At 65.4% G+C, this 56,195-nt stretch carries 55 protein-coding genes and 1 pseudogene (2 of these 56 cut by a window edge); 24 read left to right on the top strand and 32 right to left on the bottom strand.

All coding sequences use genetic code 11. The features are described 5' to 3' along the window. From ACOQPH_RS00540 to ACOQPH_RS00530, 3 genes are all read left to right on the top strand, one after another. A protein-coding gene (locus tag ACOQPH_RS00540) for a dodecin family protein (protein WP_420622819.1) crosses the window boundary here: on the top strand, positions 1-501 show its 3' portion. The gene continues 264 nt to the left of window position 1, outside the view; 501 of the gene's 765 nt are visible here — the last part of the coding sequence; the start codon falls outside the window, past its left edge; its stop codon occupies positions 499-501. Between the two features lie 125 nt (positions 502-626). Then, on the top strand, positions 627-1,457 hold the full coding sequence (locus ACOQPH_RS00535) for a carboxymuconolactone decarboxylase family protein (RefSeq protein WP_420622818.1): 831 nt from the start codon (positions 627-629) through the stop codon (positions 1,455-1,457). Between the two features lie 176 nt (positions 1,458-1,633). Beyond that, positions 1,634-2,680: an LLM class flavin-dependent oxidoreductase gene (locus tag ACOQPH_RS00530; protein WP_420624388.1), complete on the top strand. Its 1,047-nt coding sequence runs from the start codon at positions 1,634-1,636 to the stop codon at positions 2,678-2,680. Positions 2,681-2,741: 61 nt separating this feature from the next. On the opposite strand, the gene ACOQPH_RS00525 is transcribed toward ACOQPH_RS00530, so the two are convergent. Both ACOQPH_RS00525 and ACOQPH_RS00520 read right to left on the bottom strand, forming a co-directional pair. Beyond that, the gene (locus ACOQPH_RS00525) at positions 2,742-3,524 is read right to left on the bottom strand and encodes an enoyl-CoA hydratase/isomerase family protein (protein WP_420622817.1); all 783 of its coding nucleotides are present in this window, start codon (positions 3,522-3,524) and stop codon (positions 2,742-2,744) included. A gap of 80 nt (positions 3,525-3,604) precedes the next feature. After that, positions 3,605-4,006, bottom strand: coding sequence for a hypothetical protein (locus ACOQPH_RS00520; RefSeq protein ID WP_420622816.1), 402 nt, complete (start codon positions 4,004-4,006; stop codon positions 3,605-3,607). Between the two features lie 131 nt (positions 4,007-4,137). On the opposite strand from ACOQPH_RS00520, the gene ACOQPH_RS00515 reads away from it, so the two are divergent. Further along, positions 4,138-4,572 carry a DUF6941 family protein gene (locus tag ACOQPH_RS00515; RefSeq protein WP_420622815.1) on the top strand — a complete coding sequence of 145 codons (435 nt, stop codon included), beginning with the start codon at positions 4,138-4,140 and terminating at the stop codon, positions 4,570-4,572. 292 nt (positions 4,573-4,864) lie between these two features. On the opposite strand, the gene ACOQPH_RS00510 is transcribed toward ACOQPH_RS00515, so the two are convergent. From ACOQPH_RS00510 to ACOQPH_RS00495, 4 genes are all read right to left on the bottom strand, one after another. After that, positions 4,865-5,986: a hypothetical protein gene (locus tag ACOQPH_RS00510; protein ID WP_420622814.1), complete on the bottom strand. Its 1,122-nt coding sequence runs from the start codon at positions 5,984-5,986 to the stop codon at positions 4,865-4,867. 14 nt (positions 5,987-6,000) lie between these two features. Then, positions 6,001-6,384: a hypothetical protein gene (locus tag ACOQPH_RS00505; protein ID WP_420622813.1), complete on the bottom strand. Its 384-nt coding sequence runs from the start codon at positions 6,382-6,384 to the stop codon at positions 6,001-6,003. A gap of 74 nt (positions 6,385-6,458) precedes the next feature. After that, positions 6,459-6,722: a type II toxin-antitoxin system RelE family toxin gene (locus tag ACOQPH_RS00500; RefSeq protein ID WP_420622812.1), complete on the bottom strand. Its 264-nt coding sequence runs from the start codon at positions 6,720-6,722 to the stop codon at positions 6,459-6,461. A 19-nt stretch (positions 6,723-6,741) separates the two neighbouring features. Beyond that, entirely contained in the window at positions 6,742-6,996 is a 255-nt protein-coding gene (locus ACOQPH_RS00495; protein WP_419551943.1) for a type II toxin-antitoxin system Phd/YefM family antitoxin, read from the bottom strand. A 153-nt stretch (positions 6,997-7,149) separates the two neighbouring features. On the opposite strand from ACOQPH_RS00495, the gene ACOQPH_RS00490 reads away from it, so the two are divergent. After that, positions 7,150-8,178 carry an alpha/beta fold hydrolase gene (locus ACOQPH_RS00490; protein ID WP_420624387.1) on the top strand — a complete coding sequence of 343 codons (1,029 nt, stop codon included), beginning with the start codon at positions 7,150-7,152 and terminating at the stop codon, positions 8,176-8,178. 28 nt (positions 8,179-8,206) lie between these two features. Here the strand turns inward: ACOQPH_RS00490 and ACOQPH_RS00485 are convergent, their stop codons facing one another. From ACOQPH_RS00485 to ACOQPH_RS00470, 4 genes are all read right to left on the bottom strand, one after another. Beyond that, positions 8,207-9,757 carry an MFS transporter gene (locus tag ACOQPH_RS00485; protein ID WP_420622811.1) on the bottom strand — a complete coding sequence of 517 codons (1,551 nt, stop codon included), beginning with the start codon at positions 9,755-9,757 and terminating at the stop codon, positions 8,207-8,209. 46 nt (positions 9,758-9,803) lie between these two features. After that, positions 9,804-10,628 carry an SDR family NAD(P)-dependent oxidoreductase gene (locus tag ACOQPH_RS00480; protein ID WP_420622810.1) on the bottom strand — a complete coding sequence of 275 codons (825 nt, stop codon included), beginning with the start codon at positions 10,626-10,628 and terminating at the stop codon, positions 9,804-9,806. 62 nt (positions 10,629-10,690) lie between these two features. Beyond that, positions 10,691-11,782, bottom strand: coding sequence for a Zn-dependent alcohol dehydrogenase (locus ACOQPH_RS00475; protein WP_419551939.1), 1,092 nt, complete (start codon positions 11,780-11,782; stop codon positions 10,691-10,693). Between the two features lie 123 nt (positions 11,783-11,905). Beyond that, entirely contained in the window at positions 11,906-13,252 is a 1,347-nt protein-coding gene (locus ACOQPH_RS00470) for an MFS transporter (protein WP_420622809.1), read from the bottom strand. 298 nt (positions 13,253-13,550) lie between these two features. On the opposite strand from ACOQPH_RS00470, the pseudogene ACOQPH_RS00465 reads away from it, so the two are divergent. The 13 genes and pseudogenes from ACOQPH_RS00465 to ACOQPH_RS00405 form a co-directional block, all read left to right on the top strand. Continuing rightward, a pseudogene (locus tag ACOQPH_RS00465) lies at positions 13,551-13,616 on the top strand (TA system antitoxin ParD family protein); the annotation flags it as partial. 30 nt (positions 13,617-13,646) lie between these two features. After that, complete coding sequence (locus ACOQPH_RS00460; RefSeq protein ID WP_420624395.1) at positions 13,647-13,844, top strand: hypothetical protein; 198 nt, start codon at positions 13,647-13,649, stop codon at positions 13,842-13,844. After that, the gene (locus tag ACOQPH_RS00455; RefSeq protein WP_420622808.1) at positions 13,825-14,316 is read left to right on the top strand and encodes a zeta toxin family protein; all 492 of its coding nucleotides are present in this window, start codon (positions 13,825-13,827) and stop codon (positions 14,314-14,316) included. Before ACOQPH_RS00460 ends, ACOQPH_RS00455 begins: the two co-directional genes overlap by 20 nt. Positions 14,317-14,461: 145 nt before the next feature. Beyond that, positions 14,462-15,292 carry a DUF429 domain-containing protein gene (locus ACOQPH_RS00450; protein WP_420622807.1) on the top strand — a complete coding sequence of 277 codons (831 nt, stop codon included), beginning with the start codon at positions 14,462-14,464 and terminating at the stop codon, positions 15,290-15,292. 100 nt (positions 15,293-15,392) lie between these two features. Next, on the top strand, positions 15,393-16,301 hold the full coding sequence (locus ACOQPH_RS00445) for an IS982 family transposase (protein WP_420622806.1): 909 nt from the start codon (positions 15,393-15,395) through the stop codon (positions 16,299-16,301). A gap of 511 nt (positions 16,302-16,812) precedes the next feature. Further along, a complete protein-coding gene (locus ACOQPH_RS00440) occupies positions 16,813-21,468 on the top strand; it encodes a choice-of-anchor R domain-containing protein (protein WP_420622805.1) in 4,656 nt (1,551 codons plus the stop codon). Positions 21,469-21,485: 17 nt separating this feature from the next. After that, the gene (locus ACOQPH_RS00435) at positions 21,486-23,105 is read left to right on the top strand and encodes a choice-of-anchor R domain-containing protein (protein WP_420622804.1); all 1,620 of its coding nucleotides are present in this window, start codon (positions 21,486-21,488) and stop codon (positions 23,103-23,105) included. Positions 23,106-23,370: 265 nt separating this feature from the next. Further along, positions 23,371-24,243, top strand: a complete 873-nt coding sequence (locus ACOQPH_RS00430; RefSeq protein WP_420622803.1) for an XdhC family protein — start codon at positions 23,371-23,373, stop codon at positions 24,241-24,243. 146 nt (positions 24,244-24,389) lie between these two features. Beyond that, the gene (locus tag ACOQPH_RS00425; protein ID WP_420622802.1) at positions 24,390-24,671 is read left to right on the top strand and encodes a hypothetical protein; all 282 of its coding nucleotides are present in this window, start codon (positions 24,390-24,392) and stop codon (positions 24,669-24,671) included. A 26-nt stretch (positions 24,672-24,697) separates the two neighbouring features. Next, positions 24,698-25,591: an AAA family ATPase gene (locus ACOQPH_RS00420; protein ID WP_420622801.1), complete on the top strand. Its 894-nt coding sequence runs from the start codon at positions 24,698-24,700 to the stop codon at positions 25,589-25,591. Positions 25,592-25,633: 42 nt separating this feature from the next. Continuing rightward, entirely contained in the window at positions 25,634-26,800 is a 1,167-nt protein-coding gene (locus tag ACOQPH_RS00415; RefSeq protein WP_420622800.1) for a vWA domain-containing protein, read from the top strand. Positions 26,801-26,805: 5 nt separating this feature from the next. Further along, entirely contained in the window at positions 26,806-27,105 is a 300-nt protein-coding gene (locus ACOQPH_RS00410) for a hypothetical protein (RefSeq protein ID WP_420622799.1), read from the top strand. 37 nt (positions 27,106-27,142) lie between these two features. Beyond that, positions 27,143-27,610 carry a hypothetical protein gene (locus ACOQPH_RS00405; protein WP_420622798.1) on the top strand — a complete coding sequence of 156 codons (468 nt, stop codon included), beginning with the start codon at positions 27,143-27,145 and terminating at the stop codon, positions 27,608-27,610. 114 nt (positions 27,611-27,724) lie between these two features. On the opposite strand, the gene ACOQPH_RS00400 is transcribed toward ACOQPH_RS00405, so the two are convergent. Genes ACOQPH_RS00400 through ACOQPH_RS00350 form a run of 11 tightly spaced genes read right to left on the bottom strand, consistent with a single transcriptional unit; the run spans position 27,725 to position 34,802 of the window. Continuing rightward, on the bottom strand, positions 27,725-28,087 hold the full coding sequence (locus ACOQPH_RS00400; RefSeq protein WP_420622797.1) for a hypothetical protein: 363 nt from the start codon (positions 28,085-28,087) through the stop codon (positions 27,725-27,727). Further along, the gene (locus ACOQPH_RS00395; protein ID WP_420446348.1) at positions 28,084-28,374 is read right to left on the bottom strand and encodes a hypothetical protein; all 291 of its coding nucleotides are present in this window, start codon (positions 28,372-28,374) and stop codon (positions 28,084-28,086) included. Before ACOQPH_RS00395 ends, ACOQPH_RS00400 begins: the two co-directional genes overlap by 4 nt. A gap of 1 nt (position 28,375) precedes the next feature. Continuing rightward, entirely contained in the window at positions 28,376-28,642 is a 267-nt protein-coding gene (locus ACOQPH_RS00390) for a hypothetical protein (RefSeq protein WP_420622796.1), read from the bottom strand. A gap of 13 nt (positions 28,643-28,655) precedes the next feature. After that, complete coding sequence (locus ACOQPH_RS00385; protein WP_420622795.1) at positions 28,656-28,883, bottom strand: hypothetical protein; 228 nt, start codon at positions 28,881-28,883, stop codon at positions 28,656-28,658. A gap of 11 nt (positions 28,884-28,894) precedes the next feature. Next, positions 28,895-29,146 carry a hypothetical protein gene (locus tag ACOQPH_RS00380; protein WP_420446347.1) on the bottom strand — a complete coding sequence of 84 codons (252 nt, stop codon included), beginning with the start codon at positions 29,144-29,146 and terminating at the stop codon, positions 28,895-28,897. 10 nt (positions 29,147-29,156) lie between these two features. Continuing rightward, a complete protein-coding gene (locus ACOQPH_RS00375; RefSeq protein ID WP_420622794.1) occupies positions 29,157-29,741 on the bottom strand; it encodes an SRPBCC family protein in 585 nt (194 codons plus the stop codon). Continuing rightward, positions 29,741-30,700: an XdhC family protein gene (locus ACOQPH_RS00370; RefSeq protein ID WP_420622793.1), complete on the bottom strand. Its 960-nt coding sequence runs from the start codon at positions 30,698-30,700 to the stop codon at positions 29,741-29,743. The genes ACOQPH_RS00375 and ACOQPH_RS00370 overlap by 1 nt, the downstream gene beginning before the upstream one ends. Further along, on the bottom strand, positions 30,697-33,078 hold the full coding sequence (locus tag ACOQPH_RS00365) for an aerobic carbon-monoxide dehydrogenase large subunit (protein ID WP_420622792.1): 2,382 nt from the start codon (positions 33,076-33,078) through the stop codon (positions 30,697-30,699). Before ACOQPH_RS00365 ends, ACOQPH_RS00370 begins: the two co-directional genes overlap by 4 nt. 1 nt (position 33,079) lies before the next feature. Further along, the gene (locus ACOQPH_RS00360) at positions 33,080-33,667 is read right to left on the bottom strand and encodes a (2Fe-2S)-binding protein (RefSeq protein WP_420622791.1); all 588 of its coding nucleotides are present in this window, start codon (positions 33,665-33,667) and stop codon (positions 33,080-33,082) included. Between the two features lies 1 nt (position 33,668). Beyond that, entirely contained in the window at positions 33,669-34,544 is an 876-nt protein-coding gene (locus ACOQPH_RS00355; protein WP_420622790.1) for an FAD binding domain-containing protein, read from the bottom strand. 3 nt (positions 34,545-34,547) lie between these two features. After that, complete coding sequence (locus ACOQPH_RS00350; protein ID WP_420622789.1) at positions 34,548-34,802, bottom strand: hypothetical protein; 255 nt, start codon at positions 34,800-34,802, stop codon at positions 34,548-34,550. Between the two features lie 157 nt (positions 34,803-34,959). Here ACOQPH_RS00350 and ACOQPH_RS00345 point away from each other — a divergent pair, with 157 nt between their 5' ends. Next, positions 34,960-35,502, top strand: a complete 543-nt coding sequence (locus tag ACOQPH_RS00345) for a DUF2269 family protein (protein ID WP_420622788.1) — start codon at positions 34,960-34,962, stop codon at positions 35,500-35,502. Between the two features lie 84 nt (positions 35,503-35,586). Continuing rightward, entirely contained in the window at positions 35,587-36,642 is a 1,056-nt protein-coding gene (locus ACOQPH_RS00340) for an isocitrate/isopropylmalate dehydrogenase family protein (RefSeq protein ID WP_420622787.1), read from the top strand. Positions 36,643-36,993: 351 nt separating this feature from the next. Here the strand turns inward: ACOQPH_RS00340 and ACOQPH_RS00335 are convergent, their stop codons facing one another. Together ACOQPH_RS00335 and ACOQPH_RS00330 are read right to left on the bottom strand one after the other, a co-directional pair. After that, the gene (locus ACOQPH_RS00335) at positions 36,994-38,571 is read right to left on the bottom strand and encodes an HNH endonuclease (RefSeq protein ID WP_420622786.1); all 1,578 of its coding nucleotides are present in this window, start codon (positions 38,569-38,571) and stop codon (positions 36,994-36,996) included. Between the two features lie 360 nt (positions 38,572-38,931). Continuing rightward, positions 38,932-40,299, bottom strand: a complete 1,368-nt coding sequence (locus ACOQPH_RS00330) for an ATP-binding protein (RefSeq protein WP_420622785.1) — start codon at positions 40,297-40,299, stop codon at positions 38,932-38,934. A 744-nt stretch (positions 40,300-41,043) separates the two neighbouring features. Between ACOQPH_RS00330 and ACOQPH_RS00325 the strand changes: the two genes are divergently transcribed. Both ACOQPH_RS00325 and ACOQPH_RS00320 read left to right on the top strand, forming a co-directional pair. Continuing rightward, on the top strand, positions 41,044-42,165 hold the full coding sequence (locus tag ACOQPH_RS00325; protein ID WP_420622784.1) for an Ldh family oxidoreductase: 1,122 nt from the start codon (positions 41,044-41,046) through the stop codon (positions 42,163-42,165). Positions 42,166-42,243: 78 nt separating this feature from the next. Beyond that, positions 42,244-43,437 (top strand): acyl-CoA dehydrogenase family protein, encoded by a 1,194-nt coding sequence (locus ACOQPH_RS00320; protein ID WP_420622783.1) that lies wholly within the window; start codon positions 42,244-42,246, stop codon positions 43,435-43,437. 21 nt (positions 43,438-43,458) lie between these two features. Here the strand turns inward: ACOQPH_RS00320 and ACOQPH_RS00315 are convergent, their stop codons facing one another. The 4 genes from ACOQPH_RS00315 to ACOQPH_RS00300 form a co-directional block, all read right to left on the bottom strand. Next, positions 43,459-45,132, bottom strand: coding sequence for a thiamine pyrophosphate-binding protein (locus ACOQPH_RS00315; protein ID WP_420622782.1), 1,674 nt, complete (start codon positions 45,130-45,132; stop codon positions 43,459-43,461). A gap of 94 nt (positions 45,133-45,226) precedes the next feature. Then, positions 45,227-45,811, bottom strand: a complete 585-nt coding sequence (locus ACOQPH_RS00310) for a DUF4389 domain-containing protein (protein ID WP_420622781.1) — start codon at positions 45,809-45,811, stop codon at positions 45,227-45,229. Positions 45,812-45,851: 40 nt separating this feature from the next. Next, on the bottom strand, positions 45,852-46,688 hold the full coding sequence (locus ACOQPH_RS00305) for a phytanoyl-CoA dioxygenase family protein (protein WP_420622780.1): 837 nt from the start codon (positions 46,686-46,688) through the stop codon (positions 45,852-45,854). 98 nt (positions 46,689-46,786) lie between these two features. After that, positions 46,787-48,322: an FMN-binding glutamate synthase family protein gene (locus tag ACOQPH_RS00300; protein WP_420622779.1), complete on the bottom strand. Its 1,536-nt coding sequence runs from the start codon at positions 48,320-48,322 to the stop codon at positions 46,787-46,789. A gap of 135 nt (positions 48,323-48,457) precedes the next feature. On the opposite strand from ACOQPH_RS00300, the gene ACOQPH_RS00295 reads away from it, so the two are divergent. Together ACOQPH_RS00295 and ACOQPH_RS00290 are read left to right on the top strand one after the other, a co-directional pair. Then, positions 48,458-49,540 (top strand): sucrase ferredoxin, encoded by a 1,083-nt coding sequence (locus ACOQPH_RS00295; protein WP_420622777.1) that lies wholly within the window; start codon positions 48,458-48,460, stop codon positions 49,538-49,540. Positions 49,541-49,654: 114 nt separating this feature from the next. Next, positions 49,655-50,878, top strand: coding sequence for a CaiB/BaiF CoA transferase family protein (locus ACOQPH_RS00290; RefSeq protein ID WP_420622776.1), 1,224 nt, complete (start codon positions 49,655-49,657; stop codon positions 50,876-50,878). A gap of 7 nt (positions 50,879-50,885) precedes the next feature. Here ACOQPH_RS00290 and ACOQPH_RS00285 read toward each other — a convergent pair whose 3' ends face one another. The 5 genes from ACOQPH_RS00285 to ACOQPH_RS00265 all read right to left on the bottom strand — a co-directional run. Continuing rightward, positions 50,886-51,428, bottom strand: a complete 543-nt coding sequence (locus ACOQPH_RS00285; RefSeq protein WP_420622775.1) for a shikimate kinase — start codon at positions 51,426-51,428, stop codon at positions 50,886-50,888. 45 nt (positions 51,429-51,473) lie between these two features. Continuing rightward, positions 51,474-52,586, bottom strand: a complete 1,113-nt coding sequence (locus tag ACOQPH_RS00280; protein WP_420622774.1) for a hypothetical protein — start codon at positions 52,584-52,586, stop codon at positions 51,474-51,476. Between the two features lie 2 nt (positions 52,587-52,588). Continuing rightward, on the bottom strand, positions 52,589-53,518 hold the full coding sequence (locus ACOQPH_RS00275) for a DNA-methyltransferase (protein WP_420622773.1): 930 nt from the start codon (positions 53,516-53,518) through the stop codon (positions 52,589-52,591). A gap of 65 nt (positions 53,519-53,583) precedes the next feature. Continuing rightward, positions 53,584-55,179, bottom strand: coding sequence for a trimethylamine methyltransferase family protein (locus ACOQPH_RS00270; protein WP_420622772.1), 1,596 nt, complete (start codon positions 55,177-55,179; stop codon positions 53,584-53,586). Between the two features lie 100 nt (positions 55,180-55,279). Then, positions 55,280-56,195, bottom strand: partial view of an FAD-dependent oxidoreductase gene (locus ACOQPH_RS00265; RefSeq protein ID WP_420622771.1) — the 3' portion only. It continues 1,583 nt past the right edge of the window; the window shows 916 of its 2,499 coding nt (coding positions 1,584-2,499); its start codon lies beyond the right edge, outside the window; its stop codon occupies positions 55,280-55,282.

The following is a 56,195-nucleotide window of genomic DNA, read 5'->3' as shown; positions in this document are numbered from 1 at the left end:
GAAGTGACGCGGTGGCTCATCGTGGCCAACCAAACGTTGGGCACCGGCGAGGTCGTGGCTGAGATCGACCGGCTGAACTCGCACGGTACCTGCGAGTTCCATCTGCTCGTGCCGATGACGCATTCGAAGAGCTACGCCCGGGCACGACGGCTGTCGATGCTCGCGGCCGATCCGGTCACCGGCATCCCCTCCGAGCATGTGCCGGCAGCCGATTTCCTGGGACCGGACACGCTCGGCATGGAGCAGGCACAGAAGCGGCTCGACGCGCAGCTGGCGAAGATCGCGGCAGCGTCGTACGCAGCATCCGGCGAGCTCGGCGACCCTGACCCGCTGCGGGCGATCCAAGCAGTGCTGTCGCGCTCCAGCTTCGACGGCATCATCTTGTCGACGCTGCCCGCAGGGGCCTCGCGCTTGGTGGGAGCCGACCTGCCGTCGCGTGTGCGCCGCATCACGAACCTGCCGGTGACCTACCTGCCCGGCAAGGAGCCCAGCGAGCTGTAGCCCGTCCAGTCGATGCAGCGCCAAGTTCTTGATGGGACGTGTCGCCGCAGCGTGGCACGACCCAGCCGATCGCGGCGATGATGGCAGGCGCCGAAACGCGGACGAACTGGCACAGGGAGATCAGGATGTCGACAACAGGGTCACGCACGCACGCTGAGAGACGAGCTGCTGCACTCGAGGTATTCGAGCGCTTCACCAAGGGTGAGGTAGATGCTGAACGCGCACAACGTTCGATGACTCGGCGTCTGGGAGCGCTGGGCACCTTCGCGTTTGACGTGGTGATGGGCGACGTGTGGTCGCGGCCGCAGCTCTCGCGCCGCGATCGCAGCCTCATCGTCATCACCGTGCTCGCCACCATCGGCTCCAGCGAAGAGTTGTCGCTGCATGCCGAAGTCGGGCTGAACCACGGCCTGCAGCGCACCGAGATCGAGGAGATCTTGATCCAGGTGGCCGCCTATGCCGGTTTCCCGATGGCCATGGCGGCATCGCGGGTCGTAGACGACCGGTTCCGGACGCTCGACGGCGTCGAGCGGTTGCCCGAGCGTTCGGGTGGCGCCGAACTTGACGACGACGAGCGGGAGCGACGTGCGGTCGAGGTGCGCCAGACACTCACGGCGGGCCGTGCTTCGAGCGACCCAACGCAGGACATGGCGCGTCTCGTCGAACACCTCGGCGAAGTCGGGCGCATCGCCTATCACTGGGCGTTCGGGGATCTCTGGTCACGACAAGAGCTGTCGCGGCGCGATCGCAGCGTCGTCGTCATCTCGATTCTGACAGTGCTGAGCCGCACCGATGAGCTGGCATTCCACGTTCCAGCCGGCCTCAACCACGGCCTGTCGCGCACCGAGATCGAGGAGATCATGGTGCAGATGACGATCTACGGCGGCATCCCGCGTGCGGTCGAGGGCTACCAGGCCATGAAGAAGGCGTTCGCGAAGATCGATGCTCGCAGCTGACGCTGCGACGAGATCGACGCCCGCAGCTGACGCTGCGACGAGATCGACGCCCGCCGCCTGCACAGCGCCCTCGACAGCATCAGCCCGACCGACTACGAATTAGCCAACACCAACTGGCCAGCCCTCCACGTTTTGGGGGGAAGCCGATACCGGTGCATCTGAGCTAAGGAGCAATGATGAAGTTCAGTTTCGTAACACTGCCCGACTACCCGCTACAGGAGTCTCTCGAACACATCAAGTTGGCTGACGAACTCGGCTTCTACGGGTGCTACGCAGCAGACGAGACCTGGCACAAGGACCTCTATGTGCTGTTCGCAGCCGCGGCGTCTTCGACCGAGCAAATCCGTATGGGTCCGAGCTTGGCCCCGATCGCCTTGCGCGAGCCGACCCAAGTTGCCCAGGCGGTCGCGACGCTCGACGAGTTGACCGGTGGTCGTGCCGAATGCGTCATCTCCATTGGGAACTTCAGCCTGCTCGCCCAGTACGGGTTGGACTGGACTGGCATCAAGACGCTGTCTCGGGTCAAGGAGGCGCACGAAGTAATGCGCACCTTCCTCGACACCGGAGCGCTGACCTTCGAGGGTGAGTTCTACAACTACGACGGGCTGTTCACATTCGCCCGTCCGGTGCAGGAGAAGCTTCCGCTGCTGATCGGTGCCTTGCGCGGTCCAAGGTCCTTCGAGGCGGCGGGTGAGCTCTCCGACGGCACCCACGCTTTCGCCCAATACTCCAAAGAGGCGTGCGACTACATGGTGGAGCACCTGAGAATTGGCGCGGAGCGGGCTGGGCGCAACTGGCGGAACCTGGACATTGCGGTCTGGAACGTGTTCGCCATCGGGCCTGACTCGGAGAAGGCCAAGGCCGCCGCCCAAACCATCGGAGCGTTCTACATCCCGGCCATGGCGGTCGAACAGATGGAGCGGCACGGCGTCTCGCAGGCCGACGTTCAGCCCATTCTCGACGCCTTCGGAGACGGAGACGTCCAGGGAGCGATCGACGCCATGACGCCCGACATCGCCGAGAAGCTCTCGGTGGCGGGCACCCCCGAGGAGGTGGTCGACAAGATCAAGTCGGAGATCGAGCCGAGTGGGGTCAACCACTTCGTCGCCTGTATCACGGACTCGTTCCTGCTGAACGCCTTCACCGAACGAGACATCGAGGTCCCCGATGTCACGGGCCAACTGCAGCTCATCCACGACCAGGTGATGCCAGCCTTCGACTGAGTGAGATCGAATCTCTTGGTCGATTGCGTCGGAGCGGCTGTCCCGACCGGCAAAGTCACGCTTAGAACGTGCCAAAGCGGGCTTGAGCGTCCTCGCTGGTGATCGACCTGGCCGATGCGTCGCCGTCGAACTCGGACAAGTCGCCGAGCCGGGTGACCTGGGCGTAGCCACGCATCTGGTGCTTGGCCATCTGCACTGACAGCGACGGGAGGTCCAGCAGTCGCGCCACCCAGCGCTCAACGGCCCCGTTCAGTGCGTCCTCGTCGTCGCATACCTCGTGCGCCAGACCCCACTCGGCGGCCTTGTGCCCGTCGACGCGCTCGCTGGTCATGACGAATTGTCGAGCCCGCGACATCCCGAGTTCGCCGATCAGCCGAGGCGTCGCACCCCACGGCAGGGGCACGCCCAGCTCGACCTCGGGCACGTACCAAAGTGTGTCAGCAGCAGTGACTCGAAAGTCGCAGCTGGCAGCGAAGCAGCACCCGCCCCCGATGGCGTGCCCGTGCACCCGAGCGATCGTGACGGCTTCGCAATCCTCGATGGCCCGCGCCGCTCGCCTGCCCAGTTGGTTGATGTATCGCGCCTCGCGGTCGTTCGCAGCGGCCGGCGGCTGCTCCTTGCGGTCGGCGCCGGCACAGAACGACTTCCCCCGACCGCCGAGCACCACCACCCGGTACTGCGTCTGCCCGTTCAGCGCCAAGAACAGGTCCCCGACCTCGCGGATCATCAACTGGTTGTGCGCATTGCGAAACTCCGGCCGATTGAGCCAAACCCGCAGCGTCTCCCCGTCAGGCTCCAGCTCAATGGTCTCCAACGACGGCAGCTCAAACGACAACAAGCTCATGCCGCCCATCCTTGCCGAAGTGCCCGCCTGTCAACAGCGCTCGCTACGAAACACAACTTCGACGTAAAGCCATTGCTGCGTCAGCCAGCAGCGACAACACCCTCACAGCTTGTGACCGAGTGGCGATCCGCACCAGTCTCGCTACGAAGGACGAACACGCTGACGGCCCCCGGGTGCGCGTAGACACCGGGCGCATGAGGACTGGCACTCACATGACGTGCGAGCGGCCCACTCGTGACCGTCCGTGCAAGCGCTCGCATCGGCGGCTTGAGTCGGGCACTCAATGCACCCCGTACGAACTGTGACAGGCTCTCGCCCGCCACTCGGGCTGCCTCGGTGACGCTGTCAAGTTCCTCTGTGGGAATCCGGAATGACACCACTTCGCTGCCCCCTGGCCGCACATCGATCTCGACGGGCTGGTCATCCCATTCGCCGGGGTCGTCGCGGTGCTTGTAGAGCTCGGCGGCACCCTCTTCAGTCATCGGTCCTCCCGTTCTCATGCCTTGTTGTACCAGTCGATCTCGTGCGATTCTGACGGCCAGCCGGTGATGGCATAGGCCAATGAGTTTACAGCCGTATACTGCTGTCGTACATCTTGGAGAGGATCGTCGCCGTGCCACGCATCGAGATGCTCACACTCGCGAACCACGCTGAGGTTCAGAATGGATTGATGTATCTCAGCGGCGCCGAGTGGGACACCTTGACACGCGACATTCCGAACGGCACCCCGCCGCCCCCACAACATCTGGGCATCGGCGTATCCGTAGTCGTGGGATGGACCGAGGCCAACGAGCGCCACATGCTGCACCTCTGGATCGAAGACGAAGACGGGCAGCCCGGACTGCTCGATGTCAACGCCGAACTCGAAGTCGGACGCCCCGTCGGAAAGGTGCATGGAACCGATAGCCGGGCTCCGTTCGCGATCAACGGCATCATCACGTTCCCCAAGGCTGGCCACTACGCGATCTGCGCACAGGTCGGCAACGAAGCCCCGCTGAAGTATCCGTTCCGAGTCGTCGATCGGTCGAGTCCGAGCCGACCCGGGTGAGACTCGCGCGCAGCGACGATCTCCGACGTTGGGATCGACGTGCCGCGGCCTCCTCGCGATGTCGAATCTCCTCGACCAGCGAGGCCACCGACGGCGTCGCGGCCATGCGCTCCAGTTCCTGCCGCAGGTATTCCTCTAAGGACTGGGAACGGCTCGCAGCGTGTTCGACCAGTCGATCTCGGACACTCTCCGGAACGTCGTAGACGGTGATCTCCACGTCCATCGCGACACCACCATGCCAAGAACTACGGGCGACCGTTGCCATTCGACACCTGCTCGGCGCTCGGGTTCCCTAGGCCGGTATCTCATCGGCTGGCTGAGCATCACCAGCAGCAAGCTCGGTTAAGTCGGTCGCCGCGAGAGCCGGAAGGACGACATCGCGAACACGCTCAACCTGCTCGACGACGTCTTCGAGGACATCGGCGTACTCGACGCCGGTCTGCAAGCGCAGCGGTATCCACAGGTGGTTGCCAGGACTCCAGAGGTGTTCGATGTCGTCGTGCCTTCTGACGGCATCGATGTCCCGCTGCCGGTCGTGCCAGAAGCGCAGCCACAGCGGCGTGATTCGCGACTTCGCCCACTGTTCGCAGCTGACGCACAGTGCATGATCGCCCGTCATCCGGTCGCCGTCTTTCGAGCGGAATCTGAAGTACCGCAAGAAACCGTCGGGTTGTGGCGCAGCCTTAAGCCCCTCCGTCTCCATCCAATCCTGCCCCCAGACCACGTCATTGACGATCCGGTTGAAGTCCAGAATCCGTCGGGGAATTGCTGCGCTGAAGTCTTCGCCATGCAAAGGCGCAAAAGCGACATCGTCTTGTGCGCGTGCCAAGACCTTCAGTTGCCGAATGTTGTGGACCATCGACGTGTCAGCGGGCTCCAGACGGTCAAGCAGGGTGCCCCAACTCATCAACGCGACGCGCTTCTCGGTGCTGCCCAGCTTGGTGCTGCTCACATTGGCGACCTTCATCGAGCCGACGTTGCGGGCCTGCTCAAGCTGCAGATCCTTCGCTTCGTCAAACTGTCGTTCAATCTTGGCCCAGAGCGTTTCGCTGCGGACCTCAGGGGCTACGAAGAGCAGCATCGCTGGCCCGTCGCAGACCAAGTGCCTGACGTAGCCGCTCGCCTGGCCGCTCAGGAGCGCCGCCCAGAACTTCGATTCGATGATGAGCCGCATCGAGCCGCTGCTGTCGTACGCGACGAGATCCAGCCGTTCCTCGTTGGAGGCGTGCACTTGGGTCTTGACGTTCTCTAACGGCTTCAGTTTGCTGTCGCCGTCACTCACGAGACCAGCCAGCGCCTTGCGACACTGCTCCGACATGTTCAGGATGTAGGCGAGCGCGTCGGTGGCGGCGTCCTCAACCTGGGGCGTCAGTTTCGGTACCAGATAGGCCAGCAGGGAGTGGTCGTCGGGCATCAGGGGGTCTCCGTTCAGTTGGTCCAGTCGCGCGCGGGTGATGTCGGGTAGTCGTCGTGGCGGCCGGTGTCTCCGGGCTGGATCACGAAGTCTCGCCTGTCGCGGTACAGCAGTGCCCGGTTGATGACGTAGTTGTCCTCGCCGGCGAGCGGGTTGATCCTGCGGTAGTCGGTCATCAGCCAGTACTTGTAATCGCCGACGAACAGGTACGTGTTCGACATCCGGAAGAAACGGCCTGCCACGCCCTCGCCGGCGTGGAACCGGGCGCAGATCGCCGCGAGCAGCTCCCGCTGATCGTCCTTCTCGCTCAGCACGTACTCGTGCGGCCACGTGTCCCGGTAGGTCACGGCCTCGCGCCACGGCGCATTCTCGATGAGTTCAGTCAATTGTGTGTTCACAGCCGCCAGCATCGCGGAGGGGTGCGACAAGTTCGCCAGCCGGCTCTGTGCCTACCGGTTCCGTGGGATGCGATCTAGGCGAGTCGGTAGACGTCGCGGCGGTGTTGGACCCGGTGGATGACGACGATCTCGGCATCTTCATCCACTTCGTAGACGATGCGGTAGTCCCCACGACGAGCGGATCGGTAACCGCTCAGAATCCCGCCAAGAGGCTTTCCAGCCCGGAACGGATTCTCGCTGATGGGTCCGCTCATGGTTGCCAATGCGGCAGCGCGCACACCTTCGGGCAGGCGGTCGATGTGCCGTCTGCTGGCAGCGGTGAGCGTAACGGCATACACCGATTCGAATCGGGTCGACCTAGATGATTTCTTGCAGCGGGATCAGCTTGCCCTCGGCAGCTTCTTGCTGAGACAACCGCAATGACGCCATGAGTTCCTCGTCCCCGAGTATGTCCAGCGTCTCTTCGAGCGATTCCAGTTCGTCGGGGCTCATGAGCACGAACGACGGCCGACCATGTCGGGTCACCACAATGCGTTCGTGCTGATTTTCGATGCGGTCTGCCAACTCCGACAACCGGGCCTTTGCCTCGGAGAACGGCAGAACTTCAGTCATGGTCGACGATTTTAGACCAGAATTCTGACCAATAGTGTCGTATCCGTTCATGAGCCGCCCAACATCTATAACAACATATTATAGTAATTTTCAATTAGTTTTGATCAACAGCTTTTTTGGAGGACGAAGCGGAATCGCGGCGTGCGGGCCAGAATGTCGGCCATGAGCGAATCGAACGCCAACACCACCCTCGACCTGTCCGGTGTGAGGCACCACGACGTGGATGCGCTGGGCACCCGGATCCATGTGGCCGAGATGGGTGAGGGGCCGATGGTGCTGTTCGTCCACGGATTCCCCGAGTCGTGGTACTCGTGGCGTCACCAGCTCCCCGCGGTGGCAGTGGCTGGGTACCGGGCTGTCGCGATCGACGTCCGGGGCTACGGCCGCTCCTCCGCGCCTAGGGCCGTCGAGGACTACCGCATGGTGCGCCATGTCGCCGACAACGTGGGCGTCGTGCGGGCGCTCGGCGAAGACTCGGCGGTCATCGTGGGCCATGACTGGGGCTCGCCAATCGCTTGGAGCTCGGCGCTGCTGCGGCCCGACATCTTCACTGCGCTCGGGCTGGTGAGCGTGCCCTACAATGCCCGCAGCGACTTCAAGCCGAGTGCAGCGTTCCGGATGATGGGCGGCGACGAGGAGTTCTACATCGAGTACTTCCAGAAACCCGGCCGGGCTGAGGCCGAGATGGAAGTCGATCTGCCGCACTGGTTGCTGGGCATGTACTACGCCGCCTCGGGCGACGGTGTCCGGGCACGCGTGGCGTCAGCGGACTCGTCGGGCGGACGTTTCACGGTGGCGCCCGGCGGCAAGCTGTCGGACCGCTTCATCTGGCCCGAACCCGGCACTTGGCCGCATTGGATGACGGAGGCCGACTTCGACTACTACGCCTCTGAGTTCACGCGCACCGGCATGTCCGGCGGGCTGAACCGCTACCGCAACGTTGACCGCGACTGGGAGGACATGGCTGCATTCGATGACGCACCCATCACCCAGCCGAGCCTGTTCGTCGGGGGCGAGGTTGACGGACCGACCGTGTGGGGCGCCGGCTCCATCGCCAAGTTCCCGCAGACCATGCCCAACCTGCACAAGTCAGTGATCCTCGACGGCATCGGACACTGGGTGCAGCAGGAAGCCGCCGACGAGCTCAACGCCGAGCTGCTCGACTTCCTCGCCGCGCTGTAGCGCCTTTTCGCGCCCTGCCAGGCTGGAATCAGCCGCGGGAGGAAAGAGCCCGGCGCGAGGCGAACAGCGGCGTTATGAAACCGAACGCCGCTACGACGGCGCCGAACATGAAGGTGGCTTGGGTGCGTCCCAACGACGGGTCTGCGCCCGCGAACGCAAGCATCGACTGGATGCCGAAGATGATGCCGATCCACATGACGGTCTGGTTCATGCCGTTGGCGATGCCGAGATCCTTGTCATCAACGGAGTTGGCAACGAGCATCTGATAGGCCGGCGAGCCGAAGCCAGCTGACACGCCCGACAGCACAAGCCCGACCATGACCAGCGTGAGCCCCCAATCGCCGGGACTGCTGCCGGCGGCGAAGGCCAGCATCGAGCCGATCATGGCGGTCGACGCAAAGATCATCGGAACCCGTGCGCCGATCTTGGTCACCAGCGTTCCGCCGAACGGCGATGCGAGCGCAAATGCGCCAGGCCGCGGCACCATCAGCAAGGCAGCAACCCCGACGGAGTACAGATATCGCTCCTGCAGCACGATGGGCACGATCACGAACGCGCCCATGTAGGCGAACTGGTTGCAGGCCGCAGAGATCAGCGGCATGGAGAAGTTGGGTCGGCGGAACAAGCGGACGTCAAGCAGCGGAAATGTGGAGCGCAGCTCCCACAGCACGAACACAACGAACGCCGCTATTGCCCCGCCCAGCATCAGCATGAGCGTCTGGTCCGACAGCACCGGTGCGCCTGTGCGCGTCAGCGACGGCACCCGCGTGATAGCCAGCAGAGCAAGCAGCGTGCCAGTCGCCAGCAGCAGCGCTCCGAGCACGTCGATCGACACTCGCTGACCCTTCGGGATCGGTTTCACGACGAATGCGGCAAGCAAGGTGCCGCCCAGCCCGATCAGGCCGAACATCATGAAGATCGCTCGCCAGCCGACGACATCCAGCAGCGGTCCGCCGGCGACCACACCTATGGAGGGTGCGCCGGTCATGGCGAACTGGAACCAGCCCACCGCTTGAGCACGGCGCTCGGGACCGAATGCATGCATCAGCAGCGCCATCGCTGCGGGCATGAGCAGGCCGCCGCACAGGCCGAACACGACCCGCACGGCGACAAACGAGCCGAGGTTCCAGACCCAATAGTTGGCGATCATCATGGCGGTCATGCCTGCCATTCCGATCATGAACATGCGGCGATGCCCATAGATGTCGGCAAGCTTCCCGCCCGCCGGAGTCGACACCGCCATCGCCAGCATGAGGCCCGTCATCACCCAGCCGGCGTTGGACGCAGTGGTGCCGAACTCGTCAGCGATCGGCACCAAGGCAGCATTGACGAGCGTCATCAACGAGCCGAAGCCCAGCACCGCAACGCCGATCACGATCAGCAGTCGCCATCGGTAGCTGTCCGATTCGGGTGCCTCGACGACCGGTGGCTGATCGCCTGAGCGCGACGGCGACGGAGCGACAGACGGCGGTAGCGGACGGCCCGCGACGTCGAGCACTTGCGGGACGACCGTGAAGACTGACGGGCGAGCCGCCGGAATCTGTGTTGGCGCGCGCCAGATCGAACCGGCGGGCTTCATCAGGGCATCAGCTGCAAGTGCGTGCGTCGTCGCCCGAACGGGCCGCTCAACGGGTGAGATGCCCGTCGTCGAGCATCGCCTCCACCTGGTACCGGGCGATCTTGCCCATGTCCGGATGCGTCAGCACCCAGAAGCGGTCGGTGCGGACGGCGTCGAGCACCATCGGGCCGACCTCGGACGGGTCCATGCCTTCCGCCAGGAAACCCCGGAGCATGTCCCAGAATTTGTCGCCCTGCTCGGTGCGGACGTGATGGGAGGCATCCTCAGGGTCGCGATTGCGCTGGCTGTAGACGATGTTGGTGTTGATCGGCCCCGGGCACAGCACCGACGCATGGACCGGCGAGTTGCGCAGCCGCAGATCGCGCTCGAGGGTGGCCATGAGGGCAACGACACCGTGCTTGGCCACGTTGTACGCACCCAGCGAGGCGCCTGCATACAGGCCGGCAACCGATGCGGTCGAGTTGATGTGACCCTCACCGGCAGCCTCGATGATCGGCAGGAACACATGGGTGCCGTAGATCGGTCCCCACAGGTCGATGTCGAGGGTCCAGCGCCAGTCCTCGAGCGACATATCCCCCACCGGGCCGGGAATGCCGATGCCTGCGTTGTTGCACAGGAGATGGACTGCGCCGAATTGCTCTACCGCCGCCTCCGCGAGCGCTTCGATGTCGGCCAACTTGGACACATCGGTGCGTACCGCAATGGCTTCTGCACCAGTCGCGCTGATATCAGCAGCGGCATCGGACAGCGGTGTTTCTTCGATGTCGGCCAGCACCACATTCATGCCCGCCGCCGCGAACGTGACTGCCATGGCGCGACCCATGCCGCTTGCCGCGCCGGTCACGACGGCAACCTTGCCCTCGACGTCCATTGTCCCTCGCTCGCTCCTCGAGTTGTGTGCGTTGCTGTGAGTGTGTACCGATACGGGGCCCGCTAGTCGAAATCGATGACGGTGCGAGTGCCGACGCGCTGGCGCATCTGCTCGTAGCCGGTGTTGATGTCTTCGAGCGGCATGTGCGCCGAGATCATCTCGTCGAGCATCAGCCGTCCATCGAGGTACATGTCGACGTAGCGGGGCATGTCCACCCGGAAGGCGTTCGAGCCCATCATCGAGCCCTGCAGCCGCTTCTCGAGCATGAACACCTCGTAGCCGGCGATCTCGATCTTCTCGCCGAGCGGCATCATCCCGACGATGACGGTTGTGCCGCCCTGTCGCGATGACGACCACGCTTGTTCGCAGGTCCGCTTCAGCCCGATGCACTCGAAGGCGTAGTCCACCCCGCCGCCGGTCAGCTCCCTGATGGCTTCCACGGCATCGACCTCGGCGCCGTTGACCGTGTCGGTGGCGCCGACCTGGCGAGCCGTCTCGAGCTTGGCGTTCTCGACATCGACCGAGATGACACGACCAGCCCCGGCGATGCGTGCACCCTGGACTGCAGAGAGGCCGATGCCGCCTGCGCCGTACACCGCAACCGTGGAACCGGGCTCGATGCGGGCCGTCTTGAACACCGCGCCCAGACCGGTGGTGACGCCACAGCCGATGAGAGAAGCACGGTCGAGCGGCATGTCGTCGCGGATCTTCACCACGGCGTTCTGGTGAACGAGCATCTCCTCGGCAAACCCGCCGAGTCGGGCGAACTGCGAGACCGCGGTGCCGTCAGGCTTGGACAGCCGCGGCGCAGCGCCATCGGCGCGGGCCACTGCAGCGTGGTTCTGGCAAATGTTGGGGCGCCCGGTCAGGCAGCGCTCGCAGTGACCACAGAAAACAGAGAGGCAGGTGATGACGTGATCACCTGGCTTCACGTACGAGACGTTGTCGCCGACGGCGGCAACGAGGCCAGCGCTCTCGTGGCCCATCACGGCAGGCAGCTCATAGGGCCAGTGGGCGTCCATGAAGTGCAGGTCGCTGTGACACAGCCCAGCATGGCGAACCTCGATCACGACCTCGTTCGGACCGGGTGCATCCATCGAGATGTCTTCGATCTCAAGTTCGCCCGGAATCTCGTTGAGCACTGCTGCTTTCATCGTCGGCTTCCCCTCCCGTCACGCACGGCTACGGCGCAACTTGGCCACGCCGCAGCGTAGTCACCTGCGGGCTAGCGCATGAAAGCTCGGCATGCAGCGCGGCCGCCCGAGGTGCCCCGGGGCTCAGGGCGTGGGGCCGGTACGGCGAATGACCTCGGGACGGATCATCAGCCACAGCGTCATGCCCGCCAGACCCCCGCAGGCCATCAAGATGACCGCTGTGCGAGCACCGAGCTGCTGCGCCACTTCGCCGAGCACGTAGGTGCCCACCGGCAGAGCGCCGATGGCCATGCTCAGCAGGCCCATCGCACGGCCCCGCATCTCCTCAGAGACGGTGGTGAGCACCAAGGTCGACTGTGTGGCGGCAAAGAGTCCACTGCCGCAGCTCGCCACATACAACGTGATTGCCGCGATCAGGAAGTTCGGCGACAGCGCCCACACGATCAGCATCGCCATGGCCACGAAGACGCCGAACGTGTAGGCGAGCCCCCAGCGGCCACTGCCCCACTTGGCGGTGACCAGCGATCCAGTGATCATGCCGAAGCCGGTCATCGAGCCGATGATCCCGATCTGTGACGCCGTGGCATCGACCTCGTCGCCGATGAGCTGCACCGCGGGGAAGTAGGCAAACATGAAGAAGTTCGCCATCACGGTGACGCCCAGGATGCTGAGCAGGCCCCGGTTGGTGCGGGCCAGTCGCAAGCCCGCACGAAGCTCAGCAAGCGTCGAGTTTCGAGCAGGCTCCGGACGATGGGATGCCCCGCCGAGGGGCACGACTTCGAAGATCCGGTCCCGCAGAGCATCGGACCATCGATCTGTTGCTGCGGGCGCTGGTCGGGCTGGGGGCACCCGCGGCACCCACATGAGCAGGAACAAGCCCACACCGAGCATGGCAGCCACTCCTAGGAAGGCCGCCCCGACCCCGGCACGGTCGGCGACGGCACCGCCGAGCAGCTGCCCAGCGGCCACGCCGGATGCGAGCGCCATCGTCTCCCATGCCATTGCCTTGTGCAGCCGGTGCGGACCGACGATGTCGAGCACCAGGGCCCGCCGGCTTGTCATGTCGACGACCCAGCCGATGCCAGCGAACAGCAGGAACGGGAACAGCAGCAAGATGCCAAGCTGATCGGACCGTTCGGCGAACCCGATGACGGCGACGAAGGGCACCAGCAGCGCGGTCTGGAGCCGCACCGTGCGCCGGCGGTCGAACCGGTCCGAGATCACACCGCCGATGGCCCCGCCGAGCAGCAGCGGCGCCCACATGACGGCACCGGTGAGCTGCACCATGCGCGGCGAGTCGGTGATCTGATTGACGTGGAAGCTCGCCAGGAAGGCGATCGCCCAGCGTCCCCAGTGCCAGCACAACCCGCTGAACCACAGCGGGGCGAACCCGCGTGCGGAGAACGCCCCGCCGCCGCTGAACTCGGACTCGAGGCGCGGCGCTTCAGTGGCGGCCGCACCCCTGCGCATCAGCGCGGCATCCTACGAGCGAGCACGGCAAGGTGCCCGTTCCTGCTGCCGAATCAGGCCGGCACGACAGAATCTGGTCGTATGGGCTACTCGACCGTTTCCGGCGACACGAAAACGTCACTACATGGTCGTATGCGCTATACGGGTACCTGCCTCAGCTGGGCTTCCTCCCACCTTTGGGAGGACCGTGACGGTAGCAGAGTGCTACGATGGCGCCGGAGGTTGAGGCATGGCGACGAGCACTCCGATTTGAGTTGATCAGGACATTCACGCGGCGGCGCAGGAGATTGCTCCGGCGATGAGTCGAAGCACGTCGCAGCAGGTCAGCTTCTGGGCTCGCATCGGCAGAGCCTTGGACATGTCGCCTTGTGCGTCTACGCGCAGTGTCGAGCAGGTGCTCACTGGCGAGGCGGACTACGACTCGCTCAACTTCTTTGAGCAGGTGGTGTTCCGATCCAGGCGGGATGAGCGCATCTCCGAGCGTCTGCGGAATCTGGATCTCGAAGCCGTGTTCGCCGCTGAGGGGCGATCCTATGTTGAGCTCGATGACGAGGGGAATGTCGCCGAGCGGCGTGGAGTTCGTCAACGCTGATCTGATCGCTGCCGAATTGTGGCCTGGGCAGGAATCGACGCACGCATACGAGGCATCGGGGCTGGCAAACCAACGCAGAGCGGACCTGATCGATGAGCGGCGCTCGTTCGCAACCGAAACGGTGTTCTCGCACGAATCGAAGATCGAGCTCTTGCGGGAAGCCGTGCAGGGCGGTTATCTCGTGACGCTGCACATCATCATCGTTCCGGAGCATCTGGCGGTATCGCGGGTCGAGAACCGAGTCGAGCATGGCGGACACACAGTGCCTGAAGAGAAGATCAGAGCTCGCTATCAGAGACTCTGGAAACACGTAGCCGTAGGGATAGGCATTGCAGAGAATGCCTTCGTCTACAACAACTCGTCAATCAAGCATGCGTACAGACTCATAGCGCACTACCACTACGGCCAGAAGATACAGACGGACAAATGGCCATCATGGGCCCCGCTCGAGTTGACAGGGGCCAGCGACTAGGTCGATACCGCCTTCGTAAGCGCGGAGGTAACCAGTGCGGCCTGCCCCAAATGTGGCCCTGCCTGTGAAGTGCCTTACGACACACGGGGCCAGCCACGCTTGACTGCGACGGGGCGAGGGAATCGTGCATGTTCGGGGGACCAAGGTGGCAGGAGGCGAGACCGGCGACGGCGCTCGGCGTGTCGGGGGTGTGGACGGCGCTGCGGGTGGATGGGTCATGGCGATCACGGGCGCCGACGACGGCGCCGACGTCGAGTTCTCGCTGTGGGATTCGTTCGGCGCGCTCTGGGACGAGGCGCGCCGCCAATCGCTGGCCACTGTGGGCATCGACATGCCGATCGGGTTGCCGAGCAACGCTCCGAGAACGGCCGATGTGCAGGCCCGCGCACTGCTCGGTCGGCGACGGTCATCGCTGTTCTGGTCCCCGCCTGCTGCGGCCCTCGACGCCAACGACTATGACGAGGCCAACCAAGCATCTCGCGAGCATCTCGACATGGGCCTGTCGAAGCAGGCATACAACCTGCTGCCGAAGATTCGCGAGGTGCGCTCAGTTCTTGCACCCGCCGACTTCGAAGCCAGCGCAATGCCACGAGCCGCAGAGGTGCATCCCGAGCTGAGCTTCGCCGTGATGGCCGCCACGCTCCACACGACTGCTGTGCCCCGTCGGTCAGGCAGCCAGATCTTCCGCGGCGAAGAACCGACGCCCTCCCAGCCGCTGAAGTACCCGAAGCGCTACCAAGCGGGCATTGCCGAGCGTTTGGCCCTGCTGCGCTCGTGCTTCGCCAGCATCACCGAATCGGCGGTCCTAAGCCCGCTGGCTGGCCCACCGCACCCTGCGCTCGATGACCTGCTCGACGCTGCCGCCGCGGCATGGTCCGCCCGACGGATCGCCGCCGGTCACGCAGCCCAGCTCGGCGCCGTCGATGGTCACGTCCCGATCGACGACGCCGGCTATCCCCTCACCATCGTCGTGTGACCTAGATGATTAGTTCCAAGGGGTCGGGTCCACCGGTTGTGGGGTGAGGGTGTCCAAGCTCGGGGTGTGTATTCACGCTTCGATCTTGGAGGTTCTCAGCATGGGCCCGGACTTGGACACCCTCGCGACCGCACTGTATGTGAGGATCGATGACCTGTTGGCGCAGAACCCTGGGTGGGCTCCGCGGCGGCCTGTGGTGGGGTTCGCCCCGAAGCTGTCGGACGCGGAGCTGGTCACCTTGGCGGTGATCTCGGCGCTGCTGGGCTATGACAACGAGTCGCAGTTCGTGCGCTACGCGAGAGCGCATCTGGGGCCGTGGTTCCCGTATCTGCCCAACCGCGACGGCTACAACAAGCGGCTGCGGCGCAGCGCCGAGATGATCGCTCGTGTCATGGGATGGCTCGCACGCGAGTGCGAGTCGTGGCACGACGACGTGTGGCTGGTGGACTCCACCCCGGTCGAGTGCGGCACCAGCCGCGAGACCCAAAAGCGCTCTGACCTCGCGGGATGGGCCCAATACGGCTACTGCGCGTCGCATTCCCGCTGGTTCTGGGGCTTGCGGCTGCATCTTGTGGCCACCCCGGCGGGGCTGCCGATCGCGTTCGCTCTCGCCGGCGCGAAAGCCGACGAACGCGACGTCTGCGCCGACATGATCGACGCCGCCGGGATCGCCCGGCCGGGCCAGACCCTCATCGCCGACAACCGCTACCGCTCTGCTGCGTTCGAAGCCGACCTCAACGACGTCGGCATCACCGTGCTGCGCCCCGCCACCCGATCCGAGGCCCCACGGCCCGGCGCCAGATTCCTGCGGCCCCTGCGCCAGATCATCGAATCGATCAACCAGACCCTCAAAGGCCAGCTCAGCCTCGAACGCCACAAAGGCCGCACCAAAGCCGGCGTCGCCGCGCGCATCGGCGCCCGGCTCCTCGCCCTCACGGCCGCCATCTGGCACAACGAGACCTACCACCGAACACGCCCCAGCCGCTCACTCACCGCCTACGACCACTAAACCCTTGGAACTAATCATCTAGACCACGAGGCAACACATCAGTCGCGTTGCATTCGGGAAAGCTGGCGCTCTCGGGTTCGGGCCGGTCAGCATTTTCGGGTTCGGGCGGACCTGCGCCAGGCTGAGAACCGGATTGCCGTTGTCGACGCCAAGGAGGCCGCCCGGGCTGCGTTCAGCGGGAAAGCATCGGTAGTGCCCAAGGGCAATGACGGGATCGTCGAGCCGATCCGGCAGATCCCGGCCAAGCGGCCAAGCACCCAACTACCCGCCCGCAGCCGACATCTCACCGGCCTCTCCCATGTGGTCGGTCTCATAAGAACAACACTTATACTCATGTATCTGTGACATCCCCTCATGACTATGTGACACATCGCCAGTCAGCCGGCGAGCGGCACGAAACACCGGGCACTTCCACCGCCGCCAGAGGCAGGGTCGATGTGCTCGAACGTGCTACCCAAACGCTGGACCCCCCCCCTCCCGACTCTGGGGTTCGGCCGGCCGGAGGTAGGTCATGACCGCCTCCCGGCGTCGTGCGACGCTTCCGCTGCTGCTCGTTGGGCTGGGCGCCATTGCCGCGCTGGCGAGCACCCTGTGGTTCGCTGACGCCCGGAATCCCGCCCACGCCCAGACTCCGGTGAACCAGTCCGCCACCGGCCGGCCGGTGGTGCTGGTTTCGGCTGAGGACCCCGGCGTGTTCGCGGTGGACGTCTCGGGCATCGGCGACGCCGACGGGATCCCCAATGTGGGTAATAAGAACGGGACGGGCGACTTGCACGACTTCTCGTTCCGGTGGATCCGCATCGACGGCAACACCGAGATCGAGGTGGGCCTCGACTCGCCCCACCCCGACTCGACCCACTTCCGGCAGTTCCACGGCCAATTGGACCTGCCCGGCCCCGACATGATGTATGGAACTACGGATGATATTCGGCCAGATTCTTCGGATTTGATGATCGAGTCGGGCCGCTACCGGCGGGTCGAGGCCGATATCGGCAAGCTGCTCAAGGTGGAGGTGTCGTTCACCGACAGCGAGGGCAACTCAGAGACGGTGACCAGCCTGCCGTTCGGCCCGGTTCCCGCACCGGCGCCGCTGCCCGCGTCGACGCTGGTCAGCAACACGGACCAGTCGGCGTCGGCCACGGCGATGATCACCGCGCAGTACGACATGGGCTTCAAGCTGGGCAGTCACGGCCAGGGCTACGAGATCTCAAGCGTGTCGATCGAGCTGGCCGCGGTGCCGTCCAGCCTCACCGTGTCGCTGTGGATGGGCCGCCCTCCTGCGTCGGGCGCCACAGGTGCGCACACCAAGCTGTTCGATTTTGAGAACCCGTCCTCGTTCGCCGTCGGCCTGAACGAGTTCACGGCCCTGACGGGCGCGTTCGCGTACCAGGGCGTCGATTACTTCATCGTGCTGTCGGGCTTCGGGTCGTCGCTGTCGATCAAGGAGACGACTTCTGACGACGAGGATGACTACCAAGAGCCGGGAGCGACGCTGAGCAACAGCGCGGGCGGGGACACCAACGTGCTGCGCCTGGCCATCAAGGGCTCGCAGCGGCACAGCGGCATCCTGACCTCGAACTACGCGCAAGACCAGGACATGCAGGAACAGGAAATCGTCTCGCTCGGCGACGAGGGCGGTTTCAAGTTCACTGTCGGGGCAGCGGACCGCTACCTCATCCGCGGTGTGACCTTCGCCGGGGACAACTCCATAGCTGGGGGGACCTTTGTCAACCCGTGGCAACTGCGCGACGGAACCACCAAACTGTTCCGGCTGATCAACACACGTCAGATAGTCGGCATCAACGAATGGACGGCTCCCCAAGGCGCAACCGTGACAGGAACCGACTCATACGAGTTCTTCTGGGACATCAAGTCGGTCGACCGAATGGGGGGCGTCGTCTTCGGCCGCCTGTTTGGCACTTCGTACACTACGGAGGACTTGCCGAAGGCGACCGGCGTGACCATCGACGGCGCGAATACGGATTTGGCTATTTCCATAACCAGACCGCTGATGGCCGTTCTCGGCGACCCGCTGGATGCGATGGTGCAGAACCTGGGCCAGGCCGACAACAGTTATGTTTCTGTTGGCGGTACCAACAAGGTGTTGTCGCAGGGCTTCAGGACCGGTCCCGACGCGGACGGCTACCCGTTGATGGGCTTCGGTGTCAACATCGAGGGGTCCGACAGCAAGTTTCCCGACAGCCCGGTGTCGGTGTCGGCGGCCGTGTACGCCGATTCGGGCGGCAAGCCGGGCGTCAAGCTGTTCGACCTCCTCAGTCCCGGCGAGTTCGGGGCGGGCCACAGCTTTTTCGAGGCGCCGCCGGGAACGACGCTGGACGCGAGCACGTCCTATGTGCTGGTGTGGCGATACAACAGCGGCACCGTGCACCGGCTGGTGAAGACCGCCTGCGACAGCGAGGACACGGGCGCGCGAGCAGGTTTCGCCATCGCGGACGCGTTCTATCAGGGTGTCGACCTGGGCAGCATGGCCGCGAACTCAAACGGCGACGTGATGGAGCTCGCGGTGTACAGCAGAGGCCGCCCCAATGCCACCGGCCGGCCGATCGTGCTGGCTTCCGCGGAGGACCCCGGCGTGTTGGCTGTGGACACTTCGCGTATTGGCGACCCCGACGGGATCCTCAATGTGGGCGACCCGGAGGGGACGGGCATCCTGCATGACTTCTCCTACCGGTGGATCCGGGTCGACGGCGACACTGAGACCGTGGTGGGCGCCGACTCGGCCGACTACCGGCAGATCGTACTTAGTTTGCGCAATGCGGGCATACGCATCGAGTCGGGCCGCTACCGGCGTGTCGAGGCTGATATCGGCAAGCTGCTCAAGGTGGAGGTGTCGTTCACCGACGACTCCGGCCACGCCGAGACGGTGACCAGCGGGCTGTTCGGCCCGGTTCCCAGGCCGGCGCGGCCGCCGTCGGCGTCGACGCTGGTCGCCAACACCGCCCAGCCGGCGTCGGCCACGGCGACGGCGACGATCACCGGGCGGTACGCGATGGGGTTCGAGCTGGGCAGTCACGGCCACGGCTACGAGATCTCGGACGTGTCGATCGATCTGGCCGCGGTGCCGTCCAGTCTGACCGTGTCGCTATGGATGGGCCACGCTCCTGGGTCGGGCGCCGCAGGTGCGCAGACCAAGCTGTTCGATTTTGAGAACCCGTCCTCGTTCGCCGTCGGCCTGAACAGGTTCAGGGCCCTGCCGGGCGCGTTCGCGTACCAGAACGTCGATTACTTCATCGTGCTGTCGGGTTTCGGGTCGTCGCTGTCGATCAAAGAGACGACGTCTGACGATGAGGACGATGACGGCGAGACGGGAGCGACGCTGAGCAACAGCGCGGGCGGGGACACCAACGTGCTGCGCCTGGCCGTGAAGGGCTCGAAGCGTGCCAGCGGCATCCTGGTCTCGACCTACGCGCAAGCCTCGGGCGAGCAGGAAATCGTCTCGACCGGCGACATGCTCGGTTTCGGGATCACTGTGGGGGCAGCGGATCGCTACCTCATCCGCGGTGCGTCCTTCAGCGGGGACAACAGCGAACTAGGGGGGCTCTTTACCGCCCCGTGGGATCTGCGCGACGGAACCGACGAGCTGTTCCGCATGGTCAGCACACGTCAGATAAGCGGCATCAACGAATGGACGGCCCCCCAAGGCGCGACCGTGGCAGGAGGGTGCACCACTGACGAAATGACGATGGTAGAGACCTGCGAGAAATACAACTTCCACCAGCTAACTACGGACCCTGTGACGGGGTACCGGGTGGGAGGCGTCGTGCTGTCCCGCTATTTTGGCACCGCGTCCACTGCGGAGGACTCGCCGAAGGCGACCGGGGTGACCATCGGCAGCCCTACCGGGGATTTTGCCCTCGACACACCGCTGATGGCCATCTTCGGCGAGCCGCTCGACGCGATGGTGCAGAACCTGGGCCAGACCGACAGGGGCTACGTTTCCGTCGGCGGCGCCACCAATAAGGTGTTGTCGCAGGGTTTCACGACCGGTTCGGTTTCGTTCGGGTATCGGTTGCAGGGCATCGGGATCTACATCGAGGGCTCCGACAGCCAGTTCCCTGACGGTCCGATGTCGGTGTCGGTGTCGGTGCACGCCGATTCGGGCGGCAAGCCGGGCGGCAAGCTGTTCGACCTCGTCAGCCCCGGCGATATTGGGGCGGGCGACAGGTTCTTCGAGGCGCCGCCGGGTACGCAACTGAAGCCGGAGACTTCTTATGTGCTGGTGTGGCGCTGGAACGGCGGCACCTGGCACCGCTTGCAGCGGACCTCGAGCGACAGCGAGGATTCGGGCGCGCTCACGGGCTTCAGCATCGCGGACGCGTACTATCTCGGTGCCGACCTGACCAGCCTGTCTAAGAACTCCGGCGGCAATTCGCTGGAGATCGCGGTGTACGGCGAAGCCAACACCGAGACCCCTCGCCCGCCGTTCGTGGAGGGCGGTCATCCGGTGACCACGAGCTGGCTCCACATCCCCGACGACGCCGAGGAGGGGTACCAGTTCAGGCTGGTGTTCGTCACCCAGAGCGCGACGCTGCCCGCCTCGGGCAACATCGATGACTACAACGCTTTCGTCCAGCAGGAAGCGGCGGGGACCCATGTCCGGGGCGAAGAAGTCGCCGTGCGGTACACCGATCCGGTCATCCGGAGGGTCGCCGATGAGTTCAGGGCGGTGGTGTGCACTGCTTCGGTCGGCGCGCGATCGAACACCGAGATGCCGACCACCGCGATCGGGGTGCCGATCCACTGGCTGGACGGCGGCTGGGAGGACCGCCCGACGCTGATCGCTGGTTCGTACGACAGGTTCTACGGCGGCGCTTGGGACAACACCGAATACGGCGCGTACGTCACGGGGAACTCCGCCTATCTCGAGGTGAATGCCATGGTCTGGACCGGGTGCAACGCCTCTGGGGTCAAGGATCCGATATTCCCCATGGGTGATCCGAACAGCATGGGGATGGTGGCCGCTGGCTCGCCGAGAAATAGCGACAGCAAGCTAAATCGAGATCCGGACAGCGATCGAGAGCGAAAGACGGATTTCAACCTCGCTCCTGTCGGAGCGGTCGATGTCGATGAGGGGCGTTTGACCGGGAACATCGACGAGTACCGGCCGCTCTATAGGATCTCGCCGGTCTTCACGGTCGTGCGGTAGCTGGGGGTTGACGGGAGATGATGTCGAACCAACGCATCAGTTCGGGCGGCTCGGCCCTTGGGAGGGGAGTTCTGTTCGGTCTGGCTGGTCGGGGCTTGAGCCCACGCGGCATCAGGGTGGCCTTGGCGGCGATGATGCTGGTGACGGTGCTGGCGGTCATGGCGTTGTGGTCGGCGCCGGCGGACGCGGACGAGCCCCCAGAGCCGCTGTGGTCGGCGGACATGACGGTGAGCGAGTACAGCAGCGTCTCGATCGGCGCGGCGAGCGCGGATCTGTTCTCCGATGTGGGCGGGAGCGGGGACCTGCAGATCAGATCGCTGTGGTCCTACATTCCGGGCCGTGATCTTCGCCTGGCATTCGAAGCCGACGTTGCCGATGCTGCGGACTACACCCTCCAAGTCGGCGATCTGTCCTTGGAGTTCCCACACGACAGTTCTGGTGCGAGCAGCTTCAAGTGGTACGACGTGGACGTCGACTGGCAAGACGGCCAAGTCATTCGTGTGCGCATTGTTCGCACGGCCGACATCGACGCTGTGCCAGCCGACACGCCGGTCCCAGATGTCCACACCATCAACGAGGCGCTGACCAGCACCCCGACCCAGGACGACCTAGGCGACGACGAACACACGCCGCAGGTGCTGGTCGCCAACCTGGGCGTCGGCGTGAGCGGCAGCGGCGGGATACAGCGCACCCTTGGCGCTGCTCGGTCAGGGTTTGCCCAGGCATTCACCACGGGCACCAACACCGGCGGTTACGCACTCGGTGCGGTCGGCATCCAGGTTTCGAGCTTTCCTGATGCGTCGAGCGTGGGGGACCACCTCGGGGTGACCGTCAACAGCGTCGCCAGCGACGGCGAGCCGGGCGACGCACTGTGCACCTTGACCGATCCGTCGACCTTCACGACACCGGGCGTGATCGCCTTCGACACGCCCACAGGTGAAAGCGCCTGCCCGCAACTGGCAACCGAGACCACCTACTTCGTCGTCATCGAGTGGACCGACCCGAGCGGAACCGAAGCATTTGCGCTCATCCCCCAGACCTATCCCACCGAAGATTCCGCTGCCACCGAACAAGACCCCGGCAGTGCGCAAGGCTGGTCGATAGCCGACAACGCCTACTACCTCACCGTCAACACTGACACCCGCACCTGGACCGCCTACGACGAGACCGCCAGCTTCAAAATCAAAGTGACCGGAACAATCTCGGAGCAGACCACCGACACCGACACCGAGACCGAATCTGAGGACGACCCTGAGGACGAGTCTGAGACCGAGACCGAGACCGACTCGGCACCGGTTCCGTTCACCGTCAGCGTGACGGCCGCTGCCCCGACGACCCACAACGGCACGTCGGAGTTCACCTTCGACCTCGACTTCAGCGAGAATCTCGCCCTGAGCTACAAGACCCTGCGGGACCACGCCTTCAACGTGACAGGCGGATCGGTCAAGAAAGCCCAAAGGACCGACAGGCCCAGCAACATCTCCTGGCGCATCACCGTCAAACCCGACTCCACCGACGACGTCACCGTGGTACTGCCGATCCCCAACGCCTGCGACGACACAGGCGCCATCTGCACCGACGACGACAGGAAACTGTCCAACCGTATGGAGTTCACGGTCAGCGGTCCAGACCAATAGACCACCCACAGATCTCGCACTGCCTCCTCCCAAGTGGCGGTTGAGCGGGCGTGGCTGACCTGCATTTTCTGGCGTTGCTCGTGTTCGCCGGGACGGGACTGGCCGGTGACAGGGATCCCTGATTTGGGGGATTGTGTCGGTGCTGAATCACTCCGAGTCTCTACAAGACCCGGTGTGATTCAGTAATGCGGACGCAGCGATGGTTGGCGCCGTGTGACGATCCGCCTTCGGCTTGGCCGCCCGCTGCGCCAGGTACGTTTGCGCCGTGTACGGCATTGCGGTGAGCGTCACGGCCTGCCTGCGCGGGGGCACCCGGGTTGACGTGGCCTGGAACCTGGATACTTCCCTCACGCCGCGATTCGACCCCGCGGATGCCGTCGGTATCACCCCCGGCGGCGGCAAGCTCGGCACGCTCCTAGGCGGGGCCCTCGACAGTCGCCTCATCGAGTTGGCCTCAGCGAAGCCGACGAGCGGGCGAGTCGTCGAGATCGAGCTGGACGCCATCGAGAGCACCGCAGTCGGCGTCGAGGCAGGCGCGGTCGTCCGCATCCTGGTGGCGCCGGCTGACACGCTCCCCGAAGAGCTGTGGGATCAGCTGCTCGAACGCCAGCGTGTCACCCTCGTGGCCGAACTCGACGGCGACATGGTCACCGCCACCACGATCTCGGTCGACGGCACCGCAGACCGCTCCGTCGTGTTCAAGCCCGACTCGGTGGTAACGACGTGGAGCCCGCGGCCGACCCTGGTGGTGATGGGATCGGGTCCCATGGCCAACGCGGTGGCGGAGGCCGGCGACTTCGTTGGCTGCAACGTCCAGCAGTGCACCGGGCCCGAAGCCGCGATCGGCCTGGCCGGCGCCCTGTCCCCGCTCGACGGCATCGTCGTGATCGGCCATGACATCGAGGCAACCGGCCGCGTGCTGTTGGCGGCGGTGAACTCGCGGGCCGGCTACATCGGCTCGGTGGGTCCGCAGCCGATCCAAGCGGTGAGGCTCGACTGGCTCGCCTACCGGGGTGTCACCGACACCGACCGGATTTTCGCGCCGGCCGGCATTGACATCGGCGCTCGAACACCGAGCGAAGTCGCTGTCTCGGTGCTCGCCGAGATGATCGCCGCACGTGACCAGCCGCCGTCCTGAGAAGCAGCGCCCAGAGACGCACCTTCGGCTGACGAACGTCTTGTTTCCCGCCCTTGTTCGCTGCGCACACGGGCCGCTCGGGCCACGGCTTCGCCTCTCGAGTGCTCGAAGATCGAGTTCTGCCGCCCGCGGCTACCATCGACCCAGTGACGTCGACGGATCCGATCCTGACGAATACAGACCCGAACGCCGAGCCGCTGCCTGTCCCCGAAGACATGTGGCAGGGCACCGACGACGTCGGTCTGGATGCTGACTGCAGTCCCACCAAGGTGTGCCGCAACGCGCGTGACTTCACATTCGACGGCATCGCTGAAGACGACGAGGACCTCGCCACGTCATGGCGGAAGCTGCTTGAGCGCGAGGGCAAGTCATCCCCCGACGGCACCTCAGTGCGCGATCTGGTCCTCGGTCCGAAATCAGGAGACTGAGGCCGGCGAATTCCCGGCTGCACACGGTGAGCGACCAACCCCGCGACGACGCGCCGGCGACTGTTGCCGACCTGCAGGCACAGCTTCGTTCGTCTGGCTACTTGGCCAGCCGCGGCCTGGCCACGGCAACCCTGATCGGGCTGCGGCTCGGTCGACCCATCCTGCTTGAGGGCGAGGTCGGCGTCGGCAAGACCGAAATGGCCAAGTGCCTCGCCCACATCGGCGGGCGGCAGCTCATCCGGCTCCAGTGCTACGAGGGCATCGACACCCACCAGGCCCTGTACGAATGGGACTACGCACGGCAGATGCTCCACGTCCGGGCGCTGTCGGAGAGCGAGCTCTCAGATGCCTCGACGGTCAGCGGCCTCTACAGCCCTGAGTTCCTGATCGAACGCCCGCTCCTCGCGGCGGTCCGGGCCGGAAGCAAAGCCGTGCTCTTGATCGACGAAATCGACCGTGCAGATGACGAATTCGAGGCGTTCCTCTTGGAGCTGCTGTCAGACTTCCAGATCACGATTCCCGAGGTCGGCACGATCGCCGCCGACGACCGACCGGCCGTGGTGCTGACATCGAATCGCACACGGGAATTGCACGACGCCCTGAAGCGAAGGTGCCTGTATCACTGGATCGGCTATCCCACCTTCGAAGAAGAAATCGAGATCGTGGGTTTGCGTGCGCCTGATGCGGTCGAGGCGCTCGTGCGCAAAGTTGTCGCGGCGGTCCAGCGACTGCGGGACATGGACTTGGTCAAGCTTCCCGGCGTCGCGGAGACACTGGACTGGGTGGACGCGCTCGGCGTGCTGGGCACCTCCGAGCTCGACGCTGCGTCGGCAGCCGACACGCTCGGCGCGGTCATCAAGGATCGCGACGACCTCGAACTTGTCGAAGCCGAGTTCGACAGAATCGTTGCCGATGCTTGACATCGGTGTCGTTGCCGATGCCTGACATCGATGTCGTGGCCGATGCCTGAGACGGGTCCTGGGGCCGCACACGAGGCTGGCTCACCGTCGCTGGAGATCGTGGCGCGGCTCGTCGGATTCGGCCACGCGCTGAGAGACGAGGGCCTGCCGGTCGGCTCCGATGACGTCGTCATGTTCTGCTCAGGGGTCGCCGAGCTCACACCCAGCGACCTCACCGACGTCTATTGGAGCGGCCGAGCGACCCTCGTGCATCGCCGCGAGCACCTGCCGGTCTTTGACGAGGTATTCCGCCGCTATTTCATGGGCCTGCGGTCGCCCCGCTCCCCCGAACCCGAACCGCACGAACCGGTGACACAAGGACTGAGCGGCACGCTGCAGGTTCCTGACAGCGAACCTGGCGAGCAGGCCGGCGATGACCGACCGATGGTGCTCGGACTGCAGGCATCGGGGGTCGAGATCCAGCGTGACAAACGATTCGCCGAGTGCACGCCCGACGAATTGGCAATGCTGCGGCGGATTATGACACGGATCGGGCTGGAGCCGCCTCGACGCCGTACACGACGGCGGCAGCCGGACCCGTCGGGCTCGCGGCTCGACATCCGGCGCATGGCCCGCGAAGCCATGCGAATCAGCCACACCGCACCCGATCTGCGCCACCTGTCTCGATCACTGCGACCCCGGCCACTCGTGCTCATCTGTGACGTCTCGGGTTCCATGGCCGACTACTCGCGCAACCTGTTGCAGTTCGCGTACTCGATGCGCCGGGCAGCCCAGAAAGTCGAGGTCTTTTGTTTCGGCACCCGGCTGACGCGCATCACGCCGGCGCTGGACCGACGCAACCCGGACGACGCGATGAAGCTCGCTGCGGGCCGTGTGCTCGACTGGGACGGCGGCACGCAGATCGGCAAGTCGCTGGACACCTTCGTCCGCAAGTGGGGTCGCAAAGGCCTCAGCCGGGGCGCCACCGTCGTTGTCTGCTCCGACGGGCTTGACCGCGGAGACCCCGCCGTGCTCGCCGACGCAATGGAACGCCTCAGTCGGCTCTGCCACCGGATCATCTGGATGAACCCGCTCGTCGGCGACGACATCGATGTCCCACCGAGCACGCTCGCCATGTTGGTCGCGGGCCCGTTCATCGACACCCTCGTATCCGGACACGACCTGGCCAGCCTCGAGTCCTTCGCCGCCAAGCTGCCTCACATCGGCTGATCGGTATGAGCAAGTGGAGCGTCTCCATCCAGGCAGAGGGCGACCGGCCCGTCGAACTCAGCGAGGTTGTGGCGCTTGCCGACGCGGTCGCGCCGCTCGGCGGCATCGCATCGGGCGTCGGCGCGATGGCGTACGGCGCTCAGATCGTGATCGAGGCCGAAAACGCCGACATCGCCGTCGAAACGGCAATGGAGGCCTTCGCCGCGGCCGTCGAGACCGCGAACCTTCCGGCCTGGCCGATGACGCGTGCTGAAGTGATCGGCGAGGACGAGTTCGAGGTCGGCGACTCAGGATTCGACGAATGATCCGGCCCAAGTGTCCGGCCCAGATGATCCGCCCCAAATGATCCGACTGGGCTCGCTCGCCGGTTACCCATTCGAGGGACCCAGGGTGCTCGGCGGCTGGACGCCGCCTGCAATTGCGGCCGTGTTCGCGATCCTGTACCGAGCCGATCCCGACGGCCGACCATACGACTACGCCGTAATCGACGTCGACCACGCGGACAACCTGGCTGCGGCCGGGCTGCCGTTCGGCCACCCGCGCGCCAAGTGTTGGGAGCGGCGCGCCGCCAACAAGTGGAACCTCCACATCTGCACCTATGAGGTCCCAGGCGGGTTGCGCTCGCATCGCGAACAGATCGTCCGCGAGTTGGTCGCCATCTACCGACCCGGCTGCGCGCCCGAACAGTTCGACCAGGTTTGGAAGGACGAGTGGATCGGCAGCTACCGAGCCCCCACCGCTGGACCGCTGACCACTACACGCAATCCAAGCGGCTCGACAGAGCGGAACCCCGGCTCTGGAGTGAACTGATCTTCGGCAGGCGAGCGCGTGAGCGAACCGGCACAGATGCCCGAATTGCGCAGACGGCAGGGAACTCTGCGACGTTGAAACAAGTACCGGTTCAGAACGGCGTCAGGCGCTGCGCTATTCGGGGTGGTAACCGACGGCGTCGTGGAGCCGGCTGCGGCGCGTGCCCATTGCCGGCCGGGCCGGCACAGGCTCGCGAGGCTCGGGCTCAGGCTCATAGGTGGCGCCAGCCACGATGCCTTCGGCCATGCCGTACAGCAGCGGCAACGCTCCCGCGATGACGCCGCCGGTGTTGTTGATGCGCTCGACACCAGGCTCGACGGCTTCGGCGTCTGCCTTGATCTTCCACACGATCTGCGAGCACTCTTCCAGCAGCCCAGCGATCCGGGTCAGCTGACCTCCCACGATGAACAGGTAAAACGCCAGCCCGGCAATGAACAGTCCGATCAGGATGACGGAGAGGACTACGAGCGTCGTCATGAGCGCACCTTGTCGAGGACACGGCCCAAGAACAGGTGGTGTTCAAGGCCTTCGGTTAGGACCGCATCGACTTGAGCGGCGGTCTCGCCGATCAGGGCAGTGTCGGCGGTGTTGGCAGCCGCTCGTTCGAGCGTGTCCTTGATCGTTGCCACCCGCTGCTCGATCGTCCGCACAAGCAGCACGAGCATCGTGAGCAGGACGACCACAGCGATGATCACGACGAAGCCGCCGATGATGACCCCCCACCAAAGGTTTTCTTGGGTGTCGGTCAGAGCCAGTAGGTCCATCTCAGCCTCCTAACCGGGCCCGACCACGCTTCAGGCCGGCGACGATTGTCGATGCCGCCTCGATCGTGGTGTTCAATTCCGCCAGCGACGCCGTGTTGGTGACCGCGTCTTCCAGCCCGGCGTTGATCTCCGATGCCCGATTGCCGATCGAACGAGCCAGCATCAGGATCGGCACGACGAGCGCGACCACCGCGATCACCACGACGATGCCGATGACGTAGCCGATTGTCCACCCGGTTGTCGACTCTTGAGCGAGTAGCAGTATCACGGCATTCCCTCCCTCAGATCGATTCGCAGAAGTCCCGCACGGGCTTGAGCGTCGCATTCACCGACGGCAACACGGTCGGGACTGTCGAGGTCTGGTCGGCGATGACACCAACACCGCCCGCGACCGCCACGAGCGTGCTGTGGACCGCCCGCAAGTGGAGCGCCACTCGCAGCAACCCGACAGCGGCAGCCACGATGATCAGGCCGCCGATGATGACAGTGACCCAGGCAACAGCAGGCATCAGAACTCCCTTCAGCCCAAGAGCTTCCCGACCGAACCGGCGTAGCGCACCGCACCGTCTGCTACCTCTTCGATCGTCTCGTCAGTCGTTGCAAGCAGATCGCGCGTGGTGTCGAGTTCTCCGATGACCGCCACGCCCGCAGTCAGGATCTCGTCGCTGGCTTTGCGGATCCGCTCGATGGCAGCCAGTACCCGGTTCAGCAGTGCGACCGCCACCGGCACTACCACCAGCAGCAGAATCAGGTTTCCAATCCACCAGAGCACAACAGCCTCCTCAGACGGCCTCGGGGCGGTAAGGCAGGGCGAATCGACGTAGGACGCGCGCGAGCCCCATGCGCGCGGCGCGCACACCGATGGCAACGCCGCCGGCGGCTTGGGCTTGGCTGAGGGGATCGGGGTCACGGCCCGCCGCGATCGCAGCCAGTCGGTTCTGCACGTTGGCGGCAAAATCGTTCAGCAGCACTGCGGTGATGTCGCTCACCAAGCCACGCCCATACTGCGCGGCCGGCCCGGAGAGCTGCAGATCCATGGCGACGTCGACGGTGGTGCCGTCCGCAGCCGGGGCAAGGCTTACGTCGAGTGCGAGCGTCGCTTCGCCCCGGCCCTTGCGATCGCTGCCGCTGGCGGCGACGGAGATGGTGCGGGCCTCAACGTCGCGGTGGGTGATCTCAGCGCCGCCGTCGAAATCCATCTTGATCGGACCGAGACCGATGGACACCGTGCCGCCGAAGCGATCGTCTCCCAGCTCGGTGGTCAGCTCCGTGCCGGGCAGGCACGCGGCAACCTGCGGGACGTCACCGAAGAAGTCCCACACAGCCTCCAGCGGCTGAGCGACCCCGAACTGATTGGTGATCTCCATCAGGCGACTCCCTGTTCACGCGCATAGGCCGTCCGGCACCTTGCACAGCAGAAGTAGAAGACCTCGTCTCCCACCTCCAGTGAGACAGCAGCCGGATCGATCTGGACCGTCATGCCGCAGACGGGATCGATAGCCGTGGCTGTCGTGGGCGCTTGGGGGGTGACCGGGGCAGCGAACGCACCCTGTGCTCGCAATTGCACCAGCTCGGCCAGGATCGACACAGCGACCTCTTTGTGAGAAGTGCTGCCGAGATCCAGTCCTGCCGGGACCCGTAAGGTGCTGAGTTGGGCTTGGTCGGCCCCCTGAGCAACGAGCAGCGCACGCACGCTCTCTCCCCTGCGGCTGGACGCGACGAGGCCCACATAAGCCGGAGCCGCCTTGAGCGCGCCCCCCAGCACGTCTTCGTCGCCGTGTCCTTGGGTGGCGACGACGACGATCGACTGCGGTGTGAGCAATCCCTCGCTGAACTCGGAGCCGGTGACCAGCTCGACACGCCAGTCGAGTTGACTGGCGAGCGCCGACAGGGTCGTCGCCATCGGCGAGCTTCCGACGATCACCAGGTGAGGTTCGGCCACGACGGGCTCCAGATAGATCTGCAAGGCGCCTTCGCTCTGGCACGACATGGCCACCGCGGTCGTGCCTTGGGGGAGATCGCCGAAACGATCGCTCGCGCCGAGCGCCAGCAACCGCGGCGTCCCGGCTTCAAGCGTTGCGATGGCCTCCCGGATGAACACCGGCTCAGCGCACGCGCCGCCGATCCAGCCGTAGATCTCGCCCGAGGCCGTGTAGATGGCACGAGATCCCTGCTGCCCCGAGGTCGGGGCTTCGCGCCAGACAACCGTTGCCAACACGAATGCCTCACCGCTGCGTGCGAGTTCGATGGCCTGTTCCAGGACGCCCCAGCCTGCGACGGCCCCGCCCTCGACGGCCCTGTGCTCGGCAAGAACGGGTTCGCTCACGGCTCTGTCTTCACCGGCGGTGCGCCGGAGACGTCGTGACGCTGGGTGATGGCTTCATAGACCCGATCAGGCAGCAGCGGCATGTCGATATTGCGCACGCCGGTGTCGGAGATCGCGTCCATGACGGCGTTGACGAACGCTGCAGGACCGCCGACGGTGGCGCATTCCCCGACGCCCTTGGCCCCGATGGGATGGTGCGGGCACGGGGTCACCACCTCGTGCAGCTCGAAGCCCGGTGTTTCCCAAGCCGTCGGCAGCAAGTAGTCCATGTAGTTGGAGCCGATGCAGTTGCCGTCCTCGTCGAAGGTGATGAATTGCATGTTGGCCATGGCATACGCCTCGGTGAGGCCGCCCATGATCTGGCCCTCGACAATCATTGGGTTGATGCGCACACCGCAGTCGTCCACGGCCACCACCCGCAAGACGTCCCACACGCCGGTCTCGGGATCGACCTCGACGGTCGCGATGTAGCAGGCGAACGGCCACGTCAGGTTGGGAGGGTCGTAGTAGGCGTTGTTCTCAAGGCCCGGCTCCATGCCGTCAGGCATGTTGCTGTAGGCGGCAAATGCGCAATCCTGGATCGTCACGCCTCGGTCAGGGGCGCCGCGAATCGAGAACCGCCCGAGTTCCCACTCGATGTCCTCTTCGGACACCTCCAGCAGGTGAGCGGCAATCTTGCGGGCCTTGGCGCGGATCTTGCGCGACACCATCGCAACGGCCGCCCCGGCCACGGGGGTGCTGCGCGATGCGTAGGTCCCCATGCCGAACGGGGCCGTGTCGGTATCGCCCTCCTCGACGAGCACATCTTCGGCCGGGATACCGAGTTCGTGGGCGACGATCTGTGCCCAGGTGGTCTCGTGGCCTTGACCCTGGGACTTGGCACCGGTGCGCAGCAGCGCCTTGCCGGTCATGTGCACCTTCAGCTCGGCGGAGTCGAACATCTTGATTCCCAAAATGTCGTATTCCCGGCTGTTGCCGGCCCCGAGGGGCTCGGTCATCGTCGAGATGCCGATGCCCAAGAGCCGGCCCCGCTTGCGGGCATCTTCCTTCTGCCGCAAGAAGTCGTCGTAGCCGATCGCCTCGAGGCCGAGGTCGAGGCACTTCTGATACTGGCCGGAGTCGGTCAGGAACCCGTAGGGAGTGCGATGCGGGAAGTCGTCGTCTCGAACCAGATTGATCCGGCGGAACTCGGCCTGGTCCATGCCGAGGTCGTCGGCGGCGGCTTGCACCATGCGCTCCTGGAAGTACATGGCTTCGGTGACCCGGAAGGAGCATCGATACGCGACGCCTCCCGGCGCCTTGTTGGTGTAGACGCCCTGGGCGGTGAGGTGGGCAGCCGGGATGTCGTAGCAGGCAAACGCCGAGTGCATCAGGCCGATCTTGAACTTGCTCGGCTGGGCATCGGAAAAGAACGCGCCATGGTCGGAGTCGGTGTGCATGCGCACGCCCAGAATGCGGCCGTTCCGGCGCAGCGCCATCTCGCCCTTGAGGTAGATGTCGCGGCCGAATCCGGTGGAGATGAGGTTCCCGCTCTTGTCCTCGATCCACTTGACGGGGCTTTCGAGCAGGATCGAAGCCAGGATCGACACCACGTAGCCCGGATACACCGGCACCTTGTTCCCGAAACCGCCGCCGAGGTCGGGAGAGACGATGCGGATCATGTGCTCGGGCAGCTCGGCCACCAGTGCCACTGCGGCCCGGATGATGTGCGGCGCCTGGGTGGTCATGTACACGGTGAGTTTCGAGGTCGCCCGGTCGAAGTCGGCGATGGAGCCGCAGGTCTCGATGGGCGACGGGTGGGAGCGCGGGTAGTGCATCTCGATGGTCGAGACCTCGTCGGCCTCGGCGAAGGCCCGATCGGTGCCCACCCGGTCGCCGACCTCCCAATCGAACACCACGTTGTCGTTCTGGCCGGTCTTGTCGTCGCGGATCAGCGGCGCGTCGGGGGCCAGCGCCTGGGTCGGGTTGACGATGGGCGGCAACGGTTCGTAGTCGACGATGATGGCTTCGCAGCCGTCCTTCGCGATGTAGGGGTCGTCGGCGACGACACACGCGACCTCCTGCCCCTGGAATCTGACCTTGTCAGTGGCGAGGACCGCCTGGGTGTCGTACGACAGCGTCGGCATCCACGCCAGATTCCGTGCAGCCAGCATGTCGCCTGTGAGCACGAGGCGAACGCCGGGGATCGCCCAAGCGCCGCTGACATCGATGGACCTGATTCGAGCGTGCGCCAAGGGGCTGCGGAGGATCTCCATGTGCAGCATCCCGGGCAGGGCGATGTCGTCGATGTAGTTGCCCTTGCCGCGGATGAAGCGGTTGTCCTCGACCCGGCGCCGGCTGGCGCCGAGGCCGCCGATCTTGATCTCGTCGAGCGCCATCTCAGCCCTCCTCTCCGGCCCCGTCGCCGGCGGCACTGCCACCAGCATCCGGGTCGTCGCTGTCGGGTGCGGCGCCGCCTAGCTTGGTGGCGGCCCACATCACCGCCTTGACGATGTTCTGGTAGCCGGTGCAGCGGCACAGGTTCCCGGACAGTGCCCAGCGGATCTCGTCCTCGCTCGGGTTCGGGTTCTCCTCCAGAAGGGCCTTGGCGCTGAGCATCATCCCGGGGGTGCAGAAGCCGCACTGCAGACCGTGCTCGTCCTTGAAGCCTTCCTGGATCGGATGCAGTTCGCTCGCCGTCGCAAGGCCTTCGACGGTGAGGATCTCATGACCGTCGGCTTGGACTGCGAACATCGTGCAGCTCTTGACGGGCACTCCGTCGTACAGCACCGTGCATGCGCCGCAGTTCGTCGTGTCGCAGCCGGTGTGGGTCCCCGTCAGTCGGAAGCCGTTGCGCAGCAGGTGTGCCAGCAGCAGCCGCGGCTCGACGTCGGCAGCACGCCGTTCGCCATTCACGGTCAATTCCACCCGGCGAACCGGCACGTCGTCACCAAAGCTCGGCGGGACCTCTTCGAACAACGTGCTCATGTCAGGCCGCCTTCTGTCCAGACCGCTGAATTTGCGCCCCGAGGCGTCTCACGAATGTCGCGACGACGTGGCGCTTGTAGTCGGCGCTTCCCCGGTGGTCGGAGCGCGGCTGGGCCGCTTCGGCGGCGAGCTGAGCCGCCGCATCGACGGCGTCGCTATCGAGCGACGTGCCGACCAAAGCCGCCGCTGCGCCCGAAGCGTTGATGGTGGCAGGCCCGACACCGGTCAGCCCGATGCCCGCCCGAGCAACACTGTCGCCCGACATCTCCACCGAGACCGCCACGCCGACGGTGGCGAAGTCGCCGACACGGCGTTCAAGCTTGAGGTAACCGCCGGCCCGGGTCCCACGCGCTGGCGGAACCACCGCCTCGACGGCGATCTCGTCGGGAGCGAGCACCGTCTGGAACGGACCGTCGATGAAGTCGTTGACCGGAATGGTCCGTTGCCCGTTCGGGCCTTGGGCCACGATGGCTCCCTCCAGCGAGACCATCACCGAGGCCCAGTCGCCCTGCGGGTCGGCGTGGCACACCGAGCCGACCAGCGTCCCTCGTGTGCGCACGAGCGGGTCGGCCACAATGGGGGCCGCCGCAGCGATCGTGGGTTGATGATCGCCGAGCGTTGCCGATTTCTCGAGATCGGCGTGACGGCACAGCGCACCGATGCGATAGGTGCCATCGGCATCGGCCCGGTGGTAGTCGAGACCACTGACGCCGTTGATGTCGACGAGCATCGCCGGGGCGGCGAAACGCAGCTTCATCATCGGGATGAGGCTCTGGCCCCCCGCAAGGATCTTCGCCTCGCCATCAGCAGCGGCGAGCAGGGCTATGGCCTCGGCGAGTGTCGAGGGGGCTTCGTAGCGGAAGCGGGATGGATACATACCTCAGCCCCCCGTCGACTGCCCACCAGGTCCCTGCGGATCCGGCACAGCTCGCGGCATCGCCTCGGCATCGGGATCGGGACGTCGCTCCTGGTGGGGCGGCCAAGGCCCTTGGACCGGCTGTCCGGCGACCTTGAGATAATCGACAATTTGCGGCCACGCCCAGATCGTCGGGCCGGGGCCCTCGCGGGGCGTGCCCTCGATGACCTCGTACAGCCTCGGGTTGCCAGCACTATGGCCTGATGACTCGATCGGCATGGACTCCCCTTCCCCCGGAGATCCGGCCGTGTCTCTGCGGCACTGTGAACCTACCACTGACGGTGCTGGTGGCAAGAACGAAGCCCGATCGGCGGGCTTCACGTCTCGCTCGGCTACCCGCGCACCCATCGACCCGTGGGCACGGAATACTCAGGTCATGGATCACAACGCTGTGAGTTCGCTGCTGGCCGCCGGATTCAACTCAGGGCCATATCAAGTGCTGCTGGTGACTCATTTGCTCACCGCCGGTTTCGGATTCGGCGGCGCAGCGATGACTGCATTTGCAACACGCCGAACCATCAATGACGCGCTTGAGGACTCCCCCGAGTCGAACGAGCCCGTGTACCCAGCCGCAGCGGCGGTGGCGCAGCGATCCAACCGCTACGTCCTGACTCGCTTCGCGGACGTGTCGGTCTACGTTGCCGGTCTGGCGGGTTTCGCTGCGGTGTTGCTCGACGATCGCTGGGACTTCCGCCAAGGCTGGGTCACGATTGGCTTGGTCCTCTATTTCGCCTGGGTGGCCCTCGCGCACGGGGCCGTGCGGCCCACGACGCAGAAGCTGCTCGCAGCACTCGACGCCGGCAACAGCGAGCCAGCGGTGATCAGTGGCCTGCTTCGTCGCTGGCGAACGCTCGACGCAATGGCGAGCCTGGTCGTCGTGGCGGCAATCGCGGTGATGGTGACCAAGCCCGGCCTCTGAGCCCGCCGTCTCACAGCGACGCCGTGATCGCCTCGCGCAGGCGACGCCGAGCAATACGACAACTGGGCCGCGTAGCGTCGGCGCATGACCTCTGTTCGGCGGCACAAGGTGTGCGTGATTCCTGGCGACGACGCTGCGCCCGAGGCGATGTCGGCCTCGCTGCGCGTCTTGGACGCCCTCGACCTGCCGATCGAGTGGGACCACGTCCCAGTCGGCGACGAATTGGCCGCCCGCACACCCGAAGAGCGAGAAGCACTGGTCGGCGAGCACATCGACGCCGCCGACACGGTGCTGTTCGGCTCGTCAAATGGCACGACGCCAGGGGCAGGCTTCATGCGCTGGGGCAAGCGCACGTACGCCAACGTGCGTCCGGTCCGCTGGCGGTCGGGCTACGCCTCGCCGCTGGCTCGGCCCGAGGGCATCGATTACGTGATCGTGCGCGAAAACCTCGAGGACATGTACGTCGGCGTGATGGGTCCCGCCAAGTTGCTGCTGGATGCAGGGCTGACCGAAGGCCGCTCCCGTGTCCCGCCCGACGCCGCAAATGGCCGCTTCGCGGCGAAGATCATCACCCGGCCCGGCACGGAACAGGTCACCCGCTTTGCGTGCGAGCTGGCATTGCAGCGAGGCGGGAAGCTGACCGTGTCTGCCAAGACGAACATGCTGCCCGCCACCGATCGCTGGTTCTGCGACATCGCTCGTGAGGTCGCCTCGGAGTATCCGGGCCTGGAATACGAGCAGTTCATCATCGACGACATGGCACACCGGCTGGTCATGCGCCCGCACGATCTCGATGTGCTGCTGCTGCCCAACCTGTACGGCGACATCCTCTCCGACGAGGGTGCAGGCACCATCGGCGGGATGGGCCTCGCACCATCTGGCTGCTACGGCGACGACTGGGCCTACTTCGAATCGGCGCACGGCACGGCTCCCGATATCGCCGGGCTGGGCATCATCAACCCGACCGCCACGCTCGAATCCGCCGAGATGATGCTGCGCCACCTCGGGCTTGAGGCTCCAGCGGACCGGTTGGACCGGGCGCTGGAAGAGGTCTACGAACAAGGCGAGCGCCTGACGCCTGACCAGGGCGGCACAGCAGGCACCGAGGACTTCGCCTCCGCCGTCATCGACGTTCTCTAGTGCTGTGTCCGGCAACGTCTGCGTGGATGAGGGCGACTGTGTGCTGAGGCGCTGAGTCAGCCGCTCGATGTCCGTCCGCCCGCCGGAGGCACCGAGTCGTAGTCGGTTCTCGGTGGACGTTGTGTCGTGACTGGCTTCGTCGTGGTCGGTTCTCGGTGGTCGGTTCTCGGTGGTCGCTCCGTCGTGGCTGACTCGTCATGGTTGGCTCTCGGCGCGGGTTGTGTCGTGGCTGGCCCCGTGTCGCTGGGGGGCTGTGGCGTAGGAGCCGAGCGAGTAGGCGGGCGACACGTCGGACAGGCGTCGTTCTGACGGCGCCCGCGTGCTTGACCAGTCGCCTGCCCGCTCAAGTCCCTATTCGCGTGGTGTGTGCATTGGGCCGGCTGCTCGTGCAGTAGCGGTAGCGGCGGTGGCGTGGTTGGCGGTGCGGGTGCGGGGCTTGGCGGTGCGGGTGCGGGGCTTGGCGGTCCATTCGCCGGTGGCTCGGTGTCGGTGGAGTTGCTGGTTGTTGTTGTGGAGCTCGTGGTGGCATTTCTTGCACAGAGCAGCGAGATTGGGCACGTCGGTGGTGCCGTTGTCGGCGGCCCATTCCTCGATGTGGTGGTCGTCGCAGCGGTGCATGGGTGCGCGGCACAGCACGCAGCCGCGGTCGCGGATCGCGACGGCGAGATGTTGGGCGACGCTGGCGTCTCGGCGGCTGCGTCCGAGCCACAGGATTTCTCCGTTGGTGTCGAACAGTGCGCCCCTGATGTGAGTGTCGGGTGAGAGGTTGTCGAGGATTGCCGGCGGGACGGGTCCGGTGCCGAGGAGTTCGCAGGTTCCGTGGGGTTTGGTGCCGTCGATGACGCCGATCTCGGCGATGATGATGAGCTGGTTGGGTGCTTGCGCGGGCCGCCACCGATCGATCGAGCGACCCGCCGGGCTGTCGGAGGCGTCATCGCCGTCGGCATCGCTGCGCCAGCCGTGGCCGTCATCGGTTCGTGGGCGGCGGGTGGTGTCGTGGCCGTGTGCGGCGGTGTGGTCGATGGTGGCCAGGGCGTTGCGGTCGGTGACCATCTCGAACAGGCTGTCCGCGAGGCGCTGGCGGTTGTCGCGAATCTGGTTGGGTGTGGCGTCGCGTCCGCCGTCGAGACGCCACAAGGCGTCGTTGTAGTTCTCGAGTGCTTGGCGCACCATTGCGAAGCTGACCGAGTCGAACTGGGCGTGCAGCACACCCATCCCGGTGGAATCGTCAACGAACAACGACGCGCAGCGATCGCGGCGCTGACGGCCCAACTCGGTCTGCGCAGCGGCAGGGTCATGACGGGCCGCGAACTTCTTGGCTTGCTCGCGCAGCGTCTCAGGCGACACCACCGCGGCGGCTTCGAGCAACTCTTCTGCGGAATCGACCGCGTCGGGGCTGGTGCGCCGCGCAGCGTCGGCAAGTACCTGGGCGTGCTCGACGTTCAGCTCGCCCACCGCGAGGCCCCGAGCCACATTCGGCATCTGAGCGACCTGCTCGCTGGACTCGACGGTGCGCTTGGCGTTGCGCTTGCTCAGCCGCGCCCGGCCCACCAGCGCACTGCGGCCCGACCCAGGACGGGCGACCTCGAGCGCAGCAGTCGCTGAGAGCACCAGCGCGTCCGCGGCTGAGCGCAGCCGAGACGCCACGTCGATGACATCGGCGAGCGTGTCGCAGCCAGCATCGCCCAACGGCACCCGCGACGCCCGCGCGACGACGTCACGCGCCCCGCATAGCACCGACAACACACCCTCAACCGGCCCGGCCCGAAGCGGCACCGCAATCGATACCGGCTCAACCGGCTCAACCCGAAGCGATGCCGGTTCGACCGGTGACGCCAGCGCGGGCGGAGCGGCCACGGCCGCGTCGCTCGCCGGCATCAAGCCGGTCGGCATTCCCGTCGAATCGCTGCGAACGTCTGAGCGCTTCATGACAATGACTGTAAATATGGGGTGTGATACGAAAGCCCCCGAACGACCCCCCAACGGCATCACCACACCCAAACCGACGCCAGCGCAACCCCCAGACACCGCAACGCAGCGCACTCGTGGCGAGCTCGCGCCCCTGCCCGATGACCGAGCCCGGACGAGCAGGTCGCGTCGCGCCATCAATCGTGCTGTGCGCACGCATGCACCCTCGCTCCCAGCCGACGCAGCCTGCCAGGACTGCGGAATGCCAGCACCGGGCTCGCCGACTACAGCGCAAACGCTTGCGGACACAGCTCTAGCAGGTGCCCGAACCGCATGACCAGCCGGCTTCCTCCGGCCACACGTCGCGAACTCATCAACCGTTCATCGGGGCGATTGCCAAAGCGTGTCGAGGGAGGCTGACAGCACGCGATCGTCGTGGGGCAGGGTGTTGGCACCTGAGTGGAGCAGCACACCCGCGCGAAATGCTCCCGGTTCGACGGCATCGAGGCGGTCTCGGAAGTAGACCAGATTGCGCAGATCATCTGGCCTGGGCGACGATGTCGCCTTGATCTCCACCGCCACGACAGCACCGTCGGATCGTTCGAGCACCAGATCAACCTCGCGTTGAGCATTGTCGCGGTAGTGATGCAGTGACACCGGCATCTCCGCTGCTGAGCAGAGCCGCACGATCTCATTGACGGCAAACGTCTCGAAGAGCGGACCCGTCATCGGGTGATTCAGCGCTGCCAAAGCGTCAGCGCTCAGCCCGAGCAGCCCTGCGGCGAGTCCGCTGTCGGTGACGTGCAGCTTTGGGCTCTGTACGACTCTAGAAGTTCGGTTGCGCCGCCACGAGGACAGTTCATGGACCAAGAAAACTATGCGCAGCCAGCCAAGGTAGGACTGCACCGTTGCGCGATCCGCTCCGAGTTGATCAGCCCACCGAGACACGTTGAGCTCCGACGAGGTCTGAGCGGCTGCGAGGCGCAGCATCTGCGGCAACATCGCAGCGCGACGGATGTCGCCGAGCTGCGCTATATCCCGGCTCACCACCGTTTCGGCGTAGCCCAAGAACCATCGGTTGCGTCTGTGCGCGCTGAGCTGCTGTACCTCCGGGAAGCCACCGATGCACACCTTCTCCAGGTAATCGCTGCGACTGGTGGAGGAACGCGCTGCTCGCCGTAGGGAGCTGTCTTGGTCGAACCACCGCTCGACGGCGTTGGTGGAGCGCGATGCGCCGACGGCGGATGACGTCAGCTTCGATTGCTGCGTTGGGTGTGCACTGACGGGGGGCATGGCGCCGGTTGCGCTGTGAGTGCCGACGGAAGACCCCCACAGTTCGGCTTGGCTGAAAGGCCACAGCGTCAAGATCGTCGCGCGCCCGGCCAGCGATTCGCTGATCGTCGGCACCGTGAGGAAATTCGTGGAACCGGTCAGCAGGAAGCGTCCTGCTGCATTGGTTCCGTCGTCCACAGCGATCTTCACGGCTCGCACCAATCGATCTCCGGCCCGCTGAACTTCGTCGATGACCACAGGCGGACGGAATGCACGAACGAAGGCGTGTGGGTCGTCGAGGGCTAGAGCAAGAACGTCGTCGTCGTCGAGGCTGACGTAGTCGCCACCGCGTGCGGTGGCGATTCGTCGTGCCAGCGTGGTTTTGCCGCTTTGGCGCGGCCCATGGAGCACGACCACCCGTGATGCGTCAAGCGCGTCCGTGAGGTTCGCGCCCAGATGCCGCCGGTGCTCTTCCACGCGTCCAAACCTAGCGCCCCATCGACAATCTTCCTGCTTCCTAATCAACAATTGGTTAGGAGTCCTACCCACAATCCGTTAGCACGGTAATCAGCAATTTGTCTAGATGCTCACCAGCAAACTGTGTGGCTCACAATCGATGATCTGATCGACGACATGACACACCGGCTTGCGCTGGGTCCCCGACCCGTTCATGGGAGAAGATCAGCGCCTCTCTCGATCTCACCTGACTCAGCATGATGCTGAACGGGTCGTTGTTCGGTTGCGAACCTCGACGCTCCGCCGTCATCGAAGTGTTGTAGCGGGCGATTGAGAGCACAGAATTACGCTTGGAGCCATGGCGCAGACCCCGACGCAGCTGCCGCTGGAGAGTTGGCTTGACGCTGCGCTCGCCGGTGCCGCTGTCGAAGAGATCCGTGAGGGCGAAATTGCCGTTACTGCATGACCAGTCGGCTTCCTCCCGCCACACGTCGCAACTCCACAGATTCCTGAGTGAGCGAGGCTGGGATGGGCCTCGACCCGGCGGCAGTCACGAATTCATAATCAAGGGGACTCACAGACAGGTCATACCAAGTGACCGCGAGATCCCCGCGCCGTTTCTGCTCCGCCTTCTCAAGCAGGCGGGCTACACACGCCAAGACTGGCTGAACCGCTAGCGGGGGTAACGGCGGTCACACACCGGCAGCGAGTTGCCCATAGGTGTACAAACTTGCTGCAGATCGAGCCGAGGGCGAGCGACCAGACATGAGTGAGAAATCCACGAACCCCGGTGCACTGCCGCGGGGAATACCTGACGACCGTCCCGCAGCGGGCGATGACCCTGCTCCGCTGTCGTTCCGGCTGGACGAGCTGCGACCGTGGGGCAACGCGGCGTATGTGGCCGCCGGCATGGCGCCCGCCGATGCGGTGACAGTCGTCGACAATCAGCTGTGGTCGGACCGGCGCGGTGTCGACACGCACGGTTTCCAGCGGGTCAGCTGGTACGTGAACTGGTTCCGCGACGGCACCACCGATCCGACAGCGCAGTGTGAAATCGTGACCCGCACGCCGTCGGTGCTGGTGGCCGACGGGCACCACGGACTCGGTCAGCTCGTCATCACCCGCTTCATGGAGCAATTGATCGACGCTGCTCGCGAGAGCGGACTGGTCGTGGGCGTGATCCGTAACTCCAACGACTGGGGCTGCGGTGCGAACTACCCGTATCGCGCAGCTGAGGAGGGCTTCGTCTGCTACGGCACGACGACGTCGGTGCCGAATCTGGCGCCGTTCGGCAGCCGCCGCAAGCTGTTCGGCAACAACCCGATCGTGTGGACGTTCCCCCGCCGCAACGATCCGCCGATCGTGCTCGACATGGCGATCACCCCGGTCGCGCTCGGCAAGGTGCTGCGGGCCCGTTCTGAGGGCAAGGAGATTCCCGAGGCCTGGGGCTTCCTGGATCGCGACGGCAACCCCACCGTGGATCCCGATGTGGCAATGCGGGGCATCGTGCCGGCCATCGGCGGCTACAAGGGCATCGGCATGGTGACCGCTTCGAACATCGCCGCCGGCATCCTCGCAGGCTCTGCCCACACTGGCGACGTGGCCGTCGGGCATCGGGGACAGTTCTTCCTCCTGATGAACCCCGGCGTGTTCCGCGACCTCGACGGCTACCACGACGACATCGAATCGATGGTCGACCAGATCCGCGCCGCGGGCGCCGAAGACGCCCTGCCGGGCCAGACGGTGTACCTACCGGGCGAACTGGAACAGCTAGAGATGGACCGTCGTACCGCCGTCGGCACAGTCAGCTATCCCGCGTCGGTGGTCCGCTCGCTGCGCCGTATCGGCGACGAGCTTGGGGTGCCGTTCGATTGCGAACCCTGCTGACGACTGCGCCGAACCGGGGCGAGCAGGACACCCAGCAAGCATGAGGGCCGGCTACGCGGACGCTGTTACCGTGCCGCGATGACGCCCCCCGCTACGTCCGACGTCGTCGATGGTGAGGCGATGCTGGCTGCCGCGGCGAGCTTCTTAGGTGAACTGCGCGAACGCAGCGTTGAGATCGACCGTCTGCGAAAGCTGCCCCAAGACCTGGCGGACTCGCTCGCCGAAGCCGGCTTCTATCGGACGCTGGTGCCGCCGACCCTTGGCGGCCTCGGACTGTCCCCGACCACCGTGGCACAGGTGAGCGAGACACTCGCGACAGGCAATGCGTCGGCTGCGTGGTGCACGTTTATCGGCGCCACGTCGCAGATCATGTTCGCCGCGCTGACGCCGGAACAGCTGGCCGAAGTTCTCAGAAACCCTGACGTCATCACTGCGGGCGTGTTCGCATCCTCAGGTCGGGCTACGCCAGCACGCGGTCCCGATGGCACTGACGGCTACGTCGTCAGCGGACGCTGGGCGTGGGCGTCGGGCTGCCATAACTCCGCGTGGATCTCGGGGGGTGTGCAGATTGACGGTCAGGACTCGGGCGATTCCGGACTGCCAGCACTGGGCCGTGCTTTCTTCCGACCTGACGAGATCGTGATTCACGACGACTGGCACACCAGCGGGCTGCGGGGCTCGGGTTCGAGCACCTTCGAGTGCCACGACGTGTGGCTCCCCGCCCCTCGCATCGCCAACGGCGCTGACATCCTGCGGTCGCCCTACGCCACAGAGCCGTTGTACCGCTTTCCGCTCTTCGGCCTGCTGGCACTGCCGATAGGTGCGATCGCGCTCGGCATGGCTCGTGCCTGCGTCGACGAGGTCATCGAGGTTGCCAAGGCCAAAGTGCCTCAGGGCTCGCGTCGCACCCTGGGGCAGCGGCCGGCACTGCACAGCGCAGTGGCAGTGGCCGACACCGAAGTCCGCGCCGCCCGCACGCTGCTCTACACGACCATCGATGCAGCGTGGGATCGTGCACAACACACGCTGGCCGACATTGCGACCCGGCGCGACCTGCGCACCGCAACCGTCCATGCGATACAGACCAGTGTGCGGGTGATCGAGTCCATGAACACCGCTGTCGGCGGCGCTGCAATCTTCGAGTCGTCACCGCTGCAGCGTCACCTGCGTGACGTGCATACGGCGTCGGCTCACTTCATGGTTGCGATGCCGGTCATGGAAGTGGCCGGCCGCACCTTCTTCGATCCCGACATGGATACCTCCGGCCTCTAGCCGGAGCGAAACGCGGGCGGCTCAGTCCTCCCGGCGGCGCTGGTGCGCGGGCAGCGGGAACGTGATGGGGATGAGAGCGGTGAGGTCGATGTCGAGCAGGGTTGGACCCACCGGACCTGAGGCGCCGCTGGCACGGTCGACGGCGCGGCCGAATGCAGCCTCGAACTCGGCAACGCTGGCGACCCGCTCGGCTGGCACGCCCATCGCCTGGGCGACGCCGACGAAGTCGATGCCGCCGATCTCGGTGCCGTGGTGTTCATCCCACAGCGCGTCCTGGATGATGCGCAGCACGCCGTAGCCGCCGTCGTTGAACACGCAGACAATGACCGGCAGGCTGTGCTCGGCCAGCGACGAGATCTCACCGATCGACAGCATGAGCCCGCCGTCGCCTTGGATGACGACCGTCGGCTTCCCAGTGCCGAGCGCGGCGCCCACAGCCATCGGCACACCGGGGCCGATGGCGGCGTTGGCAGCCCGGATTGATGTTCGAGGCGCAACGATCGGCAGTAGACGGTTCCCCCACATGTAGCCGGGAACCGTCGTGTCGCGCACGATGCGCGCATCGTGGGGCAAGAGCTGGCGCATCAGGTCGCAGATGGCGGCGTGATCGGCGCCGATCTCGTCACGCAACGCCTCCATGTCGGCGGCGCGGTGCTTGCGAGAGCGCTCCACGAATCCGTCATCGATCGTCGGCGCACCGTCGCCCAGTCGTTCGACCAGGCCCGCCAAGCTGAGTTTGGCGTCGCCGACCACCGCCAACGACGGCTTGTAGTTGAGCCCGATCACGCCGGGGTCGACATCGAGGTGGATCAGCTCTGCTGGCAGCTCCAGCGCCCACACCCGCGTGGCGTAGTTCTGGAATCGAGTGCCGACGGCCAGCAGCAGATCGGCTTCTGCGAACACATCGGCCATCTGGGGGCGATCCGAACGGAACCCCAGCGACAGCGGATGCTCTTCGCTGATCGAACCTCGGCCTTCGATGGTGGTAAAAACCGGCGCGCCGAGCCGCTGCGCCAACGCCGCCAGGTCACCGGATGCATCCGCGATGTTGACGCCACCGCCCGCCCAGATGACGGGACGCTCCGCGGTCGCAAGACGTTCTGCGGCGTCGTCCAGCAATGCTCCATTGGGCGCAAGGCGAGCCACTTGCGGCGAACCAGCTTCGGCGGCGTTTCCCACGCGTGCGTACTGGAAGTCGATGGGAATCTCGACGGCACCGGGCTGGGGCCGACCGGTGCGGACGTCGTCGGCAACCCTGGCAATCTCGGTCGAGATCTCTCCCGGATGACGAACCGAGGCGACACTGCGGCACACCGAACGCAGCATGGCCAGCTGGCCCTCGTTCTCGTGCAGGAATCCCTTGCCCTTGCCGTAGAACCGCGATTCGGTCTGCCCCGTCACCATCAGCACAGCCGAGCTGGAGAAACCTGCTTCGTACAACCCCGCCACGGCGTTCGCTGCGCCCGGGCCCGTCGAGGTGAGCAGGACGCCCATCTCACCCGTGGCCCGGAAGTAGGCATCTGCCGCGTGTGCGGCCGCCTGCTCGTGCCGGACCTTCACCACCTCGATGTCGTCGCGTACCGACAGCGCCTCGTACATCGGCAGGTTGTGGACGCTGACGATCCCGAACACGTGCCGCACGCCCAGACGCGCCAACGTCGCTGCGACGGCCTCGCCGCCGGTCATCTCACTCATCGCTGTTACACACCTTGGGCCTCGCTCATCGCCCGCACGGTAGCCCCGCCACCGGGTTCGACCGCCGGGAGCTGGATTGCGGTCTGAGTGCCGCCTAGGCGTCGAGGCTGAACGGCGGGTACTGGTCGGTCAGCAGGTGCAGGTAGGCGTTGAAGCGGAGGCTGACGCCGTGCCAGGAGACGACCCAACCTCGCATGCCAGCGGGCCAACGACCGGTGAACAGCACCGCGAAGAATCCGAGCACAACCAGCACCGTCGTGATGAGACCAGTGACCACCACAAAGACCGCAGCCGGGATCGCCAAGATCAGCCGAAACGCCACGGTGAGGCGATTGCGATCAGTCAGCTGGGGTTCGAGGTCGGCCGACACTGGAGTTCCGCCTGGTTCTGAGGACGTCATGTCGAACGCGAACGGCGGGTACTGCTCATGCAAGAAGTCGAAGTAGGCGTACAGGCGAATGCTGTAGCGGAGATACATGGATTGGAAGTCCGCCAGGCCCTTGGGCAGCTTGCCCGTGAAGACGATCGCGACCCAGCCGACCACGTTGAGCAACCACGCGACGTTTTGCAACACCTCGAAGATGATGAGGTGCGGAATGAGCAGGAGCCAGTGGACGAGGGGTCGCCAATTGGCGATCCGATCGGGTGTCTCGACGCTGACTGATGCTGGGTAGGCCATGCCGCCGACGCTACTGCGCCCCCGCGAAACCGCCCGGCAGCTAGGCAGCGACGAGAGGGAACCGGTTGTCGTCGGCCGGATACTCGCCTGCCACGGCGATCGTATCGTCGTCAGAGACGATGGGGTCGCAGCCCGGATGCGGGTACCACACCGCATCGTCGCCCAGCCAGCGGGTGGACAGCGCCACACGCCGGTGGTCGCCGGCATTGCCAGGCGAGCCGTGGATGATCCACGACGAGAAGAACAATGCGTCGCCGGGCTCGACGTCGAAGCCGACGATGTCGTAGCTGGCACGATCAGCCTCGACGTCGGGCATCTTCTCGCCTTCAAAGTCGGCCATGAAGCCCTTCGAGCCGTCGAACGACTCGGGCGCGTAGTACGCATCCCAGCTGTGCGAGCCGCGCACGAATTCCAGCGAGCTCTCTGCGACGGTCACCGGCGTCATCGCCACCCACGAAGAGCAGATCTGCTTGCCCATGAAGGGCCAGTACGGGATGTCCTGATGCCATGGTGTGGGGTTCGCGGTCCGCGGCTCCTTGATCAGCAGGTGGTCGAAATAAAACCGTGCTGACGACGATCCCATAAGTTCGGCTGCCATCTGCGCCATGCCCGAATCGAAGACGAAACCGCCGATCACGGGATCTTCCTGCCAGCGGTAGCGCGTGGTGAACAGCCGGTTCGAGCTCGCGCCGGGGTTGGTGTCGGACACCCACTTGCCGGGCTCGCGCAGCTGCTTGTCGGCAACCTCGAGCACCCGCTCGATCCAGTCGTCGCCCACAGCGCCGCTGACCTTGACAACTCCCTCGGCTTCGAACGTCGCCTTGTGCTCTGCGGTGATGCGGGCCCTGGCTGCTTCAAGCACCTGCTGTCGACTCATCGTTTTCTCCCGTCACGAGCATTCCCGCGGGGTCCGGCTCGGGCCGATTCCGCAGGTGACGTCGATGAGACAGATTCTGCCAGCGAATCGGGCTCTGCTTATGCGCGCTCGTCGATTCCGGGCTCGCCGTCGGCGCAAACTGTCCGCCGCAGCCCTGCGATGCGAGCCGGGCTGTGGGTCCGCTCCTGGTGAACGCCGAACGCATGGTGCGCCGGAACGAGATCGCCAAAGGGGCTCACCACGTTCACATTGTCGGCGCCGATCAACCCTGGATGCTCCACCCCGCATGCATCAGCGAGACGGAAGAGCTCCTTGCGAAGCCCGATGATGTAGTTCGCCAGCCGGACGCTCTTGTTCGTCGGATCTAGCCCCCGCGAGAGCCACTTGTTCTGCGTCGCCACGCCCGTCGGGCAGTGGTCGGTGTGACACCGCTGAGCCTGAATGCACCCGATCGCCATCATCGGCTCACGTGCGACGCCGATCATGTCGACGCCGATGTTGAAGGCAAGCGCCGCCGGGGCAGGAAAGCCGAGCTTGGCCGAGCCAATCATGACGATCTCGTCGGTCAGCCCAGCTTCGCCGAACGCCCGATGCACGACTCCGAACGCCCGCCAGAACGGCAGTGCTACGTGATCGGTAAACACCAAGGGTCCTGCACCTGTGCCGCCCTCGGCACCGTCGACCGTCACAAAATCCGGCCCGCGGCGGGTCTGGGCCATGTGCTGGGCCAGCTCGGTCCAGAAGGCCTCCTGGCCGATGGCCGACTTGATGCCCACAGGGAGGCCGGTTGCCCCCGCCACTTCCTCCACGAAGTTCACAAGCTCGACGACCGAGCCGAATGCGGAGTGCCGGCTGGGACTCACCACGTCCTTGCCAATCGGGACGCCGCGCGCCGCTGCAATCTCGGAGCTCACCTTTGCCGCGGGCAGCAGGCCGCCGACGCCGGGCTTCGCTCCCTGGGACAGCTTCACCTCGATGGCTCGGACCGGTGCTGATTCGACCGTTTCCAGCAGACGTTCCATCGAGAAGGTGCCGTCAGGGTTGCGACACCCGAAGTAGCCGGTACCCATCTGATAGACGAGGTCGCCACCGTTGCGGTGGTACTTCGACACGCCTCCCTCGCCGGTGTTGTGCGTGCAGCCAGCCATCTGGGCCCCGCGGTTGAGCGCCGCGATGGCCGGACCCGACAGCGAACCGAAGCTCATGGCGGAGATGTTGACCACCGAAGCCGGCCGGTATGCCTTGGACCGATCCCGCCAGCCGCCCATGACCTTGCCGCAGGGGATCGGCGCGTCCGGGGGCACATCCCGGCCGAGCGGGAAGGGGCTGTGGCGAAACGTGATGTGGCCGGGCTTGTCGATCTCATCATCGGTGCCGAACCCGAAGTAGGTGTTCTGCTGCTTGGCGGTTGAGTAGACCCAGCGGCGTTCGTCCCGGTTGAACGGCCGCTCCTCTTCGTTGTGGGCGACGATGTACTGGCGCAACTCCGGGCCGATCTTCTCCAGAAAGAAACGGAGATGACCGATGACGGGATACGTGCGCAGAATCGAGTGGCGCTTCTGAAAGCTGTCGTGAATGAACACGTACACCAGAAATGCCCCGACGATGATCAGCCCCCACAACCACCACGGCATGAACCTGAACCTACCGCGGGCCTGCCTCATGCCGAAGCCGCGACCCGGTGATGCGTCGTCGACATCTTGGGACGGACCCCTGCGGGGGCGAACCGTCATCCGACCCGGTGCGAAGCGGCTTCCTATGCTGGCCCGATGTCATCGGTACCGGCAGCCGGAATGCCCCAGCAGGGCATGCCGCTGGCCGTGCCGCCCCTGGCCCCAGAGGTCTTGGCGCTCCTGCCGGCACCCGACGAGGCGCCACGCTGCGCTGCCCACGCTTCGGCCATCGGCAGCGATCCCGGCGGCACTTCCATTTCGGCGGATGCTGTGGCGCTGGTGGAGATGCCACTGCCATGGCCGAAGCCCGTGTTCGCCAGCGGGCTGCTTGAGGGCTTCAGACCGATGACGGACCTGGCGATGGGCCCGACACGGGTGCTCGCCGTTATGCCACCGGATGAACGCAGTCGGGCGGACAGGATCTCTGTCGTGCTGTATTGGCGCGTGGGTGCGGGCACGCAAACGGCGTACTTCGAAGCTGACGGCGCCGCCGGCCTGCGCCAGCTGTTCGAGCACCTGGCAAGCCGCATGCCATCGGAGCCGATCCCGGACGGGGAGGGGTTCGTCTCGTTCGGACACACCGAGGGCGAGCGGGCCGTGCTCGTGTGCACCCAAGGAAGTCACGACGTGTGCTGCGGCAGTGAAGGCACCCGCCTTGCGGCCGATTTTGAAGCAGTGTTGCGTGCGTACCGCGACTCCGACGTCGATGAACCGTACGCAGGCGCGCCGACCGCCAGCGGACGAGTCTCCGTTTATCGCGTCAGCCACACAGGAGGTCACCGCTTCGCACCGACGGCGATGACGCTGCCCGACGGCCGCATGTGGGCCAGCATCGAGGCGGGCGAAATCGCTGCCATACTCGACCGAACCGCTGACGCCTCGGCGTTAGCGCCCCGCTGCAGGGGATGGTGGGGGGCAGCTACTGGGCCCGCGCAAGTGGCTGAGCGCGCCGTGTTCACCCAGGTCGGCTGGCCGCTCGAAGACATGGCCCGCACCGTCAGCTTCAGACCCGCGGCAAACGGTTGGGACGTCGATGTCATCTCAGCGGAGGCGGAACGCGCGTGGACGGTGTCGGTGGTGGCCGGGCGGACCGTGCCGACGATCGCCTGCCGCGCGCTCGGAGGCCTTCCGGCCAAGCCAGCGACGGAGTTCATCGTCACCGGCGTTCGGGAGCACTAAGGGCTTCAGCGGATCGTCCGTCGGGACAGCTGCGAGTCGGGCGATCTAGCCTTGCCGAGTCGCGACCGGGCAAACCGGGACTATCCGGATCACGACTCACATGGGGCAATTGCGATGACATCACCGCTCGAAGGAATCCGGGTCACCGAGTTCGCGAACTTTGCCGCTGCGCCCTCGGCCGTCGCGATCATGGCCGATCTCGGGGCCGAAGTGATCAAAGTCGAGGCCATCGGCGGCGACCCGATCCGCGGCCTGATGAAGCAGGCGAAGGTGCCCGAGGGAGCTCACAACCCTGATGTGGCCTTCCAGTTCATCAACCGCGGCAAACAGTCGATCCAGCTGAATCTGGACGATCCCGACGGCTCAGCCATTGCCCGTCGCCTCGTCGCAGCGTCCGATGTCGTCGTGATGAACCTGCTGCCCGAACGCCGAGATCGTTTTGGCCTCAATACTGACGATCTGCTGGCGATGAAGCCCGACCTGGTGATCGGCCTGCTGTCGGGCTACGGCGAAGTGGGCGACGAGATTGACCGGCCTGGCTATGACGTCACGGCGTTCTTCTCGCGCTCTGGGTTGTACGGGGCTTCCACGCCGCCCGGCGGAATGCCGCCCCACGCCCGGCCGGGTCAAGGCGACCACACCACCAGCTTGGCCTTCTTCGGCGCGATCATGGCGGGTCTACGCGCCCGCGACGTCTCCGGCGAAGGACAAGTCGTGGAGTCGTCGCTGCTTCGTACCGCTGCTTGGACGATTGCAATCGACCTCTCGACCTCGCTGGTGGACGGGCGCCCCAACACCGAGCGCACGCGGGATCGAGGGCTCTCCCCGATGCTCGAGGCATTCGAGTGCGGTGATGGCCGGTGGATTCACTTCACGATGCCCGATACAGGCGACGCTTGGCCACGCTTCTGCCGGGCCATCGAGCGCGAAGACCTGCTGGAGAACCCCGACTACGAGACTGGGCGGCAGCGGTTCCGTGCGATGGGCGCCCTTGTGGCCGACATCGAAGACACCCTGAAGTCGAAGCCATCCGAGTACTGGATGCCCCGTCTGGACGAGCACCGCTGCATCTGGGCGCCGATCAACGACACCGCATCGGCAGTGCAGGATCCGCAGGTGCGAGCGACAGGCGCCTTCGAGACCATTCACCACCCAGAAGCTGGCGACTTCGAGACGATCGCCGCCCCGTTCCGCATGCACAACGCCCCCAACGTGGGCGTGCGCGGCCCTGCGCCGCGAGCCGGCGAGCACACGGTCGAGGTGTTGTCGGACGTGCTGGGTCTCAATCCCGAGGAGATCGCCGATCTGACCGAACGCGGCGTCGTCGCCTCGGACTGAACGCCCCTCAGCGCTGCACGGGCGCCGGTGCGATTCCGAGGCGCCCGATGATGTCCGCGGCGATGTCCTCCGGTGAACGCCCTACGGTCGGGACCTGCTCAAACTGTCCGTAGCCAGCAGCGCGTTCGTTCAAGAGGCGAGTGACAGCGGCAGTCGGGTCCTCGCCCGCCAGTAGCGGTCGCACCGGGCCGTCGGTATCAGCTTGCAGTCGGCGGACGATCTCATCGGCGTTCGCCATGAGACAGAAGACTCGGCCCGTGGCACCCAATGCATCGGCATTCGCTGCGTCAAGCAGCATCCGACCGCCCGTCGCGATGACGTGACGCTGACACCCGGCCACCTCAGCGGCCACCTCCCGCTCGAGTGCCCGGAATGCGTCTTCGCCGCGCGACTCAAAGATGGCCTCGATAGGCCCGTGTCGATCCACGATGACATCGTCAGTGTCAACGAAGACCCAACCAAGTTCGCGAGCGATGAGCCGTCCGACCGTGGACTTGCCGGTCCCCATGAAGCCGGTCAGCACCACGTTGGGAACCGCATCTCGCGCCACGGACTCAAGCTAGGCGACCCCTTGTGTCAGGAGCGCAGATGGAATCTAAGCCCGACCTCGCGTGAGTGCCCGAATCTCCGGCAGTTCGAGTATGTGCTCGATGGTGGCCAACGTGTACGTGCGCCCTTGTGTCGCCAAGACGACGTCACAGAGGGCATTGGGGCGCTCGGTCCAGCCCTTGCCATCGATGAGGACGCAAGCCTTCAGGCCGCGGCCACTCGCAGCGTCGGAGAGTGTTCGAATTCGTGCAGCCTTGTCGCGAACTGTGCCGCCGTCCTCAGCCACTTTGGACTCCACCACGAGCGTTGGCGACTCGTCAGGAATGACGAAGTCGGGTCCAGGCTTGACACCGAATCGCTCCGCGGTTTCCGCAGCGCCACTCGCTCCCCGTTTGGTGCGGTGGTAAGGCACTGCGTGTGCGTCTAGCAAATCCCGCAGCGGAAACTCCAGGATGGCGTCTCCCTTTACTTCGGAATAGGCGTCTTGCACCTGTCGCCAGACACCACCGACGTAACGCTGGAAGAGCAGCGCTGAGTACGGCACACCGGCCGTTTGCCCGCGCACGCTCTCCCATCCACCAAGCGTGTCGCGCTTGTCGAGCTTGGAGTGGAAGTACGTCGCAGCGCGAGGTGGCACGGGCAGCAATTCGCGTTTCATCATCGCGAGCACAGCCTCGGCGATGGAATCAACAAGTCGCTCTCGTGCGGCTGTCAAACGCCTCGGCGGAGGATCGCGCTCAAAGTTCTTGAGCCTTCCTCCGTCGACTCTTGAATCGGGAACCTGCAGCCGGATCGCAAACGCCAACTCGTTGTGCGTCAACCCAAGGATCATGCGCAGCGGGGCCAATGCTGCTGGCGTGGCAAGCAGCGTCGTGGCGAGAGAGCGGGAGCTGACGTCTGCGAAGTTGTCGGTGCCCTCAGCTAGCGCTGCGTAAGCCTCGGTGAACGGGTCTTCGGCAAACATCGAATCACCTCGGGGAACGAGGTGAAACGACGGGCTGACATGTTCGAGGTAGCCCTGCGTCAAGAGTTCGCGCGCCTCGTCGGCATCCTCACCCTGCTTCGCGAGCACGATGCCGACCGCTTGTTGGCGCGATACCGGGTCCCGCTCAGAACCGGCCTCGCGAAGGATCTTCTTCTCTGAGTCCGAGAGCGCCATATTCAGACAGCGAGTCGCAGTTCGCCTGATTCGGGCTCGGCATGGTCATTCGCGATTCGATCCTGTGCGACATCGACATACTCGCGATGCAGTTCAATTCCGCCGGCGCGTCGACCATGGCGTCGTGCAACTACGACAGTGGTCCCTGAGCCGGCGAAGGGGTCCACAACACAACCCCCTGATGGGCAGACAGCCCGCACGAAGAACTCAGCCAGGCCTTCAGGCATCACGGCGGTGTGCTGACCGGCGGGGCCCCGGTGCTGGTTGTAGTTCTGGCACGCCTCGATGACGTTGCCAGGATCCGCACCGCCCTTGTCATATGTGTGCCGGCGGTTGCGACCGAACCCAGCCTCGGTGTTGCGCCGCCCGTTGCGGTCACGACGGCGTCGCGCGATCTCCGCCTCGCTGGCCCGATACGGCACCCGAACGGCGTCAAGGTCGAAATAGGGCTGAGCACCCTTGGCAAAGTGGTACACGTACTCGAAACTGTCCTTGGTGCGTGGCCCAAAGCGACCCGGAATCGCGTTCGGCTTAGACCAGATGTAGGTCTCCAGCCAACGCCAGCCCATGCGCTGGAGGGCCAGCACGAGTTCGTAGACGTAGGGATGCCGCTGTCCTCGCAGCGTTCCGCTGGCGGCTACTCGGTTCTTGATGTTCAGGACGAACGAACCTGTCTCTGCCGCGGCACGAAACATCGCCTCGGCGAATGGCAAGAACCACGCCACGTAGTGATCTGGGTGGATCTCCGAGTAACGACGCGCATCCGCATACGGGGGCGAAGTAAAGAACAGGTCGACGCTTTCAGACGGCAAGCGCACGAGCCAGTCGACTGCATCGCCCCACACCACACCCTCGTCGAGCAGCCGTGTAATGGCGGCGCCCGGGTCGACAGGCGCAGTAGGAGCTGTGCTCGATGTGTCGCCCCGCGTCATGTGGCCGACAGTAGCGACCCCCCGTGACACGCACTGTGACCAAGACCCCGCCGTGTTGACGTGCGTTAGGACGCGGCTGCTGAGGCGACGGGGCCCTGGGGTGACAGGCTGATCGGGAAGGCGTCGCGTATGGCTGCGTCAACAGTGGGACTGATGTGCGACGGCCAGTGGTCAGCCAGCGTGGCCTTCACCCGATCATGCGCGACATCGTGTGCAGCCCGACTGCCTGCATCGGCCCAGTCTTCGGGAGTGTCCCGGTTGCTCACCAGCGGGTACAGGTACTCGGTCTCCATGAGCTCGAGCGTCTGCGTTGAGCCGAGGAAGTGGCCGGGCCCGGCAATGACCTCGGCGATGAGATCAGCCGACAGGGTGTCAGTGTTCACCTCGATGCCTCGAACGGTGCGGTTGATGGCGCCCAGCATGTCGTTGTCAATCACGAGTGCTTCGTGCGAGCACGCCAGCAGGCTCGCCAGCATCCCTGCCGACTCGTAGACGATGTTCGCTCCGGCGTGTGCGGCCAGCCCCACGTTCAGACCCTTCTCGTAGCCGGCCTGGGCGTCATTCACCTTGGAGTCCGTCATGCCCGCCGCCACGCCGGTGGGCAGTCCGAGCCAGTGGCCGACTTGGGCCGCGGCGGCGTTGAGAATGCCTTCCTCGCCCGATCCCCCGCTCATGGCTCCCGTGCGCAGGTCGGACACGAACGGCCACAAGCCCAGCAAGCATGGATGCCCGGGCGACAGCAGGTTCACGAAGGTCAGCCCACCAAGGCACTCTGCCAGCGCCTGTGCCAGTGCGCCTCCGAGCGCCGCGGGCGCGGTGGCGCCGGCTTGCAGGGCCGAGAGCAGGTTGATCGGCATGCCTGTGCGCACCTGTGCGACCAGGCACCTCGCCGAATCGTGAGCGAAACGCAGCGGGGGCACGACGAAGGTGTTGTTCGCAGCCATGAACGGACGCTTCGCAAACTCGCCCGGGCCACCAAGCACGAGGTCGAACATCTCGACCGATTCGTACACCCAACGTGGGTCGAACCACGAGGATCCGCCCGGTTTCGTGGTGCTGCACATCACCGCGTATGCCGTGGTGATGTCGAGGTCGCGGGTTTCGGGCAGGTCGCGGGCCACAACCGTGCGCACGTAGAAGTGCAGGTTGTCGAGCGTGTCGACGAGACGGCCGCAGTCGTACACGTCTTGGGCCACCGAGTGCCGGAACGTGCGGGTGACGTGGTCGTATATGAGCACCGCCGCGCCCGAGGTGCCGAAGTAGACGTGCTCGCCGCCCACGTGCACCGACTGGTCGTCGTCGAAGCCGTGCCAGATCCACTCTTTGGCCGCTGTGGAAATGGCCCGCTCGACGATGCCGCGGGGCAGTCGCAGGCGACCGTTGTCGTCCACCCATCCGCCGAGAGGCGTCGCCGCTTCGATGAACTCGTCGAGCGGCTCGCCCATGCCGATGTCTTCGAGCAGGGACAGGGCCGTCTCAAACACCTGCTGCATATCGGCATCGGTGAGCGGCTTGAAGCGGCCGGCGGGCAAGCCGGGCCGAACTGGACGGCGATCAGCTTCGGGAACGGCCTCGCGTATGGCGATGCGTCCCGCTCGGCCACCGCCGCGGCGACGCCGCGGTGCCTCAGCAGCATCCAATGGTGCATCTGTGTCAGCCATCTTCAGGAGCACCTCCTGCGGCAGGTTGTGTTGCGAGTGGAGCTGGACGCCAGGTCCTTGAGATTCAGGGAAAGCGATGCGGTCGCGCTGCCATGACGGCTCAGGCGCGTAACGCCGTGTTGCGGGGGTCGTAGGCGGCCTCAGCAAGCACGGTTGCGGTGCGGCGCTCGCCGAGCAGGTCGAGTTCGAAGGTGCTGCCGGGGGCCTCGAAGCAGGGATCGACGTACACGAACGCCAGGCTGCGACTCACGGTGTGACCCCAGGCGCCGCTCGTGCCAATGCCCATGGGCTCGTCGCTGCCCGGCGCGAACGCCGGCTCGTTGCCGCGCACCTCGTTGTCGGTGGCGTCCACCTCGCAGTACACGAGCACCATCGAGAGCGGTTCGCCGCGCTCTTCCGATTCGCGGCGGGCCATAGTGGCGTCACGCCCGATGAAGGGGCGGCTGTAGTCCACGAAGCGCCCCAAGCGGGCCTCGACCGGCGTGATCTCGGTGGTCAACTCGCTCCCCCACGCCTTGTACGCCTTCTCGATGCGCATGACGTTCATGGCGTAGCTGCCGAAATGCACTAGGCCGTGCGGGCTGCCGGCATCTGCGACGGCGTCGTAGAGCCGGCCCAAGTCACCCATCGGGCAATGCAGTTCCCAGCCCAATTCGCCGACGTAGGACACCCGCAACGCGATGACGGGCACTCCCGCCACGGTGATCTGTTGGGCTGTGAGCCAGCTAAACGCGTCATTGGCGAGGTCGGCGTCGGTCAGCGGCGCAAGCACGTCGCGTGCGCGCGGCCCGGTGACGCCCAGGATCGCTGTGTCGTCGGTTGCATCCCGCACGCTGACCTGCTCGGAAGCTGCGATGTGGTCGCGCAACCAGTCGAAGTCGTGACTCTCGCCCATGACTGCAGATGCCAGCCAGAACTGGTCCGGTGCCAAGCGTGCGATGGTCATCTCGCACTCGATGCCGCCCAGCGTCGTGAGCATGTGAGTCAGGCGGATGCCGCCGTCGCGCCCCGGCAGG

Origin of the sequence: Candidatus Poriferisodalis sp. (assembly GCF_965221945.1) — a bacterium.
In the GTDB taxonomy this organism is placed as follows: Bacteria; Actinomycetota; Acidimicrobiia; order Acidimicrobiales; family Poriferisodalaceae; genus Poriferisodalis.
The sequence above is the reverse complement of the archived record's forward strand: the minus strand, read 5'-3'. Positions and strand labels throughout refer to the sequence as shown.

What these genes read in the sequence shown, in the direction of transcription:
- ACOQPH_RS00535 (WP_420622818.1), top strand. Translation starts at nt 627, where the DNA reads ATGTCGACAACAGGGTCACGCACGCACGCTGAGAGACGAGCTGCTGCA.
- ACOQPH_RS00530 (WP_420624388.1), top strand. Translation starts at nt 1,634, where the DNA reads ATGAAGTTCAGTTTCGTAACACTGCCCGACTACCCGCTACAGGAGTCT.
- ACOQPH_RS00525 (WP_420622817.1), bottom strand. Translation starts at nt 3,524, where the DNA reads ATGAGCTTGTTGTCGTTTGAGCTGCCGTCGTTGGAGACCATTGAGCTG.
- ACOQPH_RS00520 (WP_420622816.1), bottom strand. Translation starts at nt 4,006, where the DNA reads ATGACTGAAGAGGGTGCCGCCGAGCTCTACAAGCACCGCGACGACCCC.
- ACOQPH_RS00510 (WP_420622814.1), bottom strand. Translation starts at nt 5,986, where the DNA reads ATGCCCGACGACCACTCCCTGCTGGCCTATCTGGTACCGAAACTGACG.
- ACOQPH_RS00495 (WP_419551943.1), bottom strand. Translation starts at nt 6,996, where the DNA reads ATGACTGAAGTTCTGCCGTTCTCCGAGGCAAAGGCCCGGTTGTCGGAG.
- ACOQPH_RS00490 (WP_420624387.1), top strand. Translation starts at nt 7,150, where the DNA reads ATGTCGGCCATGAGCGAATCGAACGCCAACACCACCCTCGACCTGTCC.
- ACOQPH_RS00485 (WP_420622811.1), bottom strand. Translation starts at nt 9,757, where the DNA reads ATGAAGCCCGCCGGTTCGATCTGGCGCGCGCCAACACAGATTCCGGCG.
- ACOQPH_RS00480 (WP_420622810.1), bottom strand. Translation starts at nt 10,628, where the DNA reads ATGGACGTCGAGGGCAAGGTTGCCGTCGTGACCGGCGCGGCAAGCGGC.
- ACOQPH_RS00475 (WP_419551939.1), bottom strand. Translation starts at nt 11,782, where the DNA reads ATGAAAGCAGCAGTGCTCAACGAGATTCCGGGCGAACTTGAGATCGAA.
- ACOQPH_RS00470 (WP_420622809.1), bottom strand. Translation starts at nt 13,252, where the DNA reads ATGCGCAGGGGTGCGGCCGCCACTGAAGCGCCGCGCCTCGAGTCCGAG.
- ACOQPH_RS00445 (WP_420622806.1), top strand. Translation starts at nt 15,393, where the DNA reads ATGGGCCCGGACTTGGACACCCTCGCGACCGCACTGTATGTGAGGATC.
- ACOQPH_RS00440 (WP_420622805.1), top strand. Translation starts at nt 16,813, where the DNA reads ATGACCGCCTCCCGGCGTCGTGCGACGCTTCCGCTGCTGCTCGTTGGG.
- ACOQPH_RS00435 (WP_420622804.1), top strand. Translation starts at nt 21,486, where the DNA reads ATGATGTCGAACCAACGCATCAGTTCGGGCGGCTCGGCCCTTGGGAGG.
- ACOQPH_RS00415 (WP_420622800.1), top strand. Translation starts at nt 25,634, where the DNA reads ATGCCTGAGACGGGTCCTGGGGCCGCACACGAGGCTGGCTCACCGTCG.
- ACOQPH_RS00410 (WP_420622799.1), top strand. Translation starts at nt 26,806, where the DNA reads ATGAGCAAGTGGAGCGTCTCCATCCAGGCAGAGGGCGACCGGCCCGTC.
- ACOQPH_RS00405 (WP_420622798.1), top strand. Translation starts at nt 27,143, where the DNA reads ATGATCCGACTGGGCTCGCTCGCCGGTTACCCATTCGAGGGACCCAGG.
- ACOQPH_RS00400 (WP_420622797.1), bottom strand. Translation starts at nt 28,087, where the DNA reads ATGACGACGCTCGTAGTCCTCTCCGTCATCCTGATCGGACTGTTCATT.
- ACOQPH_RS00395 (WP_420446348.1), bottom strand. Translation starts at nt 28,374, where the DNA reads ATGGACCTACTGGCTCTGACCGACACCCAAGAAAACCTTTGGTGGGGG.
- ACOQPH_RS00385 (WP_420622795.1), bottom strand. Translation starts at nt 28,883, where the DNA reads ATGCCTGCTGTTGCCTGGGTCACTGTCATCATCGGCGGCCTGATCATC.
- ACOQPH_RS00375 (WP_420622794.1), bottom strand. Translation starts at nt 29,741, where the DNA reads ATGGAGATCACCAATCAGTTCGGGGTCGCTCAGCCGCTGGAGGCTGTG.
- ACOQPH_RS00365 (WP_420622792.1), bottom strand. Translation starts at nt 33,078, where the DNA reads ATGGCGCTCGACGAGATCAAGATCGGCGGCCTCGGCGCCAGCCGGCGC.
- ACOQPH_RS00360 (WP_420622791.1), bottom strand. Translation starts at nt 33,667, where the DNA reads ATGAGCACGTTGTTCGAAGAGGTCCCGCCGAGCTTTGGTGACGACGTG.
- ACOQPH_RS00355 (WP_420622790.1), bottom strand. Translation starts at nt 34,544, where the DNA reads ATGTATCCATCCCGCTTCCGCTACGAAGCCCCCTCGACACTCGCCGAG.
- ACOQPH_RS00350 (WP_420622789.1), bottom strand. Translation starts at nt 34,802, where the DNA reads ATGCCGATCGAGTCATCAGGCCATAGTGCTGGCAACCCGAGGCTGTAC.
- ACOQPH_RS00345 (WP_420622788.1), top strand. Translation starts at nt 34,960, where the DNA reads ATGGATCACAACGCTGTGAGTTCGCTGCTGGCCGCCGGATTCAACTCA.
- ACOQPH_RS00340 (WP_420622787.1), top strand. Translation starts at nt 35,587, where the DNA reads ATGACCTCTGTTCGGCGGCACAAGGTGTGCGTGATTCCTGGCGACGAC.
- ACOQPH_RS00335 (WP_420622786.1), bottom strand. Translation starts at nt 38,571, where the DNA reads ATGAAGCGCTCAGACGTTCGCAGCGATTCGACGGGAATGCCGACCGGC.
- ACOQPH_RS00325 (WP_420622784.1), top strand. Translation starts at nt 41,044, where the DNA reads ATGAGTGAGAAATCCACGAACCCCGGTGCACTGCCGCGGGGAATACCT.
- ACOQPH_RS00320 (WP_420622783.1), top strand. Translation starts at nt 42,244, where the DNA reads ATGACGCCCCCCGCTACGTCCGACGTCGTCGATGGTGAGGCGATGCTG.
- ACOQPH_RS00315 (WP_420622782.1), bottom strand. Translation starts at nt 45,132, where the DNA reads ATGAGTGAGATGACCGGCGGCGAGGCCGTCGCAGCGACGTTGGCGCGT.
- ACOQPH_RS00310 (WP_420622781.1), bottom strand. Translation starts at nt 45,811, where the DNA reads ATGGCCTACCCAGCATCAGTCAGCGTCGAGACACCCGATCGGATCGCC.
- ACOQPH_RS00305 (WP_420622780.1), bottom strand. Translation starts at nt 46,688, where the DNA reads ATGAGTCGACAGCAGGTGCTTGAAGCAGCCAGGGCCCGCATCACCGCA.
- ACOQPH_RS00300 (WP_420622779.1), bottom strand. Translation starts at nt 48,322, where the DNA reads ATGCCGTGGTGGTTGTGGGGGCTGATCATCGTCGGGGCATTTCTGGTG.
- ACOQPH_RS00295 (WP_420622777.1), top strand. Translation starts at nt 48,458, where the DNA reads ATGTCATCGGTACCGGCAGCCGGAATGCCCCAGCAGGGCATGCCGCTG.
- ACOQPH_RS00290 (WP_420622776.1), top strand. Translation starts at nt 49,655, where the DNA reads ATGACATCACCGCTCGAAGGAATCCGGGTCACCGAGTTCGCGAACTTT.
- ACOQPH_RS00280 (WP_420622774.1), bottom strand. Translation starts at nt 52,586, where the DNA reads ATGGCGCTCTCGGACTCAGAGAAGAAGATCCTTCGCGAGGCCGGTTCT.
- ACOQPH_RS00275 (WP_420622773.1), bottom strand. Translation starts at nt 53,518, where the DNA reads ATGACGCGGGGCGACACATCGAGCACAGCTCCTACTGCGCCTGTCGAC.
- ACOQPH_RS00270 (WP_420622772.1), bottom strand. Translation starts at nt 55,179, where the DNA reads ATGGCTGACACAGATGCACCATTGGATGCTGCTGAGGCACCGCGGCGT.